Source organism: Streptomyces celluloflavus (assembly GCA_000720995.1).
Classification (GTDB): domain Bacteria; phylum Actinomycetota; class Actinomycetes; order Streptomycetales; family Streptomycetaceae; genus Streptomyces; species Streptomyces celluloflavus.
The window spans coordinates 1-51,232 of record JOEL01000046.1 but is presented as its reverse complement, the minus strand read 5'-3'; the positions used below and the strand labels follow the sequence as shown (position 1 = coordinate 51,232).

Below are 51,232 nucleotides of genomic sequence, written 5' to 3'. Positions count from 1 at the left end.
CGATATTCGCCTTAGTCTCGTGGGCTCGGAGATGTGTATAAGAGACAGGCCCCAGCCCCAGCCCCAGCCCCAACGCATCACCACGATCGCCGAGCTGCAAGACCGCGTCCCGGACACCGATTCCGCGCACCCGAGCCTGCTCGGGTGCCCCATGCTGCGGATCGGCGACCTGCTGTTCCTCGGCGGATCGGGCGGCCTCTTCGCCCTGCACCCCGCCGACGCGTTCGACGGTGCGAAGCCACCGCAGCGCGCACCGCTGTCCGGTGCGTACGCCGCCCCCGGCCCCACGACTCCGGTGGACGCCTCGCCGCCCGGCCCGGCGGACCTCCGGACGGTCGTCGGCGCCGACGCCTTCCGGACGTTCGCACCCGAGCGCCTGCCCGCCGGCCTCCATGACGACGGCACACGTCGCGTCCTGGCGGAGCCGGGGCTGCCCGAGCTCAACGAGAGCGGTCTGCGCATCGCGCCGGACTGGGACGGCTTCCTGAGCGCGTTCGAGTGGCCCGAGGAAGCGGACGAGCCGGAGAGCGAGGGCCCGTTCTTCCGGCTCGGACTGTGGATGGGCGGCACGCTGGTCCTGGACGGAACCACCGGGCACGTCCTGCGCGTTCCCCGGGAGGCGGACGACCCCGTCGACGGCCTGCTGGTCGCGTCCGGCCTGGAGAAATTCCTCACCATGGTCGCGCAGTGGCTCACCGGACTGCGCATCCGGGAAACGGTCGAGGGAAGGGACGAGGAGTACCTGCTCCGGCAGCACATCTCCGGAGCGCTGTGGCTCATCGACGAGACCGGAGCCGAATCCGAAGCCTGGTCGTACCTCCTCGACAACGAATAACGCGCGCCGAACAGCGCGTCCCGTACCGCTGCCCCTCTCTCCGTACTCGGACCGCACTCGGACGGAAGGAGGGGCAGCGGGCAGCACTCAGCCCCGCGCCGCCGCGATCTGCCGCGACATGATCGTGGTGAGTTCGTACGCCGTGTGGGACGCGGCCACCGAGGTGATCTCGGCGTGGTCGTAGGCCGGGGCGACCTCCACCAGGTCGGCGGAGACCAGGTTGCAGGTCGCCAGCCCCCGCAGGATTTCGAGGAGTTCGCGGGAGGTGAGACCGCCGGCCTCGGGGGTGCCGGTGCCGGGGGCGTGGGCCGGGTCCAGGACGTCGATGTCGATGGAGATGTAGAGGGGGCGGTCGCCGATGCGCTGGCGGAGCTGGTCGGCGACCTCGTCCACGCCGCGGCGCATCACATCGGCGGAGGTGACGATGCCGAAGCCCATCTTCGCGTCGTCGTCGAGGTCCTGTTTGCCGTAGAGCGGGCCGCGGGTGCCGACGTGCGAGAGCGCGGAGGTGTCGAGGATGCCCTCCTCGACGGCCCGGCGGAAGGGGGTGCCGTGGGTGTACTCGGCGCCGAAGTACGTGTCCCAGGTGTCCAGGTGCGCGTCGAAGTGGAGCAGCGCGACCGGGCCGTGCTTCTTGGCCATCGAGCGCAGCAGCGGCAGCGCGATGGTGTGGTCGCCGCCGAGGGTCATCAGGCGCGCGCCGGTGTCGAGGAGCGCGTCGGCGGACGCCTCGATGGTCTCCACGGCCTCGTTGATGTTGAACGGGTTGGCGGCGATGTCACCGGCGTCCGCGACCTGGGCGAGGGCGAAGGGGGACGCGTCCTGGGCCGGGTTGTACGGGCGCAGCAGGCGGGACGCCTCGCGGATGGCGTTGCCGCCGAAGCGGGCGCCGGGGCGGTAGGAGACGCCGGTGTCGAAGGGGACGCCGACGACGGCCACATCGGCCCGGGACACCTCGTCGAGGCGGGGCAGCCGGGCGAAGGTGGCCGGTCCGGCGTAGCGCGGGACACGGGAGGAGTCGACGGGGCCCACGGGCTCACTGGATGCGGTGGTCATGACGCCGAGGGTAGGAGCGGCCACGGAATCCGCACATCGACAATTGTGTGGATGCGGCGGACCCCGTTCGACGTTCCGGCCAGGCACCGGCCGCGGAAGCCCGGAGCCCGGTAGCCCAGTAGCCCAGGAACGCGGAAACCCGGAGAGCCGGAAACCCGGCCCCCCGGGTACGGCCGCCCGTATGCGGTCCCCCGGCCTCCGATCCCCCGCCCCCGGAGCCCCGCCCCCGGCGTCCCGAAGCCCTGCTGCCCGCACCCCCGACGCCCCCGCCCTTCGCAAATCCGTACGGGCACAATGGGTCCCATGCCGATACCCTCTGCCCCCACGCGCGCCGAACTCGTCGACCATCTCGTACGCACCCGGATCGCCGGTGATGTCGCCACCCCCCGCGAGAACAACCTCTCCCACTACCGCAAGCTCGCCAACGGCGACCGCCACTACTGGCTCGGGCTGGAGCTCGGCGACCGGTGGACGGACGAGCAGGACGTGCTCGCCGTGATGGCGGAGCGCTGCGGGGTGAGCGACGATCCGCACCACCGGGAGGGCCAGGACACCATCGACCCGGAGCTGACGGTGGACGCCCTGGAGCGTACGGCCGCGGTGCTGCGCAAGGCGGCGGCGGACCGGCAGCGGGTGCTGTTCGCGACCGGCCACCCGGGCGGGCTGCTGGATGTGCACCGCGCCACGGCCGAGGCGCTGCGCGCCCGCGGCTGCGAGATCGTCGTCATCCCGGACGGGCTGCAGGCGGACGACGGCATGGTCTTCCAGTTCGGGGACGTGGCGATGCTGGAGCGCGGTGCGACGCTGTGGCACACCCACTCCCCCGAGCCGATGGCCGCGATCCTGGACGGGCTGGAGCGGGTGGGCCGGCCGCTGCCGGAGCTGGTGATGGCCGATCACGGCTGGGCGGGTTGCGCGGGCCGGCGCGGTATCGAGGCGGTGGGCTTCGCCGACTGCAACGACCCGGCGCTCTTCCTCGCCGAGGCCGAGGGCACGCTCCAGGTGACCATCCCCCTGGACGACCATGTCCTGAGCCCGCGTTACTACGACCCGCTGACCGCCTACCTCCTGGACGCCGCCGGTCTGCACTGACGGCCGCCCCCGCCGCCGGGACGCCGCCGAAGGCGCACCGGCCGGCCGCGGACGGGCCCCGGCCCCGGCCGGGGCGCCCGATCCGCCGCGCCGCTATCCGCGCGGCACCCGGATCACGCCCTCCTGGATCACCGAGACCACCAGCTGCCCGTCCGCCGTGAAGATCCGGCCCCGGCCCAGGCCCCGGCCGCCCTGGGCGGTGGGTGACTCCTGGTCGTAGAGCAGCCATTCGTCGGCGCGCAGCGGCCGGTGGAACCACATCGCGTGGTCCAGGCTCGCGCCGACCACGTCGCCGACCGCCCAGCCGCCCCGGCCGTGCGCGAGCAGCACCGAGTCCAGCAGGGTCATGTCGGAGACGTAGGTGACCAGGCAGATGTCCAGCAGCGGGCGGGCGAGGGCCGGGGCGCCGCCCGCCGCGACGGCGTCGTCGAGCGTGCCGTTGGTACGGAACCAGACCTGGGAGCGCGGCTCGCGGGCCTCGCCCACGCTGCCGTACGGCGGCGCGTCCACATACCGCAGATCGACCGCGGCCCGCGCCTCCAGCAGCCGTTCGGTGACGCCGGGTCCGATGAACCGGTCGGCGTAGCGCGGCAGCAGCTCGGCGGCGGTGGGCAGGGTCAGCGGGTCCGGTGCCGGCGGCATCGGTTCCTGGTGTTCGAGCCCCTCCTCGGGCACCTGGAAGGAGGCGGAGAGGTGGAAGATCGGCTGGCCGTGCTGGACGGCGACCACCCGGCGGGTGGTGAAGGAGCGGCCGTCGCGGATCCGGTCGACGGTGTAGACGATCGGCGCGCCGGGGTCGCCGGGCCGCAGGAAGTACGCGTGCAGGGAGTGCGGCGGGCGGTCGGCGGGGACCGTCCGGCCGGCCGCGACCAGCGCCTGGGCGGCGACCTGCCCGCCGAACACGCGCGTGACGACCGAAAACAGGAGGGGCGGCGCGCAGCGCCTCATGCCGGGGTGGTGGTGGGCGACGGGTGGGCGGCTCTGTCCGCGGAAGATGTCCTGCTCGATCCGCTCCAGGTCGAGCAGTTCGAGCAGGGACCACAGGGCGTCGTTCACGTACGCGGTGCTTTCGGTGCGGGGTGCCGGGTACGGGTGCGGCCGGTGTTCACAGGCCCATCGACTTGGCGACGATGGAGCGCATGACCTCGCTGGTGCCGCCGTAGATCCGGCTGACGCGGGTGTCGGCGTACAGCCGGGAGATGGGGTACTCCTGCATGTAGCCGTAACCGCCGTGCAGCTGGAGGCACTTGTCGATGACGACGGCGGCCCGCTCGGTGGTGAAGAGCTTGGCGGAGGCGGCGTCGGCGGCGGTCAGCTCGCCGGCGTCGTGCGCCTCCAGGGCCCGGTCGACGACGGCCTCCATGGCGTCGACCTCGGAGCGGCAGTCCGCGAGCACGAACTTGGTGTTCTGGAAGGAGGCGACGGTCTTGCCGAAGACCTCGCGGTCCCGGACGTACTCCGTGGCGAACCGGACGGCGGCCGCGGCCTGGGCGTAGGCGCCGACGGCGATGCCCAGCCGTTCCTGCGGGAGGTTCTGGCCCAGGTACGAGAACGCCTTGCCCTCCTCGCCGAGGCGGTCCTCGACCGGCACCTTGACGTCGGTGAAGGAGAGTTCGGCGGTGTCCGAGGTCTTCAGGCCGAGCTTCTCCAGCTTGCGGCCGACCGCGTACCCCTCGGAGGTGGTGTCCACGACGAGCAGCGTGATGCCGGCCCGGCGGTCCTCCGCCGACGGGGGCGCGGTGCGGGCGCAGACGATGACGCGGTCGGCGAGTACGCCGCCGGTGATGAAGGTCTTGGCGCCGTTGAGGACGTAGTGCGTGCCGTCCGCGGAGAGCTTGGCGGTGGTCTTCATCCCGGCGAGGTCGGAGCCGGTGCCCGGTTCGGTCATCGCGATGGCCGTCATCATGTCGCCGGAGATGAACGGCGGCAGCCAGCGCCGCTTCTGCTCCTCGTTGCCGTACGCGAGGAGGTAGGGCAGGCAGAGGGCGGTGTGCACGCTGGAGCCGCCGAAGCTGACGCCGGCCCGTGCGCACTCCTCGGTGATGACCGCGTTGAACTTGAAGCCGTGCTCGCCCGCGCCGCCGTACTCCTCGGGGACCTCGATGCCGAAGACGCCCAGCTCGCCCAGCTTCTTGTAGAAGTCGCGCGGCGCCTGGCCGGCCTCGATCCACCGGTCGTAGACGGGGACCACTTCGGCCTCGATGAAGGCGCGGATCGTCTCGCGGAACGCCTCATGATCTTCGTTGAACACCGTGCGACGCATGGGACGTCCTCCTCTTGTACGCGGTCCAGCCGCAGCCACCTAAGCGCTTGCTCAGCGAAAGCTACCGGCCGGTCATCAAAGCTGTCCAGAGGTGCCGGTCGCCCCGTCACGGCGCCGCACCGCGGGCGCCCGCCACCGTCCGGCGCCCGCGCCCCCGCTACGCCCCGGCCGCCGGCTCCGCCGCGACCGCGCGGAACGCCCCCAGCGCCAGCCGGTGCAGCAGCTCCGCCATCTCCGTACGGCCCGGGAGCGCGCCCGGCCGCCCGAGGTGCGGGGTGGAGTTCAGCAGGCCGAAGACGGCGTGCACGGCGGCGCGGGACTGCGTCTCGGAGGCGCCGGGGTGCACCTTGCGCACCACGTCCACCCAGAGTTCGACGTACTGCCGCTGCAACTGCCGCACCCGCTTGCGGTCGGCCTCCCGCAGCCGGTCCAGCTCCCGGTCGTGCACGGTGATCAGCGGCCGGTCGTCCAGTGCGAAGTCGATATGGCCGTCGAGCAGCGCGTCGAGGACCGCCTCGGGGCTCTCGCCGCCCTCCGCGATCCGCATCCGGCCGCCGTCCAGCAGCCGCTCGCTGATCCCCACCAGCAGTTCGGCGAGCATCGCGTCCTTGCCCGCGAAGTGGCGGTAGAGGCCGGGGCCCGAGATCCCCACGGCCGCCCCTATCTCGTCCACCCCGACACCATGGAAGCCGCGCTCCGCGAAGAGCCGGGCCGCCTCCTTGAGGATCTGCTCGCGGCGGCTGGTGGAGGCGGAGGCGTGCGCAGGACTCATGAGGCCAATTGTAGACAGCCGGGTTAGTGCTCGTTAACCTGAAAGCGACGGGCGGTTAACGCCCATTAACCGCGCGCCCGGCCGCATCCGCGGGGGCCGCGCGGCGGCGGCCCTGGCGAGCGGGCCGACGACCGAGCAAGGGGGCTCGTACTGATGGAGCAGGCACCGGTGCTGGAGAGCGACGCAGGTCCCGCCGGACGCGGTCCGGGCGGCGAGGCGGCGCCCGGCTCCTGGCAGGCCAACGAAGCCGCGCACCGCGAGCTGGCCGCACGGCTGCGCGAAAAGCTCGCGGCGGCCCGGCTGGGCGGCGGCGAGCGCGCCAGGACACGGCACACCGCGCGCGGCAAGCTGCTGCCCCGGGACCGGGTGGACGCCCTGCTGGACCCCGGCTCGCCGTTCCTGGAGCTGTCGCCGCTGGCGGCGGACGGGATGTACGGCGGGGCGGCGCCGGCCGCCGGGGTGATCGCCGGTATCGGACGGGTCTCCGGCCGGGAGACGGTGATCGTCGCCAACGACGCCACGGTCAAGGGCGGCACGTACTACCCGATGACGGTCAAGAAGCATCTGCGGGCCCAGGAGATCGCCCTGGAGAACCGCCTGCCGTGCCTGTATCTCGTCGACTCCGGCGGCGCCTTCCTGCCCATGCAGGACGAGGTCTTCCCCGACCGTGAGCACTTCGGGCGGATCTTCTACAACCAGGCGCGGATGTCCGGCGCGGGCATCCCGCAGATCGCCGCGGTGCTCGGCTCCTGCACGGCCGGCGGCGCGTACGTCCCGGCGATGAGCGACGAGGCGGTGATCGTCCGCGACCAGGGGACGATCTTCCTGGGCGGGCCGCCGCTGGTGAAGGCCGCCACCGGCGAGGTCGTCACCGCCGAGGAGCTCGGCGGCGGCGAGGTGCACGCGCGGACCTCCGGCGTCACCGACCATCTCGCCGAGGACGACGCGCACGCGCTGCGCATCGTCCGCACCATCGTCGCCACCCTCGGCGACCGCGCCCCGCTGCCCTGGACCGTGCGGCCCGTCGAGGAGCCCGCGGTCGATCCGGCCGGTCTCTACGGCGTGGTGCCCGCGGACTCCCGTACGCCCTACGACGTCCGCGAGGTGATCGCCCGGCTCGTCGACGGCTCCCGCTTCGCGGAGTTCAAGGCCGAGTACGGCACGACCCTGGTGACCGGCTTCGCGCATCTGCACGGCCATCCGGTCGGGATCGTCGCCAACAACGGCATCCTGTTCTCCGAATCCGCCCAGAAGGGCGCCCACTTCATCGAGCTGTGCGACCAGCGCGGCATCCCGCTGCTCTTCCTCCAGAACATCTCCGGCTTCATGGTCGGCCGCTCCTACGAGGCGGGCGGTATCGCCAAGCACGGCGCGAAGATGGTGACGGCGGTCGCCTGCACCCGCGTCCCCAAGCTGACGGTCGTCATCGGCGGCTCCTACGGCGCGGGCAACTACTCCATGTGCGGCCGGGCCTACTCCCCGCGCTTCCTGTGGATGTGGCCGAACGCCAAGATCTCCGTGATGGGCGGCGAACAGGCCGCGTCCGTCCTCGCCACCGTCAAACGCGATCAGCTGGACGCGCGCGGCGAGGAGTGGAGCGCCGCGGAGGAGGACGCCTTCAAGGCCCCGATCCGCGAGCAGTACGACACCCAGGGCAACGCCTACTACGCCACCGCGCGGCTCTGGGACGACGGCGTGATCGACCCGCTGGAGACCCGGCAGGTGCTGGGTCTGGCGCTCACCGCCTGCGCCAACGCCCCGCTCCCCGCCAGGGACGGCGCGGCCCCCGGCTACGGCGTCTTCCGGATGTGAGCGCCGTGCCGGACACCGCAGGAATACCGGACACACGAGGGATGTCTACAGGGATGCCCACAGGGACGAGCACCGCCATGCCCACGACCATGTTCGACACCGTCCTGGTCGCCAACCGCGGCGAGATCGCGGTCCGCGTCATCCGTACGCTGCGCGCGCTCGGCATCCGCTCGGTCGCCGTCTTCAGCGACGCGGACGCGGACGCCCGGCACGTCCGGGAGGCCGATACGGCCGTCCGGCTGGGCCCCGCACCGGCCGCCGAGAGCTATCTGTCCGCCGACCGGCTGCTGGCCGCCGCCGCCCGCAGCGGCGCCCAGGCCGTCCACCCCGGCTACGGCTTCCTCGCCGAGAACGCCGCCTTCGCCCGCGCCTGCGCGGCCGCCGGGCTGGTCTTCATCGGCCCGTCCGCCGAGGCCATCGACCTGATGGGCGACAAGATCCGCGCCAAGGAGACGGTGCGCACGGCCGGGGTGCCGGTCGTCCCCGGCTCCTCGGGCAGCGGCCTGAGCGACGCCCAACTGGCCGCCGCCGCCCGCGAGATCGGCATGCCGGTACTGCTCAAACCGTCCGCGGGCGGCGGCGGCAAGGGCATGCGGCTGGTCCGGGACGCGGCGCTGCTCGGCGAGGAGATCGCCGCCGCCCGCCGCGAGGCCCGCGGCTCCTTCGGCGACGACACCCTCCTCGTCGAGCGCTGGATCGACCGCCCCCGGCACATCGAGATCCAGATCCTGGCCGACGGCCACGGCACCGTCCTCCACCTCGGCGAGCGCGAATGCTCCCTCCAGCGCCGCCACCAGAAGGTCGTCGAGGAGGCCCCGTCCGTCCTGCTCGACGCGGCGACCCGCGCCGCGATGGGCGAGGCGGCCGTCCGGGCGGCCCGCTCCTGCGGCTACCGCGGCGCCGGCACCGTCGAGTTCATCGTCCCGGGCAAGGACGCCTCCGCGTACCACTTCATGGAGATGAACACCCGCCTCCAGGTGGAGCACCCGGTCACCGAGTACGTCACCGGCCTCGACCTGGTGGAGTGGCAGCTGCGGATCGCGGCCGGTGAGCGCCTCCCGTTCACCCAGGAGGACATCACCCTGACCGGGCACGCGGTCGAGGCCCGGATCTGCGCCGAGGACCCGGCCCGCGACTTCCTGCCGACCGGCGGCACGGTCCGCCTGCTGCGCGAACCGCAGGGCGAGGGGGTGCGCACGGACTCCGGCCTGTCACCGGGCGCGGCGGTCGGCAGCCTGTACGACCCGATGCTCTCCAAGGTCATCGCGTACGGCCCCGACCGGCCGGCGGCGCTGCGCGCGCTGCGCGCCGCGCTCGCCGCCACCGTCACCCTCGGCGTCACCACCAACGCCGGTTACCTGCGCCGGCTGCTGGCCCATCCGGACGTGGTGGCGGGCGTCCTGGACACCGGCCTGGTGGAGCGCGAGGCGGCCGGCCTGGTGGAGCGCGAGGTGCCGCCCGAGGTCTACGCGGCGGCGGCCGCGGTCCGGCAGGCCGCCCTCGAACCGGCCGTGCCCGACGGCGGCTGGCGCGACCCGTTCGCCGCGCCGACCGGTTTCCGGCTCGGCGGCGAGGCGGCCCCGGTCCGGCACTGGCTGCGGGTGGCGGGCCACGACCCGGTCCCCTGCGACGTGCGGCCCGACGCGGCAGCGGGCCAGGTGACACCGGACCGGGTGCGGGTGACCGTGGACGGCGTCCTGCACACCTTCCACCGCGCCGGCGACTGGCTCGGCCGGGACGGCGACGCCTGGCACGTCCAGGACCACGACCCGGTGGCGGCGACGCTGCGCGGGGCCGCCGGGGCACACACCGCGGACGCGCTGACCGCCCCGATGCCCGGCACGGTCACCGTCGTCAAGGTGGCCGTCGGCGACGAGGTCACCGCGGGCCAGGGCCTGCTGGTGGTGGAGGCAATGAAGATGGAGCACGTCATCGCCGCACCGCACGCCGGGACCGTCACCGAACTGGACGTCACCGCGGGCGCGACGGTCGCCATGGACCAGGTCCTGGCCGTCGTCGACCCGCACGGGTCCACCCCCGACGACACGCGCGAGGAGGCGTCATGACCGCTGCCGGACTGCCCATGGAAGTCGCCGTGGAGGGGCTGCCCACCCGGGTGCGCATCCACGAGGTGGGGGCCCGCGACGGCCTCCAGAACGAAGGAACCGTCGTCCCCACCGAGATCAAGGCCGAGTTCATCCACCGGCTCGCCGCCGCGGGGCTGCCGCTCGTCGAGGCCACCAGCTTCGTGCACCCCCGGTGGGTGCCCCAACTCGCCGACGCCGAGCAGCTGTTCCCGCTGCTGGGCGACCTCGACCCGCACCGGCTGCCCGTCCTGGTGCCCAACGAGCGCGGGCTGGACCGCGCGCTCGCCCTGGGGGCCCGCCGGATCGCGGTGTTCGCCAGCGCCACCGAGTCGTTCGCCAAGGCCAACCTCAACCGCACGGTCGACGAGGCGCTGGCGATGTTCGCGCCGGTCGTGGACCGGGCGAAGGACGCCAAGGTGCACGTCCGCGGCTATCTGTCGATGTGCTTCGGCGACCCCTGGGAGGGCCCGGTGCCCATCGCGCGGGTGGTGCGGGTCTGCCGGGCGCTGCTGGACCTGGGCTGCGACGAGCTGAGCCTGGGCGACACCATCGGCGTCGCCACCCCCGGCCACGTCCAGACCCTGCTGGCCTCCCTCAACGAGGCGGGCGTGCCCACCTCCCGGCTCGGCGTGCACTTCCACGACACCTACGGCCAGGCGCTCGCCAACACCTTCGCCGCGCTCCAGCACGGCGTCACCACCGTCGACGCCTCGGCGGGCGGCCTCGGCGGCTGCCCGTACGCCAAGAGCGCCACCGGCAACCTCGCCACCGAAGACCTCGTGTGGATGCTGCACGGCCTCGGCATCGAGACCGGCGTCGATCTGGACCGTCTCACCGCCACCAGCGTGTGGATGGCCGAAGTCCTGGGCCGGCCGAGCCCCTCCCGCACCGTCCGCGCCCTCTCCCACAAGGAGTGACCCCCATGTCCCTCGACCACCGCCTCCCCTCCGAGCTGGCCGAACTCCGGCGTACGGTCGAGGCGTTCGCCCATGACGTCGTCGCGCCGACGATCGGCGAGTTCTACGAACGGCACGCCTTCCCGTACGAGATCGTCCGCGAGATGGGCCGGATGGGCCTGTTCGGGCTGCCGTTCCCCGAGGAGTACGGCGGGATGGGCGGCGACTATCTGGCGCTCGGCATCGCCCTGGAGGAGCTGGCCCGGGTCGACTCCTCGGTGGCCATCACCCTGGAGGCCGGTGTCTCGCTGGGCGCCATGCCCCTCTACCACTTCGGCACCGAGGAGCAGAAGCGCGAGTGGCTGCCCCGGATGTGCACGGGCGAGATCCTGGGCGCGTTCGGCCTCACCGAGCCGGACGGCGGCTCGGACGCGGGCGGCACCCGCACCACCGCGGTACGCGACGGCGACGACTGGGTCATCAACGGCAGCAAGTGCTTCATCACCAACTCCGGTACGGACATCACCGGTCTGGTCACCGTCACCGCCGTCACCGGCCGCAAGGCCGACGGCCGCCCGGAGATCTCCGCCATCATCGTGCCCTCCGGCACCCCCGGCTTCACCGTCGCCGCCCCGTACTCCAAGGTCGGCTGGAACGCCTCCGACACCCGCGAACTGTCCTTCACCGACGTCCGCGTCCCGGCCGCCAACCTCCTCGGCGAGGAGGGCCGCGGCTACGCCCAGTTCCTGCGCATCCTGGACGAGGGCCGGATCGCCATCGCGGCGCTGGCCACCGGCCTCGCCCAGGGCTGCGTCGACGAGTCGGTGTCGTACGCGAAGACCCGGCACGCCTTCGGCAAGCCGATCGGCGCCAACCAGGCGATCCAGTTCAAGCTCGCCGACATGGAGATGCGCGCCCACACCTCCCGGCTCGCCTGGCGCGACGCCGCCTCCCGGCTGGTGCACGGCGAACCCTTCAAGAAGGAGGCGGCGCTCGCCAAGCTCTACTCCTCGGAGATCGCCGTCACCAACGCCCGGGAGGCCACCCAGATCCACGGCGGCTACGGCTTCATGAACGAATACCCGGTCGCCCGCATGTGGCGCGACTCCAAGATCCTGGAGATCGGCGAGGGCACGAGCGAGGTCCAGCGGATGCTGATCGCCCGGGAGCTGGGGCTGTAGGGGGCAACGGCACGCCGGCCGGGGCACCGGCGCCCCGCGACCGGACCGGCCGGGCGCCCCGCGGCGCCCGGCCGGCGAGGACCACACCGCGGGCCAGGGCACTCCCGGCGCGCGGTGGTAGCCGATACCCAGGGCGTCCCAGCGTGGAGCCTGGGCGGCCAGCCGCTCCTTGTACCCGTCCCAGTCGTGGGTGGCCGCGGGGGACCAGCCGAGCTCCGCGATACCGGGCAGCCGCGGGAAGGCCATGTACTCCAGGTGCGCGGAGGTCGAGAGGGTCTCGGACCACAGCGGGGCCTCGACGCCCAGGACCGCCCGCGCGGGCACGCCCGGGAGGTACGTCGCCGGGTCCCAGTCGTAGGAGCGCCTGGTGTCGACGTACCCGGCCCAGGACAGGCCGAGCGGGGTGCTCGGGTCGTACTTCATGTCGAGGTAGGCGCGGTCGGCGGGCGACAGGACGAGCCGGGTGCCGTGCCGGGCGGCGTCGGCGACCTGTGCGCGCTCCTCCGGGCCGGTCGCGTCGTAACCCCAGTACTGCGCGACGGCGCCCTCGGCCGGGTGCGCGCCGGTCAGCTGGTGCCAGCCCATCACCGTCTTGCCGTACCGGGCGACCACCGGCTGCACCCTGTCCATGAAGGCCACGAAGTCCTCATGGCTGGTGGAGTGCGCCTCGTCGCCCCCGATGTGGAGGTAGCGGCCGGGGGTCATCGCCGCCAGCTCGCGGAGGACGTCGTCGACGAAGTCGTACGTCTGCTTCTTGGGCACGCACAGTGAGCTGAAGCCGACCTTGGTGCCGGTGTAGAGCGGCGGTGCCACGCCGTCGCAGTTCAGCTGGGCGTAGGAGGCGAGCGCGGCGTTGGTGTGGCCCGGCATGTCGATCTCGGGGATCACGGTCAGATAGCGGCTCGCGGCATGGCGGATGATCTCGCGGTAGTCGGCCTTGGTGTAGAAGCCGCCGGGGCCGCCGCCGACCTGGGTGCTGCCGCCGTACGTGGTCAGATTCGGCCAGGACGCGATGGCGATCCGCCAGCCCTGGTCGTCGGAGAGATGCAGATGCAGGGTGTTGATCTTGTAGAGGGCCAGCTGGTCGATATAGCGCTTGACCTGGCCGACGGTGAAGAAGTGCCGCGAGACGTCGAGCATCGCGCCGCGGTAGCCGTAGCGCGGGGTGTCGGTGATGGTCCCGCCGGCTATCCGCCACGGGCCGCGCTGCGCGGTGCGCTTCTCGACGTTCGCGGGCAGCAGCTGCCGCAGCGTCTGCACACCGTGGAAGAGGCCGGCCGGGCGGGCGGCGGTGAGGGTGACCGAGCGGCCGCCGGAGCGGAGCCGGTAGCCCTCCGCGCCGAGCCCCTTGGCGTCCCGCCCGCCGAGCCGCAGAACGATGCCGTCGCGGCCCTCCCGCGTGGTCACCGGCAGGCCGAAGCCGGTGGCGGGCCGCAGCAGCTCCGCCAGATAGCCGGCGACCTGCCGGGCCTCGCCCGAACCGCCGGGGACGCGGATACGGGTGCGGCCGTCGATCGTGTACGGACTTCCGCCGGCGCGTACGGACGCGGGCGCGGGGATCACCCGGTCCAGTGGCGTGGCGGTCCGCGCCGCGGCGGACTGCGCCGGCAGGGCGGCGGTCGCCGTCCCCGCCGCCGCGACCAGTAACAGCGAAAGCAGCAGCCTGTGTCGTCTCATCGGCGGTCCCTTCGGCGAGCATCGTGCAGGGCGTGCCCTGCCTGGCATGGAGCGACCGAGCGGTCACCATGCGTACCCCGGCCCTCCGATCCGGTCAAGGTCGCGACCACATTCCGACGCTCTTCTCATGATCCTGCCCGATATCGGGCAGATTTCTTGCGAATCTCCGGACGGCCCTCCAGTATCGACGGGTGCTCGAACGACGTACCCGCAGCGCTGACGCAGGTCACGCGCCCCATGAAGACCTGGTGGACCACCTGGTGCGCAGCACACCGCTGCAGCGCGGTGAGGCCACCCGGGTGGTGCTGGACGTGCTCGCGTACTTCGACGAACCGGCGGCGGCGTACGTACGCCGCCGCCATCGCGAGCTCCAGTCCCAGGGGCTGCGCAACGACGAGATCTTCGAACGGATCCGCCACGAGCTGCCACACCGCGCCGTGGCCCCGCCGGATCTCTCGATGCGCCAGCTGCGCCGTCTCGTCTACGGCTGAGGCACCGGGCACCCCGAACACCAGCAGGAACGAACGCAAGCGGGAACACCGGACGGACCGCGGCACAGACCACGGGTCCGCCCCGGAACGTCCACCCCGGAACAACCATCTCGGAGGGTCACTTCATGTGCGGGATCGTCGGATACATCGGCAAACGCGACGTCGCTCCGCTGCTCCTTGAGGGGCTGCAGCGCCTGGAGTACCGCGGCTACGACTCGGCCGGTATCGCCATCCACGCCAACGGCACCGGCAAGGCCGCCGGCGGCCTGAAGACCGCCAAGGCCAAGGGCCGGGTCCGCGAGCTGGAGTCCCGGCTGCCCAAGCGGTTCGCCGGCACCACCGGCATCGCGCACACCCGCTGGGCCACCCACGGCGCGCCCACGGACGAGAACGCCCACCCGCACGCCGACACCGACGGCAAGGTCGCGGTCGTCCACAACGGCATCATCGACAACGCCTCCGACCTGCGCGCCCGGCTGACCGCCGACGGCGTCGACTTCACCTCCGAGACCGACACCGAGGTGCTGGCCCACCTCATCGGCCGCTCCGCCGCGCCGACGCTGGAGGAGAAGGTCCGCGAGGCGCTGCGGGTCGTCGAGGGCACCTACGGCATCGCCGTGCTGCACGCCGACTTCGCGGACCGCATCGTCGTCGCCCGCAACGGCTCGCCGGTCGTGCTGGGCATCGGCGAGCACGAGATGTTCGTCTCCTCGGACGTCGCCGCGCTGGTCTCGCACACCCGCCAGGTCGTCACCCTGGACGACGGCGAGATGGCCACCCTCAAGGCGGACGACTACCGCACGTACACCACCGAGGGCTCCCGCACCTCGGCCGAGCCGACCACCGTGGAGTGGGAGGCCGAGTCGTACGACATGGGCGGCCACGACACGTACATGCACAAGGAGATCGCGGAGCAGGCCGACGCGGTGGACCGGGTGCTCCGCGGCCGGATCGACGACCGCTTCTCGACCGTCCACCTGGGCGGCCTGAACCTGGACGCCCGCGAGGCGCGCGGGGTGCGCCGGGTGAAGATCCTGGGCTGCGGCTCGGCCTACCACACGGGCCTGATCGGCGCGCAGCTGATCGAGGAGCTGGCCCGCATCCCCGCGGACGCCGAACCGGCCTCCGAGTTCCGCTACCGCAACGCGGTGGTCGACCCGGACACCCTCTACATCGCCGTCTCGCAGTCCGGCGAGACCTACGACACCCTGGCCGCGGTCCAGGAGCTCAAGCGCAAGGGCGCCCGCGTCCTGGGCGTGGTCAACGTCGTCGGCAGCGCCATCGCCCGCGAGACGGACGGCGGCGTGTACGTGCACGCGGGCCCCGAGGTCTGCGTCGTGTCGACCAAGTGCTTCACCAACACCGCGGTGGCGTTCGCGCTGCTGGGCCTGCACCTGGGCCGTATCCGGGACCTGTCGGTGGCCGACGGCAAGCGGATCATCGCGGGGCTGCGCAAGCTGCCCGCCCAGATCGCCGAGGTGCTGGCCGAGGAGCCCGCCATCGAGAAGCTGGCGGCCGACTACGCGGACGCCAAGAGCATGATGTTCGTCGGCCGGGTGCGCGGCTACCCGGTGGCGCTGGAGGCGTCCCTGAAGCTCAAGGAGGTCTCCTACATCCACGCGGAGGCTTACCCCGCCTCGGAGCTGAAGCACGGCCCGCTGGCGCTCATCGAGCCCGATGTGCCGTCGGTGGCGATCGTGCCGGACGACGACCTGCTGGAGAAGAACCGCGCGACGCTGGAGGAGATCAAGGCCCGCAGCGGCCGCATCCTCGCCGTCGCGCACCAGGAGCAGGAGAAGGCCGACCACACCATCATCGTCCCGAAGAACGAGGTCGAGCTGGACCCGATCCTGATGGGCATCCCGCTGCAACTGCTCGCCTACCACACGGCGTTGGCGCTCGGCCGGGACATCGACAAGCCGCGCAACCTGGCCAAGTCCGTCACGGTGGAGTAGCCGGCGCTCCCACGGCCGACGGAGCCGCCGCCCACCGCGCACCAGCGGGACGGGCGGCGGCTCCGCGCGTGCCACCCAACGCGCGAAGCCGCCGCCTCCCCTGAGCCGGCGTCGCCCATACGCCGGCCTGGATGCCGCCGCCTCAGGAACCGTCACCTCCCGGCCGGCGGCACGCCGTTTCCGTGCGCGCGGCGCCCGGGGCCCGGACCGCGGCGCTCACGTACCCGGCTCCTACCCCTCACAAGCGCACAATTCACCTGCACGCGGCAGCAGAGAGCTCAACTGCGCACAATCCCCATGACGCCCCCTCAACTGTGCGCAAACCGAGGAGAGTTGATCGCACTTGAGGGAGTCGCGAGGACGCAAGCGCACGGCGGACGGGGAGGAGGCGGCGACTAAGGGTCCGTCAGGGAATCACGATCACCGGGCGCTGGGCGCGGCGCGCCAGCCGTCCGGCGACCGAGCCGAAGATCCGGCCGACCAGACCGTGCGTCGAGCCGACCACGATCGCATCGGCCTCGTACTCCCGGCCGACCTCCTCCAGCTCGTGGCAGATGTCCCCGCCGCGTTCGACGAGGATCCACGAGACCTCGGAGAGGTGGTCGGCGCAGGCGAGCTCCAGGCCCAGCACTTCCGTACGGTGGTCCGGCACGTCCACGAAGACCGGGGGCTCGCAGCCCGCCCAGACGGTCGTCGGCAGCCGATTGGCCACATGGACGATGATCAGCCCGGAGCCCAGGCGCCGGGCCATACCGATTGCATACGCCAACGCCCGCTCGCTCGACATGGAGCCGTCGAAGCCGACCACCACGCCGTGCTGGAAGGCGGGGTCGCAGGAGTGGCGTGTCTCTTCCGCCGCTTCCAGGCCCGCCATCGGATCGGCGACCTGCTTGCGGTCCGCGGGTTCAGGAATTTCGTGACCGGCCATTGGTGTCTCGGCGAGGACGTCCTCTTGCGGAGGGGCGAACGGGGAACGGCGATTGACTTGATCCGGTAGTTGACTGAGCTGACTCGATCGAGGCGCAGAGCCATAGTTCAAAGGGGAACGATACGACCGGGAATCATCTTCCCAAGTTCATACCCCAAGAGTACGGCGCCACTCCCCCGCTGCCCAGAGCCCGCAGCGGGCGTGCCGACGCCCGGCGACGCGGGTCAGCCCTCGAACGTTCCCCGGAGCATGCCGGAGCGCGGCCCGGATGGCAATGCCCCGGACTGCCCCCGTACGTACCCATCACGGTGACTCATGATCGGCGGCGGCGTTGTAGTACCTGCCCGTCCGAAGGGAGTACACGGTGCCCATGCCGCCCAGTACATCACCCGACCCAGTGACCGAAGTCGTGCGCTGGGGCGCGTTCAGTTGTGCGCTCGTCCCCTTTGTCCTTCTCGTCTCCGGCGCCTCCCTCGGCGGCGCCGCCGGCACCGCCGCCGGTCTCGCGGCGGTGACCTGCGCCTGTCGCGCACTGCTGCGGCAATCCGAACGCACCGCCGCCCGCGCACTCGCCGAGAGCGCCGGCCGACACCGGGACAGAAGGGGTCATTCCGGGGCAGCGGCGCACGGGGGCGGGCGGCACTTCCACGGGCGCACGCCGGGCCGATAAGCCGCCCGCAAGTCCCGCCGCGACCGTTTTCGGCCAACTTCACGCCTGACCGCTCCCCTTGGCCCGACCACCCCCCAACCCGTGTGTGAGCAGGGAGGAAAGGACCGCTCGGCATGGTTGTGCCCTACTGCGAACGGGCAGAGCCGAGAGGCGTACTTCCCTGTAGGCCCGACGAGTGGAACGCTTCGTGATCGAATGCTTCGCGCCAAGTTGCCATATCGACATACCAGCGGGTGGTGAACTTGGCACTCCATCCTCACGGGACACAGTAGATTCGATCTTGGTAGTGACGGCGGGGGAACTGTGCAGTACCGAGAGGGCGAGACGACCGAGGGGGGCTTAAGTGCCATGAGCCAGGACTCCGCTGCCGTACCAGATGCCGCACGCAAGCTCGCCGCACGACGACGCCGCGAAATAGTCGCGGTACTCCTCTTCAGTGGCGGCCCCATTTTCGAGAGCTCCATTCCGCTCTCGGTCTTCGGCATCGACCGCCAAGACGCAGGGGTTCCGCGCTACCGGCTGCTTGTGTGCGCGGGCGAAGATGTGCCTTTGCGCACGACCGGGGGGCTTGAACTGTCGGCCCCTTACGGGCTGGAGGCGATCGCCCGTGCCGGGACGGTCGTCGTACCGGCCTGGCGTTCCATCACGCAGGCCCCGCCGCCCGCCGCGCTCGACGCGCTGCGCCGCGCGCATGAAGAAGGGGCCAGAATTGTCGGGTTGTGCACGGGGGCGTTCGTCCTCGCCGCCGCCGGACTTCTCGACGGCCGGCCGGCCACCACACACTGGATGTACGCACCGACGCTCGCCAAGCGTTATCCGTCCGTCCATGTCGATCCCCGCGAGCTCTTCGTCGACGACGGCGATGTGCTCACCTCCGCGGGGACGGCGGCCGGTATCGATCTCTGTCTGCACATCGTGCGGACCGACCACGGCGCGGACGCCGCGAACGCGCTGGCCCGCCGGCTCGTCGTACCGCAGCGCCGCACCGCCGCCGATCTAGGGCACCAGCGGTACCTCGACAGGTCATTACCAGAGGAGATCGGCGCCGACCCGCTGGCCGAGGTCGTCGCCTGGGCGCTGGAGCACCTCCACGAACAGTTCGACGTGGAGACGCTGGCCGCCCGCGCCTATATGAGCCGGCGCACCTTCGACCGGCGATTCCGTTCCCTCACCGGGAGCGCACCCCTTCAGTGGCTGATCACCCAGCGGGTCCTGCAGGCCCAGCGGCTGCTGGAGACCTCCGACTATTCGGTGGACGAGGTCGCGGGGCGCTGCGGATTCCGCTCGCCGGTCGCACTGCGCGGCCACTTCCGGCGGCAGCTGGGCGCCTCGCCGGCGGCCTACCGCGCGGCGTACCGCGCGCGACGGCCGCAGAACGGTGCGCCCGAGCCTGTGCTGCGACCGGAGCGGGTGGACCGGCCGGAGCGCGGTGAGCGTGCCGCGCTGGGGGTCGGCGGCGTCGACCGGTTCGCGGCGGCCGCGGTAGCCGGCCACGGCCAGGCGACCGCGCTGGCCACCGCCGAGGCGGGCGAGATCGGCAGGCCACAGCCGGACGCGTTCGCCGCCCGGCTGCCGGAAGCGTCCCTCAGCCGTGGTGCGGGCCGCCCCGTGCTGCCCGGTCAGCGCGAGCGCCCCGTAGGGTGAGTCATATGAACGATCGCATGGTGTGGATCGACTGCGAGATGACCGGACTCTCGCTGGCGAATGACGCGCTCATCGAGGTGGCCGCGCTGGTCACCGACTCGGAGCTGAATGTGCTGGGCGACGGGGTGGATGTGGTGATCCGCCCCCCGGCCGAGGCGCTGACCACCATGCCGGAGGTGGTGCGCCAGATGCACACCGCCTCCGGGCTGCTCTCGGAGCTGGACGGCGGCACGACACTGGAGGCGGCTCAGGCGCAGGTGCTTGCGTACATCAAGCAGCATGTGCCGGAGCCGGGGAAGGCCCCGCTGTGCGGGAACTCCGTCGGCACGGACCGCGGCTTCCTGCTGCGCGACATGCCGACCCTGGAGAGCTATCTCCACTACCGGATCGTCGATGTCTCCTCCGTGAAGGAGCTGGCCAGGCGCTGGTTCCCGCGGGCGTACTTCAACAGTCCGGACAAGAGCGGCAACCACCGGGCGCTGGCCGATATCCGTGAATCCATCGCGGAGTTGCGCTACTACCGGGAGGCGGTCTTCGTACCGCAGCCCGGTCCCGACTCGGACACCGCGAAGGCCATCGCGGCGAAGCACGTGCTGCCGGCCGAGCCACAGTCCACGCCGTAGTGACGCAGCTCGCTCCCGGACTCACCGAAACCGGGAGCGAGCACCCCTCTCGACCCTGTACACTTTTTCTCAGCCGGTGGGGAAAAAGAACCACACAGCACCGGTCATGGTGGGTATAGCTCAGCTGGTAGAGCACCTGGTTGTGGTCCAGGATGTCGCGGGTTCAAGTCCCGTTACTCACCCCAGCAAAGCAAGGGCCCGACCTGCGAAAGCAGGTCGGGCCCTTGGTCATTCCCGGGAACGGGGCAACACCGCGGGAACGCTCCTCCCTCCGGACGCCCGTACCTTCCGGGCGTGGCGCGCATCACGGAACGCCTCCGCGACGAGTGAAGGCTTCGCTTGTCAGGTGAAGCGGCGGGCGCACCGGCCGCGGCCCCCGCCTGAGAAGGTCGGCGATCTTGAGGGTGCCAAGACCGTCAAGAAACTCGAGGACGGCCATGGGCCGCAGCCCCGGCCGACCGGCCGGGTCCGCGGCGGGAGATTCGTAGAGCCTGGGGCCCCAGACCCAGCGTCGTGCCGTACACCCACTGGGCCACGCGCTACGCCGACCGGCTCACCGGTATTGCCGAGCGGACCCACGGGGACCACCACCGCGACCTCCGCATCGTGCGTGGCCGCGGTGGAGAGCGGGCCACCGCTGCGCACGTCGCGCTGTCGCACGAAGACGAGCTTGCCGCGCGCGGGCGATCACGCAGCGGAGGAGGCGACCTTCCTGGGGCACGACGAATACGCCCGCGAGGGTGTGACCTCCGACGGTGACCCGCAGTACGGTCGGAGCTTTCGGCGGCATCAGCGGAATCATCCCCCGCGGCTTCGCCGACCCCCACGACGGGCAGTACCGCGGCACCGGCTCAGGCTCCGGTCCGGAACGCTGGTCCGCGAGCGCCGGAGCGCGGCAGCCCTACGCATACGACCGGAATTCAAGTCCAGTGGCCAAGGTGACCTTGCCGGCATATCGCTGAGGGGCTGTGCGCGCGGTTTCAGGTCACGAGGAAATATACGCGGGTTGAGAGATTGGAATCCCAGTCCACCTCTCCTCGGACCTGCACGGTGCCGTTTCCGGGTGCGACGTTATGCACCGTCATGGTCGCGTCTCCGATAAACGGCAAATTAGTGTTGCCGTTAAGTTCGGTCATTGACACCATGACCACATTGGCATTGGTTACGCTCGGGATGCTGAACGACAGCGTGAAAAGTCCGTGAATCCCGATGTCCGCGAAGAAAGCCCCGGACAGTGCCGCACTTGCCGGCACGACCTGGATCGGCTCACCCATCACCTGCCACCTCTCAGACAAGGAAATTGCACAGATGCGGCACATTCGACAGCCTTGCATCCCGCACAAGCCTGGCATCAGGCGCAAATGGCAGGCAATAGCTGTCAAGATTTTTGATTCCTACGGGTGACTTCTCTGCTTTGAATCTCCTCCCATCTGAAGCACTTGCCTCCCATCTCCATTCCGGTCCGTCTGGCCAAAAACACTCCCTTTAATTCCTTCACGTCCCGCCACCGTACCGGGGCGTTTCTCATGTCTGGAGAAATCCATCGGGGCGGCCAAGGCGTCGATTCGACGTCAGCAGCTACCGGAGCAGCGCCTTCCCTGTCTCTGTGAAGGGCTTGGACTTCCTCGCGAGCAGGGCGAGTCCCCTCTCGGCGCCGCCCAGGCGTTCCTGTTCGCCGGCCCCGATCCCCGCTGCCGGGGACAGCGACTCCATCACTCTTCAGAGTGACGGACTCGCCGCGTGGCGCTGGGCCACTCCCGAGGAAGCCGACGCACTGTTATGCCCGGCCCGTCGCCGCTCGCGTCGTCGGCCCGCTCCAGGCACCAGGCACCACCGCCTACCGTGAAGCCCGACACGAGAGGACGACATGAGTAGCGACTTCCCGGCCCGCAAACTCCGTATCGGCACCCGTAGTTCACCGTTGGCTCTCGCCCAGGTCGACCAGGTCTCCGCCCTGCTCCGCGAGCGCGAACCCGATCTCGACATCGAGATCGAGCCCGTGACGACCGAGGCCGACAAATGGCCAGGGGACCTCGCGCGGCTGGGCGGGAAGGGCCTGTTCGTCCGCGAGATCGACCAGATGTTGCAGCGCTCCCGCATCGACATGGCCGTGCACTGCGTCAAGGATGTGCCCGGCGACGTCCCCCTGCCGGAAGGTCTGGTGTTCGCCGCTTACCTGCCGCGCGACGACGTCCGCGACGTCCTGCTCGTCCCCCAAGGATCCGACGTGCGGACGCTCGACGACCTGCCGCCCGGTGCCTCCGTCGCCACCTCCGCCGTACGCCGCAAGGCCCAGATCAACCGCGTCCGCCCCGACCTCGACGTCGTACGCGTCCGTGGCCTGGTCGGCACCCGCATCGACAAGCTCGACGGCCGCAAACCCATGGACCACAAGCTCGACGCGATGGTCCTCGCCCGCGCCGGCCTCGAACGCCTCGGTCTCGCGCACCGGGCCCGGCAGGTCTTCGGCGTCGGCGAGATGCTGCCCGCCGTCGGGGCCGGTGCCCTCGGACTCGAATGCCGCGAGGACGATGGCCCCGTCGCCCATTTGCTTCGGCAGCTCAACCACGAACGCACCATGACCGAGATCGCCGCCGAACGCGTCATGCTCGGCGGCCTGCGCGGACACTGCAACTCCCCGATCGCCGGCCACTGCGTCACTGGACCCGACGGACAACTCAGCCTCCGCGGCATGGTCTTCTCCGGTGACGGTTCCCGGTTCGTCCACGCCCACTTGTGGGGCGAGGGCATGAACGACCCGGCCGTTCTCGGCTCCCGCGTCTGCGCCGAACTGCTGCGTCAGGGCGCCCGCGACATCATCGCCGGCATCCCGCACTGACCGGCGGCGCGCCCCGGCGACCTCGGCGATCCCGCCGTCGGAGGGCGCGCCGCCTGCGCCGACCCTCCGTCAGCAGCCGTCCGGCCACCGGTCTTCGGCGAGTGGTGGAGCGGTCGGGGGGTCCGGGTCGGGGAGTGCGGTGTCCTTCCCGGCATCGGTCGTTGGCAGTCCTCGGAGAACTGCTTCGCGCCCCGTTACCCACCTCACCGTCGAGGCCCCCGACCTCGGGTCGGGGGCCTCGATATTCCTGCGGGCCGCTGCGCGGCCGATGCGCGGTCGGTGCGCCGCAATGCGGCGGCCGGTCGGCTCAGTAGCCGATGGTGAAGCGCTCGCCGAGGTGGCGGGGCTGCTCGATCTCGTCCAGGACGGCGACGGCGTAGTCCTCGGTGGAGATGCGGCTGCTGCCGTCCGCGGCGGTGACCAGGTCCTCGGTGGCGGTGCGGTAGCTGCCGGTGCGCTCGCCGGGGGCGATGGTGGCGGCGGGGCTGAGGTTGGTCCAGCGCACATCGGAGACGGTGCGGTAGTAGTCCAGCGCGTCGCCGTGCGCGTGCATGATCTGGAGCAGGAACTCGGGGAGGCCCTCGGCGTCCCAGACCTGCTTGCCGTCGGGGGTGCGCAGCGAGCCGGCGCCGCCGACGGTGATCAGCCGCGGTGCCGCGTCGCCGAGCGTGCGCAGACCGGCGACCAGGGACTTGGCGGCGGGCGTGATGGTGGCGATATGCCCCGGTCCGTCACCGCCGCCGACCGCACTGACCAGGACGTCGTGGCCCTTGGCCGCGGCGGCGACCGAGGCCGGATCGAGGATGTCGCCGGTGATGACGGTCAGGTTCGGGTGGGTCGTGGTGATCTTCGCGGGGTCGCGGACGACCGCGGTGACCTGGTGGCCGCGGTTCAGCGCCTCACCGAGGATGCGGCTGCCGATGGTGCCATTGGCCCCGAAGAGAGCGATCGTGGACATGGTGGTTCTCCCAGCTGTTCCGTGCGTCCGGTAAGGACTTCCGTTTTCCGTCATCAGCCGCGCTGACGTCTTCTACGCTAGGGGTACCAGCGGGATATTTCGGGGTAGGCAGGGGACGGATGATGGTCAAAAAACGACAGGAGGGTGAGGGACCGGCTCCAGGTATCGCGGATCTCGCGGAGATCCCGGAGGTGCCGTTCTCGGCGCCGGCCGGGCGGCCGGCCGGTGTGGAGGTGATGACGCTCGCCGAGCTGCGCGCCCGCGCGGACGCGTGCCAGCTGGCCACCCCGCACCGCCCCGGCTTCCACCATCTGCTGACCGTGGACAGCGGCCGGCTGCTGCACAGTGTCGACTTCCGGGAGCATGTCCTCGCCCCGGGCGACTGGCTGTGGTCCCGTCCCGGGCAGGTCCAGCACTTCGGTGACCTGGCGGGGGCGGAGGGCCGGCTGGTGCTCTTCGAGTCCGGCTTTCTCGATCCGTCCACCGCCGCGGCGGCCCGGATAGAGGACTGGTACGGGCCGGCCGTACGGCATCTCGAAGGGGCGGCGGCGCACCGTATGGACGAGGCGCTGCGGCAGTTGCACCACGAGTTCGGCGAGCTGGGCGGGCTGCCGCTGGAGGTGCATGTCGAGGTGCTGCGCCATCTGCTGGCGGTGCTCGTACTGCGTGCCGCGTATCCGGCCGGACCGGCGGACGGCGGGGCGGACGGGAACTGCGAGGCGAGCGAGACGTATCTGCGGTTCCGGGACGCGGTGGAGCGCGACTTCGCCCGCAGCCGCCGCGTCGCGGACTACGCCAAGGCGCTGGGGTATGCGCCGCGCACCCTCTCCCGGGCCACCGAGATCGCCGCCGGGGTCGGGGCGAAGGAGTTCATCGACCGCCGGGTGGTGCTGGAGGCCAAGCGGCTGCTGGCGCACGGCGACCGGTCCGCGGCCCGGATCGCGGACCGGCTGGGCTTCGCCGACGCCACCAACTTCACCAAGTTCTTCCAGCGCCGGGCGGGGATCACGCCGATCGCGTTCCGTACGGCCGTACGGGGTGGGGCGGGAGCGACGGGAGCGGAAGGGGTGGCGGAGGGTGTGGGTGCTGCGGGCGCCGGCGGCGGGGCGGGCTGAGCGGCCGTAGCAGGTGCCCGCCCCGCCGGGGGTCCGCTCACCGGGCCGGCGGGGGGACCGGCCGGGCCACGGACCGCGCCAGGTGTGCGGGGCGGATCCGGGCGGCGGCGGGACGGCGGGACGCAGCGGGTGGGGGGAGAGCCGCTGCGCCCCGCCTGGGGAACGCGGTCCGGGGGGAGGGGGGTGACCCGTGCCGCGAGGTTCGTCGTCAGCAGGTGCGGGCGGCGCGGACCCGGGTACCGGCGGCGCGGGCCCGGGTGGTGTCCGGCGGGCCCGGTGCGGCCGAGCCGCCGGGCGGGCGCGCGGCGCGCCGGGCGTCGTACGCCGACGTGCGGGCCGCGGCCGTCCGGGCCGGTGCGGCGGTGCGGCCCATGCGCCGGTGGTGTGCCGAGGAACCCATCACGTGCCTGCCTGTCGTCATGCGGGGAGCTGAGGTACGTCCCGCACGCTAGCGGCCGCGAAACGGACAAATGACCTGTTCGGTGCGGCGGTTGGCGGAATTATGGGTGCCTTAAGGGAGCGGAAGGGGGCGGTTAAGAGCCGCCTGACGGGTGGAGCCGGGGTCCTCATGCCCGCCCCGCGGCCCGCCTCCCCCGGGCGCGGAGCCTGCGGCGCAGCCGGTGCCCGCGCCGTACGCCGTGCGGGGCGCGCCCCTCGTCCAGCACCAGCCACACCCGTACCTCGGTGCCGCCCAGGACGGACCGGCCGATGCGCACCTCGCCGCCGGTCGATTCGGCGAGCCGCCGCACGATGTCCAGGCCGAGGCCGGTGGAGCCGTCCCCGCCGCCGCCGTGGCCGCGGCGCAGCGCGGCTGCCGGGTCCGCGATACCGGGGCCGGCGTCCGAGACCAGCACGATCACCGAATTGCCGGCGGCCCCGGCGTGGTGCACATCCACCGCGAAGGCCGTGCCCTGGGGGGTGTGCCGGAAGACGTTGCCGAGCAGCGCGTCCAGGGCCGCGGCGAGATCCGGGCGCGCGACGGGGATGCGGACGGGCCGGTCCGCGCCGGCGATGCGTACCGTGCGCCCCTCGTCCTCCGCGAGCGCCGACCAGAAGCCCATCCGCTCGCGGATCACCTCGGCGGCATCGCAGCCGGCCTCGGCGGCGGCCTGCCGGGTCTGCGCCTTCTGCTCCCGGGCGGTGCGGATGATCTGGTCGACCTCGCGCTCCAACTGGGCGACGGCGGCCCGGGTCTGGTCGGCGGCCGGGCCGTCGCCGAGCGAGGCGGCGTTCAGCCGGAGCACGGTCAGCGGGGTACGGAGCCGGTGCGAGAGGTCGGCGGCCAGTTCGCGTTCGTTGGCCAGGAGTTGGACGACCTGGTCGGCCATGGCGTTGAACGCGGCGGCCGCGGACCGCAGTTCCCTGGGGCCGTCCTCCGGTACGCGGACCCCGAGTCCGCCCCGGCCGAGGGTGTGCGCGGCGCGCGCCAGCCGCTCGGCCGGGCGCACCAGCCGGGTGCCGAGCCGGTCGGCGACGGCGACCGAGCCGACGACCAGCGCCAGTCCGACGCCGGCCAGTACGGCCCAGGAGGTGGTGACGCCGTTGGTGAGCGCGGCGTCGGGGACGTAGACCTCGACGATCGCGATACCGGCGGCGACGGCGGTCGGCTGGAGCAGTGCGGAGCCGCCGGGGACCGGCGCGATGGAGGCCCGGCCGAGGGTGACGGCGGCCGCGATGTCCTGCGGCGCGGCCCGCCGGAAGCCGATCCCGACGGGTTCGGCGCCCTTGGCGGACGCGGGGACGTGCACGCCGATCCGGCCGCCGGGGCCGGTCTCGGCGCTGGCGACGGCCCTCGCCAGCTGGGCGCGGTCGCTGGTGATGGCGAGGACCGGGCCGATGGTGGCGGCCTGCCGTTCGGCGTTGGAGAACGCGCGGTCGCGGGCCATCTCCTTGACGACGAGGCCGAGGGGAACGGCGAACGCGACCACGACCATCACGGTGACGGCGAGGGCCACCTTGACCACGGCCCATCTCACAGCGGTGGCTCCCGTCTCACAGCGGCGGCTTCTCTCTCACCGGGACGGCTCCCGTCTCACCGGGGTGGCTCCAGCTTCACGCCCACCCCGCGCAGGGTGTGCAAGTACCTTGGTTTCGCGGCGGTTTCGCCGAGCTTGCGGCGCAGCCAGGAGAGGTGGACGTCGATGGTCTGGTCGTCCCCGTAGGACTGCTGCCAGACCTCGGCGAGCAGTTCCTTGCGCGCCACGACGACACCGGGCCGCCCGGCGAGGAAGGCCAGCAGGTCGAACTCCCGGCGGGTCAGATCGAGTATGGCGCCGTCCAGTTCGGCCTGCCGGCGCAGCGGGTCGATGGACAGCCCGGCGACCCGGATCACCCGGGACGGCGGTTCGGCGCCCGCGGCGGTGGCCCGCGAGCGGCGCAGCACGGCCGACAGCCGGGCCGAGAGGTGCTCCACGGAGAACGGCTTGGTGAGGTAGTCGTCGGCACCGTCGTTCAACAGCCGTACGATCTCCGCCTCGTCGTCCCGGGCGGTCGCGATGATCACGGGTACGTCCGTGATGCCGCGCAGCATCTTCAGCGCCTCGGCCCCGTCCAGATCGGGCAGGCCGAGGTCGAGGATGACCACGTCGAAACCGATGTGCGCCACCTCGCGCAGCGCCTCCAGAGCGGTGCCGACGCTCCGTACCGTGTGGGACGCCTCGGTCAGATGCCGGATGAGGGCCGAGCGTACGAACTGGTCGTCCTCGACGACGAGCACACTTGCCATGGGCGGCACCGTACGCCATTCGGGCGGGCTTCTTTACCTGCGATTGGCGTGTGAGCGGTATGGGCCCGTCGCTCGGGACCAACTCCCGCTGCGTGTCCGGGTGGTGCAGTATGAGCCGAATGCGACGAGGACTGGTTCACGTGGCGGCCTGGACGCTTGCGACGGGTGCGGCGGCCACGCTGTCGTGGTTCGGCGTGCACACCGTGCTCTCCGGTACGGCGTACGATCCGCCGCGCGCGCTGCCCCTCTCCGACCTGCCGCCGTCCTCGGCGGCCCATCCGGACGGCGGGGCCGCGCCCCGGGCCTCCTCCACCCACCGGCCCAGACCGCCCGAACCACCCGAACCGTCCGGACCGGCCCGCCACGGCGCGCCCCCGTCCGCCGGCCGGCCGTCCGGAGCGGCCGGCGCCACCGGCTCCGGCGGCGACCCCGGCGGCGGCAGCGCCGAGCTTCCCCGGCGCCCCTCCCCCACCCCGCCGCCCGCGGCCCCGCCCGCCACCGGCGGCCAGGTCAAGAGCTATCTCACGGCGGGCGGCCGGGTCGTCCTCGACCTGGGCTCGGCGGCCGCCCAGCTCGTTTCGGCGACCCCCGAACCGGGCTGGCAGATGCAGGTCTGGAAGCAGGAGTACTGGCTCCGCGTCGACTTCATCAGCGGCGGCGGCCACACCTCCGTCATCTGCACCTGGTACGACCACGCGCCGGTCGTGGATACCAGTAACAACGCGACGTAGCACGGGCGTTGAGACCAAGCGGCGAACCGGGGGCCGTACGGTCCGCGGGTGAGGCAGCCGTCCGGACCGGGCCGTGGTGTGCGGGTGCCGGCCGCCCCCGTGCCGTCAGTCGAAGACCTCGGCCGGCGGGACGGGCGAGGCCACCGCCGTGGCATCGGTGACCGGTGCCGCGCCGCCGGTGAAGTCCCGCAGCGCCCGCCCGTGTTCGACCCGCCCCGCGTGGGGGTCGGTCGCCGCCCGCCGGGTCAGCTCGGCGACGGGCAGTTCCCGGTCGGCCGCCAGCAGTACGGCGTTGCCGAACCGTTTGCCCCGCAGCACCGCGGGATCGGCCGTCAGACACATCTCGGGGAAGACCGTACGGACGGTGGCGAGCTGGCCGCGCAGGAACCGCAGCGGCGGCCCGTCCGCGAGATTCGCCGCGTAGAAACCGCCGGGGCGCAGCGCCCGCCGCACCTCGCCGACGAACTCGGTACTGGTCAGATGCGCGGGCGTGCGGGCCCCGCCGAAGACGTCCGCGATGATCAGGTCCGCCCAGCCGTCCGGTATCTTCGCCAGCCCCGCGCGGGCGTCCGCGCCGCGCACCTTGATCCGCCAGCCGCTCTCCAGCGGCAGCTGTCTGCGCACCAGTTGGACGAGCGGTGCGTCGATCTCGATGACCTGCTGGGTGGCGCGCGGCCGGGTCGCGGCGATGTAGCGCGCCATGGTCAGCGCGCCGCCGCCGAGGTGGACTGCCTGGAGCGGCTTGCCGGGCGGCGCGGCCAGATCGGCGATGTGCCCGAGCCGCCGCTGGTAGGCGAATTCCAGGTACGCCGGGTCGTCCAGGTCCACATGCGACTGCGGGGCGCCGTCGATCAGCAGCGTCCAGCCGCGCGGCCGCTCCCGGTCGGGCCGTAGCTCCGCGACCCCGCCGTGCACCGTCTCCACGACGGACTCCGGGCCGCCGCGCCCGCGCCTGCTCTTCGCCATGCCTTCAGTATGGCCCGTGCCCGGGATCCCGTAGTCGCTGGTCAGCGCGGTGCGGAGGGCCGGCGCACAGCAGAGCGGCGGGCCGCCCGCGACCGAAGTCGGGGTGGCCCGCCGCAGCACACTCGGCCCTCGCCGGTCCGAGGCCCTTCCGGACCGGCACCCGGATCACCTGTCGATGCAGGTGTTCCCGAAGGCCGGGTTGAGGAGCCCGATCACATCGATGCTGTTGCCGCACAGGTTGATCGGGACGTTCACCGGCACCTGGATGGTGTTGCCGCTGAGGACGCCCGGGGAGTGCGCGGCGAAGCCGTAGGCGGCAGCACCGTGGCGCCCCTCGCGACGACCGCCGTCCCAGCCGCCGCGGCGGCCCTCGCGACGGCCGCCGTCGAAACGGTCACCGCGCCGGCCGTCGAAACGGCCTTCGTGGCGACCGTCGTGCCGGCCACCGTGCCTGCCGTCGTGACGGCCGCCATCGTTGTGGGCCGTGGCGATACCCGCGCCACCCAGCACCATGGTGCAGGTGGCCGTGGCCAGCGCAGCGGTCTTGACGATCCGCTTCATCACCATTCTCCTTTCAGTTCGCGAATGGGGCATCGGACTCAACGAGCGATTTGAGTCGGGGATGCGGTCATTCATCCTTCAAGACGTTCGGCCAAAAGGCGCGCTGCGACCCGCCGAAGTCCGGTATTCCGCTGATCGGAATCCCGGGCGGGCATCCGGCGTGCCTGTCGCGATTTCCCGCATGCTTTCTGTCAGAGTGCACTCCTGTTTGGCTGAGAGAAGTCGGAGAGGGAGCCATGCGGAAGTCGATGGGCCGCACCCGGCGCGGAGTCCGGTGCGCCCCGGTGTCCTTGACACCGTCGGCCACTCCGTCAGCGGCATCCGCACCGGCACCCGGGGGATCCCGGCGCGCGATCCGGTTACCCGCGACGCCCGCGGCCATACCGCGGCATTCGGGTGGCGGAATTGACGTATATGCCGTCCCGGCCGGCCGGCGCGCTCCGTTTCGCGTCCCGGATTCCGCCGTCCCGGCGAATGATGTGGCGGCTCGGGCGCGCCGCATTCGGCCGCGAAACGGCCCGGCGGCCCGATTGTCGGAATACTCCCGCATTTGATTTCGGCGCATTCGGCGGCAGACGCGTTCGGCGGTCCGGCGGCGGTCTTCCCGTTTTCCGGTGCGCCGCCCGCGATACGGAATATCCGCGCGAGACGCGGACCGGCACCGGACGCCGAGCGCCGCGCCGCGGGGAATTCCCGTGGAGTTCCGCCGGCCCGGTGCCGAACGGAGCGGTGCGCGGGCCGCCGCCGGATTCGCCGGCCCGCCGCGGGCCCGTACGGCACCCGGACCGCGGACCGCGGCGGACGCGCCGCCCGGTGGCGGGCCCGGCACCGGCGCGGCGGGCGGTGCGGGCCCGCCGTCGCACGATGAGAGAGAGCAGGGAACTTCCATGTACGACCTGGTGGTGGTGGGCGCCGGCCCCTACGGACTCTCGATCGCCGCGCACGCGGCGGCGGCCGGTCTGAGCCTGCGGATCCTGGGGCGGCCGATGGCCCTGTGGCGCGACCATATGCCGGACGGCATGCTCCTCAAGTCCGAGGCGTGGGCCGCCCACCTGTCCGACCCGGCGGGCGAGCACACCCTGGCGGACTACTGCACGGCCCGCGACATCCCGGTGCGGCACGGTGTCCCGCTGCCCGTCCGGACGTTCACCGCGTACGGCCGGTGGTTCGGCGAGCGGACGGTGCCGCAGGTGGAGGAGGTCACGGTCATCTCCGTGCACCCCGCGGGCGGCGGCTTCGGGGTCACGACGGACGGCGGCGAGACCATCGCGGCCCGCACCGTCGTGCTCGCCGTCGGCGTGCTGCCGTTCGTCAACCGTCCGATGCCGCTGCACGGTCTGCCGCCGGCCCTCGCCTCGCACAGCAGCGACCACCGCGTGCTGAGCCGCTTCGCCGGCCGGGACGTCACGGTGCTCGGCTCCGGCCAGTCCGCCCTGGAAACCGCGACGCTGCTGGCCGAACAGGGCGCCACGGCCCGCATCGTGGCCCGCGCCGGACGGCTCCGCTGGGACGCCCCGCCGCAGCCGCTGGACCGCGGACGGCTGCGGGCGCTGCGCGATCCGCACGGCGGACTGGGCACCGGGTGGGCGAACTGGGCGTGGTCGGAGACCCCCTGGGCGGTACGGCGGCTGCCCGCCACGACGCGGGTACGCATCGCCGAGACGGCGCCGGTCCCGGCGGGCGCCTGGTGGCTGCGGGACCGCTTCGAGCCCGCCGTACCGGTCGTGCCGGGGCACCGGATCGCGGCCGCCGACGCCCGAGGCGACGGGGTGCGGCTCGCCCTCGTCCGCGGGGACGGCACCGTCAGATCCCTGGAGACCGAGCATGTGGTGGCGGCCACCGGCTTCACCCCCGACCTCGGCCGGGTGCGGCTGCTCGACGCCCGGGTGCGCGGCGCGCTGCGGACGGTGGGCGCCAGCCGGGCGCCCGAACTGAGCGGGTGCTTCGAGTCCTCCTGGCCCGGTCTGTTCTTCGCGGGGCTGCTGACCGCGCCGTCGTTCGGCCCGTCGATGCGCTTCGTGTACGGCGCGCACTTCACCGCCGGGCGGCTGCTGCGCGGGGTGCAGCGCCGGCTGGTCGACCGGCGCGGCGGCGCCGTCCACCGTCCGCCGGCGGACGACATCCGGGTCGCGGCGGGCGCCGCGGCACGCCGTACGGCGACGGTGCTGCCGCCGCGCCGGCGGGCGCCGCGGTCGCGGACACCGCAGTGAGGGGCCGCCCGGCACCGGACGGCCCCTCACTGATGTATCTGTCTCGGCTGCGCACCGCGGTCGCGGCCGGTGCGCACCGGCCGCGACCGCGGTGCTCACCGGCAGCGGTCGACGGCCTCGATCGTGCGGGCCGCCTCACCGAGCGCCGCGCGCAGCACGGCCGGATCGGTGGTGGGCGCCGCCGCGAACGCGCCCTCCGGGGGCACCAGCCAGCCGGTGCCCGTCACCGGCGGCTCCGGGTCCGCTCCCTCGCCGCCGCAGACCGCGCCCGGTGCGGCCCCGCGCCCGTAGGTCTGGGTGCAGGCGCTGCCCGGTACGTCCCAGCCGGCGGCCGTGCCGGGGGGCACCAGGAAGCCGAGGGTGTCGCAGGCGCCGTCGTGCAGGACCGGGCCGACGCCGTTGCGCAGCCGCAGGATGTCGACGGCCTCCAGGCCCTGCCGGGCGGGCACGGTGACGAGGTCACAGGGCTGCGCGTGCTCCGACAGCACCCCCAGGTCCCTGGCGGGCCGGCGCCCGGTGCCGCCCGGTGCGCCGCCTCCGGAGTGCGCCGGACGGCCGACGGCCTGCCCCGCGGAACCCTTGACGCCCCTGCTCACGCCGGTCTCCCACACGGAGAACCCCTCCTCAATGCACGCGCCGCACCCTTTACCCGTTGTTCAACGGCGCAGGACGTCAACAGCTACGGCGGCATAACGCTGCAAAGGTTGGCACTTCATGGCAGATCGCGGGTGGGATATCCGGTTTGTAGCCAAACCCTGTGTGCTGCCCCCATCACACCCGGTACGGTCATCTCCCGCCGCTCCGCCCGGCCGCGAACCCGCCGCACCAGGGCACAGCAGAGGGCAGTCAGAGGGCACACAGAGGACACGGAGAAGTCCGCCATGCCGTCGCCACCAGCGCATTCAGCGTCGTCCCGCACTGTACCCACCCGCCCGAACACCGCCTTCCGGCAGTTGCGCGGGCGGCTGTCGCCGGGTGAGTTCGCGGCGGCGGTCCGGCGGTCCGCCCGGGAGATCGGCGAGCAGGTCTCGTGCGACGCCCGCTATGTGGGCCGCGTCGAGTCCGGGGACATCCGGTGTCCGAACTACGCGTACGAGCGGGTGTTCCGGCATATGTTCCCCGGTCTGACGCTGCCCGACATGGGCTTCGCACCGCGCGAGACGGTGCGCGGACGCGGGGCCCGGGCGGCGGCGGCCGGTGCCACTCCCCTGCTGTCCGCCGCCGCGCCGCTGATGGCCGGTCCCGGCGATCCCGGTGTCCCGCTCCGCACCGGGGGCCCGGCTCCGGCCCCGCACCTTTACGGGTCCACCGCCACCGTCCCCGGCCCCCGCGTACCGTCCGGCCGCCGCGCCGGCGCGGCGGAGGCGGCCGCCGTCGAGGAGGCCGTCCGCCGGATCCGACTGCTGGACGACCGGCACGGCGCGGAGGGCCTCTACCACCGCGCCGCCCGGCCGCTGCGGGCCGCCTACGCGCTGCTGGACACCGGCGTCCACCGCCGTGCGGTCGCCGCCCGGCTGCACCTCGGAACGGGTGAACTCGCCCTCTCCGTCGGCTGGTTGGCGCATGACTCGGGCCGCTTCGACGACGCCCGCTCGCACTACGCCGAGGCGCTCGCCACCGCCCGGGTCCACGACGATCCGGCCCTGGAGGCGCACGCCTTCTGCAATACGTCCTTCCTCGCGCGCGACGCCGGCCGGCCCCGGGAGGCACTGCACGCCGCGCAGGCCGCGCAGCGGGCCGCCGAGCGGCTGGCCTCGCCGCGGCTGCGGTCGCTGCTGGCGCTGCGCGAGGCGGGCGGCTGGGCGGGGCTGGCGGACCGTACGGGGTGCGAGCGGGCGCTCGCGGCGGCCCGGCGGCTGTTCGCGGCCGGGCCGCGCGAGGACGACCCGGAGTGGATGACCTTCTACGGCGAGGCCGAGCTGGCGGGTCTGGAGGCGCAGTGCTGGTCGGCCCTGGACGACCGGGCGCGCGCGGCGCGCCACGCGCGCCGGGCGGTGGCCCTGCAGGATCCGCACTTCGTCCGCAACATCGCCCTGTTCACGGCGGAGCTGGCGGACGATCTGGCGCACAGCGGTGCGCCCGAGGAGGCCGCCGCGACCGGGAGCCGGGTGCTGACGCTGCTGACGCAGGTCCGCTCGGCCCGGATCCACACGATGCTCGACGGTACGGCCCGTGCGCTGCGGCCGCACCGCAGCTCCGCCGTGGTGGCCGGTTTCCTGGACCGGCACGCGGCGCCGCCGGCCCCGGCCGGTCCGGTCGCGCACCGGGACCCGGCGAAGTACCCGGGCCCGGCGGGCGGTCGGCCTGCCTGAGGTCCGGCCCGGCGTCGCGGCTCCCCCGGCCGGTGTCCGCGGGGCGAGCCGGCGCCGGGCGCGGCGCGTCTCAGCCCAGGTGACCGGTGTCGTTCCAGCGCTCGATCGCCGGCTCCCCGTAGGCCCAGCCGAGCACCGACAAGGAGGTCGGCTCCAGGCGGATGCGGGCGCCGAAGGAGATGTCCAGGCCCAGCCAGCGGGCGCCCAGGGCGCGCAGGATGTGGCCGTGCGCGAAGACCAGCACGTCGTGGTCGGCCGCGCGCACCCGGTCGACGACCTCGTCCGCGCGCGCCGAGACCTCGGCGAGCGTCTCCCCGTCCGGCACCCCGTCGCGCCAGATGAGCCAGTCGGGCCGCCCGGCCTTGATCTCGGCGGGGGTCAGGCCCTCGTAGGCGCCGTAGTCGAACTCCATCAGCGCGTCCCAGTCCTGTGCCCGGTCGCCGAAGCCGGCCAGTTCGCAGGTCTCCTTGGCGCGTACCAGGGGGCTGGTGCGGATCTCGGCGCCCGGCAGGCCGTTCCAGGGGGTGCGGTGCAGCCGCTCGCCCAGCAGCTTGGCGCCGCGCCGGCCCTCGTCCAGCAGCGGGATGTCCGTACGGCCGGTGTGCCTGCCGGAAAGGGACCACTCCGTCTGCCCGTGCCGGGCCAGGAGAATGCGCGCTGCCATGGGGTGTACCTCTCGCCGAATTCCTCGGCTTCTTGTCGCTCGATGCGGGTGGTGGACGGCCCAATCATCGCGCATCGGGTCATTTTGTCCGTAACCGGGAGGGCGTCGGGCGGGCCCGGTGTCCGGCGGCGGGCGCGGTGCGGGGCGGGCGGCGGGAGGAGGCCGCGCGCGGGCGCCCCCGCGGTTGTCAGTGCCGGATGCGAGACTTCCGCGGGTGAACGTTTCCCGCGAGAGTGGATCCGCGGCGGCCGTACCGCCGGCGGAGCAGCCGACGCCGGGCCTGCGGCAGCGGCTCACCGAGCTGCGCGGCCCCGGTGTCCGGCCGCGTGCGCTCGACGCCCGCGCGCTCGCCGCGCTGGCCGCCAACCCCGGCTGCCGGCGCCGCGCGCTGCTGGACGGCGCGGGCGTCGACAAGGCCGCGCTGGCGCAGGCGCTCGGCTCCCCCGCCGCGTACGGCCGGTCCCAGTTCGCGATCGTCCGCGGCAACGCCTTCGAGGCGCGGGTCAAGGCCGACGGCGGCGCGGAGCTGATGCGGCTGCTGCGCGAGCGGCTGCGGCCGGGCGCCGCGGGACCGCAGGAGGCGGCCGGGGATGCGGAGACCGCCGTCCCCGATCTGTCCGCCGCCGGTCCCGAGGGCCGTGCGGCGCGGACGGCGCTGGCGCTGCGCGCGGCGACCGAGGCGGGCGGCTGGTCGCTGCTGGACCATCCGCTGCTCGCCGTCGAGGTGGCCGGTTCGCCCGCCTATGTGGAGCCGGACGCGGTGGTGGTGCATCCGGACGGCGGCTGGACGGTCGTGGAGATCAAGTCCTTCCCGATGATCGACGGCGCGGCGGACGCCGCCAAGGTGGGCGCCGCGGCCCGGCAGGCGGCGGTCTACGTCCTCGCCCTGGAGCGGGTGGCCCGGCAGGTGGCCGCGCGGACCGGCCGCGAGGTGCGCGTCCGCGACCGGGTGCTGCTGGTCTGCCCGAAGGACTTCTCCAACCTCCCCACCGCCGCGGCCGTCGACATCCGCCGGCAACTGTCCGCGACCCGGCGCCAGTTGGCCCGGCTCACCCGGGTCGAGGAGATCGCCGCCGCACTGCCGCCGGGCACCACCTTCGATCTGCGGCTCGCGGACGACGGCACGACGGCGACCCGCCCGGCCGGGGAGCTGGCCACGGCCGTGGCGGCGGTCGACGCGGATTACGCCCCCGAGTGCCTGGCCGCCTGCGAGCTGGCCTTCCACTGCCGCGGACGCTCCCGCGAGGACGGCGCGGTGGCGGCACTGGGCCGCGGCCTGCGCGGCGAGCTGGGCGGTCTGCGCACCATCGGGGAGGTTCTCGCGGCGGCGGCCGGACCACCGGGACCGCCGGCGCAAGGGTCCGCCCCGTGCGGCGGCTACCCGGACAGCCCTGACAGCCCTGATGACCCCGCCGTCACCGCCCTGCGCCGGGCGGCCGCGCTGCGCGCCGAGGCGCTGGCCGGCGCCGCCCCGGTGGCGGGCCGCCGACCCGAGGAGCCGGGATGTCACTGATCGAGACGCTGGCCCGGATGGAGGCGGTGGCGGCCGGCCGCGCCCGGCCGCTGACCACGGTCCGCCACCGCCACCTCTCCGAACGCCCCCTGGTCCTGGTGCCGTTGACGACCTCCGGCGAGGCCGGCGCCCCGCTCGGCGCGCTGGTCGGCACGGACCGCGAGAAGCCGCTGCTGCTGGCCGTACCGCAGCCGCGCGACCGCGATCTGCGGTTCGCCTTCCTCGCCGAGCTGGCCGAGGCGGTGCTGCCGTACCTGGACGGCTTCGCGGACGGCATCGAGTGGGAGGAACGCCAGGAGACCGACCCGGAGACCGGCAAGAAAGTCCCGGTCCAGGTCGAACTCTGCGCGGACGCACCGCAGTTGATCGTGCCGAGCACGCCCGGTGTCGGGTACGTACGGCTGCTGGGCCGCTCGATGCGGTTCCGCCGGACGGCCGAGCAGGATCCGCAGGCGCCGTATCCCGCGCCGCCGCAGGTCCCGCTCCTGGGCCGCTGGTTCACGCATGTCGGCGAGCGGGCCCGGGTGCCCGGCGCGAGTCTGCTGCTGCCCATGACGGGGCTGCTGACCCGCCACTGGGCGACCGGCCAGAGCATGCTGGAGGACCAGCATCTGGGCGCGCTGCTCGTCTGGATCGACCCGCCGCCGGGGACCTCGGGGCGGGCCGCGGCCGAGTACGCGGAGTCGGCGCGGGACGCGGACGGCCAGCTGCGCTGCCCGCCGGCCGGGCCCGCCACCGACCCGGCGTTCGACAACCGGCTGCTCGCCCCCGCGATGGCCCGCTACGACGCCGGACTGCCGGGCGCCGAGGACGGCGTCCGCGACCTCGTCGAGAGCCTGCTGCGGCCGACCTGGGACGCCGTGTGGCACGGCATCGACCTGCTGCGCGCCCTCCCGGCGGGCGCCCACGTCGCCGACCGCTGGAAACGCGACCGCTGGTCGTACACCGCGCACCGCGACCGGGTACGCGCCGGGGAGCCACCGCAGCCCCGCCGGGACGACGCCGTCACCGCCGCGCGGAAACTCTCCGCCCGGGAGAGCGCGCAGGCGCAGCTGGACGCGCAGGAGGCCCTGGACGACCCGCTGGTGATGGCGGGTCGGCGGCTGGCCGGTGCGGCGTTCCAGGGCACCGTCACCGCGGTCGAGCCGGCGTTCTCCGAGGGCCGGCGGCCGATGCCGCGCCCGCTCGTCACGCTGCGCACCGCCGACCGGCCGCAGCTGTCCGAGGGCGGCAAGCTCTACCGCTCACTGGCCGACGGGAAGACCCAGACCGCCGAGTTCGCCGGGTTCGCGCCGGACGAGCCGGATGCGCCGGTGGTGCGGCTGACCGGCGGCATGGGGCGCGGCCGGGAGCCGGCGCCCGGTTCGGTGCCGGAGCCGGACGACACGGTGTGCTGGACCCTCTTCGAGCACGCCCCGCGCGGCGGCCCCGCGCTGCCCGACCCGCAGGACACTCCCTGGACGCACGGCGGCCCGCCGCCGGACCCGGCCGCGGAGAGCCCCGACCCCGTGACCGCGGAGGATCTGCTGTGACCGGCACCCGCACCCCCGCCGCGGCGGCCGCCGCCGCGACCGACGCGATCCTGCACGACACGCTGCACGGCGACCACCGCGGAGTGGTGGTCGACTCCCCGCCCGGCGCCGGCAAGTCCACCCTGGTGGTCCGGGCGGCCCGCGAACTGGCCGCCGCGGGGCGCCCGTTGATGGTGGTCGCGCAGACCAACGCCCAGGTGGACGACCTGGTGCTGCGGCTCGCCGAACAGGATCCGCAGCTGCCGGTCGGCCGGCTGCACAGCAGCGAGCCCGGCGCGTACGATCCGGCGCTGACCGGGCTGCCCGCGGTCCGTACGTCCGCGAAGATCGCGGACCTGGCCGAGCTGGACGTCGTCGTCTCGACGGCCGCGAAATGGGCCTTCATCAAGGTGGCCGAGCCGTGGCGGCACGCCATCGTGGACGAGGCGTACCAGATGCGGTCGGACGCGCTGCTGTCCGTCGCCGGGCTCTTCGAACGGGCGCTGTTCGTCGGCGATCCGGGGCAGCTGGACCCGTTCAGCGTGGTCGGCGCCGACCAGTGGGCCGGGCTGGCCTACGACCCGTCGTCGAGCGCGGTCGCCACGCTGCTGGCCCACAACCCCGGTCTGCCGCAGCACCGGCTGCCGGTCTCGTGGCGGCTGCCGGCCTCCGCCGCGCCGCTGGTCTCCGCCGCGTTCTATCCGTACACGCCGTTCCGCAGCGGCACCGGCCACGGCGACCGGCGGCTGGCGTTCGCCGTGGCCGGGGACGGCTCGGGCGTGGACCGCGTCCTGGACGAGGCCGCCGAGTCCGGCTGGGGCCTGCTCGAACTCCCCGCCCGCCATACGCCGCGGACGGATCCGGAGGCGGTGCGCGCGGTGGCCCTGGTGGTGCGCCGGCTGCTGGACCGCGGCGGCGCGGCGACCAGCGAGCGGTCGGCGGATCCGGCGCCGCTGACGGCCGCCCGGATCGCGGTCGGCACGGCCCACCGCGACCAGGCGGCGGCCGTCCGCGCGGCGCTCACCGATCTGGGGGTGAGCGGCGTCGCGGTGGACACCGCCAACCGCCTCCAGGGACGCGAGTTCGATGTCACGGTCGTCCTGCACCCGCTCTCCGGCCGGCCGGACGCCACCGCCTTCCACCTGGAGACCGGCCGGCTGTGCGTACTCGCCTCGCGCCACCGCCATGCCTGCATCGTGGTGTGCCGGGCCGGCGTCGCGGAGCTGCTGGACGAACACCCCTCGACGGAGCCGGTACAGCTCGGCGTGGCGGTGAAGTTCCCGGACGGCTGGGAGGCCCATCACGCCGTCCTGGCACACCTCTCGGAGCACCGGGTGCGGTGGCGGCCTTGAGTTGACGGAGCGGGGGAGGCGGAGGCTCGCAGCGCAGGTGCGGGCTGCACGGCCACTGCCGCGCCCTTGACGCTGACGACTCGCCACCGGGAAGCTCATGCAAGCTGGCGTAAGCCATTCGACACCGGAGGCAGTCATGGCACTGCGGTTCATCGGGATTGATCCGGACACGGGGCAGCAGGGTTCCCCCACCATCTGGGTGGACGAGGAGAACGCGGAACTGGTGCTCCAGGGCCGGAAACCGGACGAGAAGCTGGCGGCGGAGTGCGCGGCGTTCGAGGTTCCCGGACACACGCCGGGGATTCCCCCGCAGGAGGCCGTGATCCGGATTCCGGCCCGTATGGTGCCGATGCTCAGGGAGGCGTGCGATGTCGCAGAACGAGCCGGGATTTGACGAGCTGCTGGCAGCGGCCAAGCACTCGGCCGTGCACTTGGAGATGCGCGACGCGTACGGGGTCGGCGATGAGGCCGAGGATTTCGAGACCTGGCAGCGCACGGGGCAACGGGACGTGGACCCCGCTTCCGAGTACTGGGCGCCTTGGGTTGAGGTGATTCGGGGCACGGTAGCCCGGGGCGTGGTGGTCCGTCGCGCCCGCGTCGTCTCCGAACCGGTCACCGATTACATCCGGTACGAGCACGCCGGCACGGTGGTCAACGTGCGTGCCGGGGAGCGAGTCCGCTGGCTGCCCAGGCGCCAGGCGTCGGACATCGCCCTGCCCGGAAACGACTGTTGGGTGTTCGACGGTGAGACCGTGCTGTTCAACCACTTCTCCGGGGCCGGCGACTGGTCCCGACCGGGCTGGGAGATTCGCTCCGAGCCGGCGGTGGTCCGGCTGGCGTCGGCCGCGTTCGAGGCCGTCTGGGAGCGCGGTATCCCGCACGAGACGTACACGGTCTGAGCCAGCGGAGAGCCGAAGAGCCCACTCATGTCCGCTTCCCCCTCGTCCAGCGCTCAGGCCGCCCGTGAAGTCCTCGCCGCTCGTCTCGGGGAGCTGCGCAGAGACGCCGAGCTGACCGGGCAGGAGCTGGCCCTTCGGTGTGGGTGGAGTCCGGCGAAGTCGTCACGCATCGAGCGGGCCAGGACAGCCGCCTCCGACAGCGACATCCGGGCATGGTGCGCAGCGTGCGGAGCAGAGGACCAAGCCGCCGATCTGGTAGCGGCGAACCGCCGTGCCGACCACATGTATGTGCACTGGAAAAAGCTCCACCGGCACGGGATGCGCCGGGCACAGGAGGAAGTTGTCCCCCTGTACGAGAGCACCCGGCGCTTCCGCGTGTACTGCTCGAACGTCGTGCCCGGCATACTCCAGACCGAGGCGTACGCGACTGCTCTGCTCTCCACTATCGCTGCTTTTCAAGGCACCCCGGACGACTCGCCGGAGGCCGCGGCTTCACGGGTCGAGCGTTCACATGTGGTCCGTGAAGGCGGCCACCGGTTCGCCCTGCTCCTGGAAGAGACCGTGCTCCGGTACCGCATCGGCGACGCCGGCACGATGGCCGGCCAGCTCGGCTACCTGCTGGCGGTGATGGCCCTTCCGAACGTCAGCCTCGGCATCATCCCGTTCACGGCTGAGCGGCGCGTGTGGCCACTGGAGGCGTTCTATCTGTTCGACGACCACCGCACGAGCGTCGAACTGCTCACAGCCGCCGTGAACGTGTCGGCGCCCAGCGAGATCGCCGTGTACGCCGAGGCGTTCTCCCAACTGGCGGAGATGGCCGTCTACGGCTCGGCTGCCCGTGCCCTCATCACAGCGGCGATCAACTCGCTCGGATAATCCTCGTGCAAGATCGTGCAACGACATGGCCCCTCACTTCCGCGCTCCGTAGCGTGCTCGGCATGACGGACGACAAAGCCCCTCACAGGCTGAGGCTCACCGGTGGTGCACGTCTGGTCGGGGACCGTGTCGCCGTCTCGGCCATGGTCTTCCGTGGCCCGGTGCACCTCTCCACAGAGGAGGTGTTCCTGAGCGTCGATGACGCCTCGGTCCTCCAGGCACAGCTCACCCGAGCCCTCGACGAACGCTCGTTCCCCGGTCTGGAACAGCGAGACCGGGACAAGGCCCGTATGCGGCACGGCTTCTGATCAAACTTGAAGCGAGCGGGGTTCCACCCGACGACGGCCCCCGGCGGCGACCACAACGGGCAACGCCGAGGTGCGCCGTAGGACCGGATCGTCCGCACCTGCACCGTGCGGGAGGTGCCCCGGGCGCGGCGGGAGCAGTGTCCGAACGGGCGGACCGTCACCCCTTGGGGCAGCAGCTTCTTCAGCGGTTCGTGCGCGACGCCGAACGGGGTGGACAGGAAGCCTCAGGGGTCGTTCTCCGGTTATCCGGCCTTCATGGTCAACAGGCCCTGATCGAAGAGACGCGCCAGTTGAAATGAGAACGTCCCGGTTTGTTCGGAGAGCTCTCGGCAGGGCGCGGCAGGCCCGGGGCCGGGAGGCCGGCCGCGCCGGCCTGGTGTGCCTCCCGGAGCGCCGCCGGCGGCCCCGGCCCGGGTGCCGTCCCGGCCCCGTGCGGGCCCTTCGGCGCCGTCCCCGAGGGCCTACTTGCGCGGGGCGGGAGAATGGATTGCGGCACACGATCCTGGAGGTACCTTCATGTCCGAGCCGCGACCGGCTCCCGACCCCCGCGGTACGGCGCCCGACCACCGGCGCAGGAAGCCCGCGCCGCTGCTCTTCGAGCCGCCCGAGGACACGGCGGACCCCGAGCACTTCTTCGGCCTGGAGTCGATCGAGGACCCGCGTGAGCTGCTCGGCCGGGCCACCGAGCTGACCAACGCCTTCCGCGCGGCGGCCGACCGCGCGACGGAGTTCCAGGCGCTGGCGGCCGCGCAGCTGGCCGACCCCAAGCGCTTCGACCGGCTGCCGATGCCGGTGCTCGCGGAGCGCGCGGGCTGGACGGAGGACTACGCCCGGAAGATGGTCGAGTTCGGCCGCGGTCTGATGCGGGACGATGTGCTTCTCGACGGCGGGGACTGAGCAACCGGGGCGGGCCGGGGCCCGGCCCTGCACACCGCGCGCCTCATATGTCCCGCGAGAGCTCATGGTCCACGGCCATGGGTTCTTGGCATATGCGGGGCGCGGAAGATACCCCTTACCGGCCCGCCCTGTCCCGGTTTCCGGCAATCAGCGGAATCGGCTCGCGTCGTATCGGTAGACCTGTCCCATGAGCGACTGGCTGCCCGACACTCCCCGCACCCTTGCCTTTCCCACCGCGTCCTACGTGACCCTCGCCGGCGCCGACTGGCTCGCCTCCGCCAGCCCCTACCCGCGCAGTGTGCACGCCCTGTGGGCCGCGCGGCCGGCCGCGCCGAGCGTGCTGCCGTGCGGTACCGCCTTCGACGTGATCAACGCCCCGGCGCTCTTCGGGCGCCGGATGGTGGACCGGTTATGGTCCGCCGGTCCCGGTTCCGGCCCGGTGGCGGCGCACCGCGGCCGGATCCTGCTGTTCGCGGCCCCCGGGACCGCGCAGCGACTGCCCGCGCTGCTCGCCTGGGAGGAGTGGGCCGCCGCCGTCCCGCCGCTGCTGTGTCACGGCAGCGGCGACGCGGTGACCGTCCCGCCGCTGTATCCACGGGGCGCGGCGGACGGTGCGGACCAGGGCGCCGCCGACGCCCCGGCCGGCTCCCGCTGGCTGGTGGCGCCGGACGTCCGCATCCCCTGGCTGCCCGGCCCGGACATCCTGCTGTGGGCCTGTGTCCGTGCCGCCCGCGCGGCGGCCGCCACCGGGCACGGGGCCGAGGCCGGTGCCGAGGCCGGGGCCGGTGCCGACAGCGCCCCGCAGCGGCCCGTTTCGGCCCTGTCCGCTCGCTGAGACAAACCGATTTTTGCCCTCCCCGGTCCGGGTGCTAATGTTTCACCCGTCAGCAGGCGCCGCTAGCTCAGTTGGTTAGAGCAGCTGACTCTTAATCAGCGGGTCCGGGGTTCGAGTCCCTGGCGGCGCACAGACAGTCGAAGGCCCCCACCACGGTGGGGGCCTTCGTCGTACCCGTCGCACGGCCGGTGTCCGCCACGCCGCCGGCGTCCCCGCGCCGCCGGTGTCCGCCACGCCGGGCCCGTCATCCGCGCCCCACCTTGACCGACCAGTCCCCGTCAACCGTCCGCCCCTCGACCTGGATCCGGATGCCGTCCTGGGCGACGTTCAGGCTCTCCCCCACGCCCAGTGGCGCGTCCGCGAGCGGCGGGTAGACGGAGGTGCCGCGGCACGCCTCGGTGCCGGGGTGGCCGTCGAGGACCTGTACGGCGCCGGCCCCCGAGGCGGTGTCGTTGCGGACCCGGTAGACCAGGACACCCTCCTTGCACAGGGAGCGGTCGTTACCGGTCGCGTCGCGCGCCTCGACGGCGAGGGCGCTGCCGGGTCCGGTGCGGACCACCAGCAGCCGCGACCGGCGCTCGTCGCCCGGTTCCATGGGAGCGGACAGGGGCCGCAGCGAGTGCACGGAGGAGGCGCTCGGCTCGGCGCAGTCGACCTGGCGGTCGTCGATCCAGCCGAGCTTCCACTTGTGCCAGGCGAAGGGTTCCGGCGCCAGGCCGAACTGGCTGCCCATGAGGTCCCAGTCGCCCACGTAGGTGTCCCAGTCGCCCTTGCCGCTCTGCGGCCGGTGGTAGAGGTCCGGCAGGTCGAAGACGTGCCCGGTCTCGTGGGCGAGGACGTTGCGGTCCGGCGGGCTCTGCTCGAAGACGGTGACGAACCGGCGCAGATCGGCGTGGCCGACGTGTATCGGCTGGTCGAGGTTGACGACCTTGGTGGCGTCCGAGTCGACGCCCGGGGCGCCGGGGTCGGCGACGAGATAGACCAGGTCGTAGCGGCTGAAGTCGACCGAGGGAGCCGCGGCGGCGACCGCGTCGTGGAGATAGGCCGTACGGCGGCCGGGGTCCCAGTCGCGGCGTATGCCGTAACTGCGGGAGGAGTGCGGCATCCGTACCCATTTCTCCTGGATGTGTGGCCGGAGCCGGAACTTCCCGTACGAGGCGCGGTCGAAGAAGCGGGTGGTCGCGGGGAAGTAGTCCGCGGACAGCTTCCGCGGAGTGAGGGCGGGGCGGGCGTCCGGGAAGGACAGGAAGATCATCACGGCGTCGAGCGGGTGGTCGGGGCGCGGATAGGCGCCGTTCCAGCTGGCGAGGCCCTCGGAGTGGTGGACGTCCGTGCGGCCCAGCGCGCAGCGCAGGGCGGGTGCGGAGGCGGTGGCGGGCCCGGCGCCGACGGAGGTCGCGACCATCGCGCTCAGGGAGGTGGCGACGGCCGCGAGGCGGCGCAGCCGTCGGCGTTCCACCACCCCGTCGGGTGTCCGGATGCACGGCACATCGGCCTCCAGGGAGGAAATCGGGATGCCCCACCCACCCTGTGCCGATTTACCGCTCTTCGCCCTGCTACCGGCGCCCGGACGAGTGACCGCCGGACACCCCCACACCATTACGGAAAGTCACAAACGACCAACGGGGCAATCTACGCGAACAGAGCCGGGCAGAAATGGCTGAAGTTCCGTCACGCGTGCTGATGATCACGGCTGCGTCGCTGGCTCGGCCGTTGCGGCAGCCTCTATGATCGCCACACTTTCCAGCGCGAGATCCCCCCTCCAGCACGAGACAAGCGCCATGCGGGAGCGAGCAGTGAGCGGACACCCCGACAGCACGGGCCGCGCGCCCGGAGCGACGCTTCCTTCAGTGACGGAGCGTGATGGCACGACCAAGGAATCCGGCGGCCGGCCGTGCGCCCGGACCGTCCACTGCACCGACACGGCGCCTCGCGAGCGGACGGCCGCCTCGCTCGGCGACTACCGCACCGCCTTTCACTCCGCCCACCTGGCGATGGCGCTCCTCGACCGCGACGGTCTGGTCCTCGCCGCCAACCCCGCTCTCGGCGAACTGCTCGGCGCCGACCCCGACGACCTGGTCGACGCCACCGCCGCGGACCTCACCGACCTCGGCGCGGACCCGCGGGTGTGGAGCGCGTACCGCGAAGTGCTGTGCGGCCGCGGCGAGCGGCTGCGCTGCACCCGCCGCCTGACCCGCCCCGACGGGCACTCCCGCTGGGTGGAGGTGACCGTCGAACCGCTGGCCGGTGCGGAGCGGGCACTGCTGTCGGTGGTGGACATCAGCGACCGGCACGATCTGCTGGCCCGGCTGCGGCACCTCCAGATGCACGATCCGGTGACCCGGCTGCCCAACCGCGCGCTGTTCTTCGAACGGCTCTCCGCCGCGCTGGAGGCGGCCGCCTTCGAGTCGGCCGGTACGGGCCGGATCGGGCTCTGCTATCTCGACCTGGACGGTTTCAAGGCCGTCAACGACACCCTCGGGCACCGCGTCGGCGACCGGCTGCTGAGCGCGGTGGCGCAGCGGCTGACGCACTGCGCGGACGCCGCCGCGGAGCGCGGGACGAACCCCGGCCGGGGCCGTCTGGTGGCGCGGCTGGGCGGCGACGAGTTCGCGCTCCTGGTGGAGGACTCCACCGGCACCGATCAGCTGGCCGAGCTGGCGCAGTGCGTCCTGGACGCGCTCCAGCGGCCGTTCGACCTGGCCGGGCAGCGACTGTCGGTCTCGGCGAGCATCGGTGTGGTGGAGCGGGCCGCCGCCGGCACCACGGCGACCGGTCTGATGCAGGCCGCGGACACCACGCTGTTCTGGGCCAAGGAGGACGGCAAGGCCCGCTGGACGCTCTTCGACCCGGAGCGCAACGCCCACCGGATGACCCGGCAGGCGCTGTCCAGCACGCTGCGGCCGGCCGTGGACCGCGGCGAGTTCATGCTCGAATACCAGCCGCTGGTCGGGCTGGACGACGGGCGGGCACAGGGCGTCGAGGCGCTGGTGCGCTGGCGCCATCCGCAGTTCGGGACGCTCTCGCCGAATCGGTTCATCGCGCTGGCGGAGGAGAACGGCGCGATCGTCGAACTGGGCCGCTGGGTCCTGGCGCGCGCCTGCCATCAGGCACGCGCCTGGCAGCTGGCGCACCCCGGCGGCCAGCCGCTGTTCGTCAGCGTCAATGTGGCCGTACGCCAGGTGTGGGACTCGGATCTGGTCGCGGACGTGGCCGGCATCCTGGCCGAGTCGGGGCTGCCGGCGCGGCTGCTCCAGCTGGAGCTGACCGAGTCCGCGGTGATGGGTTCGGCGGGCCGGCCGCTCCAGGCCCTCCAGGCGCTCAGCGATATGGGCGTACGGATCGCCATCGACGACTTCGGCACCGGTTACTCCAACCTCGCCTACCTCAGCCGCCTCCCGGTGTCCGTGCTGAAGCTGGACGGGTCCTTCGTGCACGGTTTCCGCTCGCCGGAGCATCCCAATCCGGCGGACGAGATGATCGTGGAGGCCCTGGTCGCGCTGGCGCACCGGCTCGGGCTGACGGTCACCGCGGAGTGCGTGGAGAGCGCGGAGCAGGCCGAGCGGCTGCGCCGGATCGGCTGTGACACCGGCCAGGGCTGGCTCTACTCCCGTCCGGTCGCCCCCGACCGGGTCGCGGAGCTGCTCGACGCGGGCCGCCGCACCGGCCGCTGACCGGCCGGCACCCGGGTCGGCAGCCGGCCGGCGTACAGGCCCCCGGACCGTCGGCCCCGCGTCAGCCCTGCGGCAGCCCGTAGGCGTCGGCGATCAGCTCGTACGAGCGGAGCCGGGCCGGGGCGCCGTGGGCGTTGGCGGTGATCATCAGCTCGTCGGCGCCGGTGCGCTTGACGAGGTCGTCCAGGCCCTGGCGGACCGCGTCCGGGGTGCCGTGGACGACATTGCCGAGCCAGCCGTCGACGAAGTCGCGTTCCACCGCGCTGAAGTGGTGGGCCGCGGCCTCCTCCGGGGTGGGGATCAGGCCGGGGCGGCCGGTGCGCAGCCGGATCATGGAGAGCGCGCCGGTCAGGACCTGCCGGCGGGCCTCCCGCTCGTCCTCGGCGGCCAGCGCCGAGACGCCGATCAGGGCGTAGGGCGCGGCCAGCACCTCGGAGGGGCGGAAGGACGCCCGGTAGAGGTCGAGGGCGGGGACGGTGTTGGCGGCGGAGAAGTGGTGCGCGAAGGCGAACGGCAGGCCGAGCGAACCGGCCAGCCGGGCGCTGAAGCCGGAGGAGCCGAGCAGCCACAGGGGCGGCCGGTGCGCGGACTGCACACCGCCGGGCGAGGTGCCCTGGACCGGGCCGGGGACCGCGTGGATCCGGGCGTAGGGGTGGCCGTCGGGGAAAGTGCCGTCGAGGAAGCGGGTCAATTCGGCCAGTTGCTGCGGGAATTCGTCCGCGCCCTCGTGCGGGGCGGGGGCGCCCGGCCGGCCCGGCGCGGTGCGGCGCAGCGCGGTGGCGGTGGCGCCGTCGGTGCCCGGGGCGCGGCCCAGGCCCAGGTCGACGCGGCCGGGGGCCATCGCCTCCAGCGTCCCGAACTGCTCAGCGATCACCAGCGGCGCGTGGTTGGGCAGCATGACGCCGCCGGAGCCGAGCCGGATCGTCGCCGTGTGCGCGGCGAGGTGGGCGAGCAGCACCGCGGGCGAGGAGGAGGCGACGCCGGGCATGGAGTGGTGTTCGGCGACCCAGTAGCGGTGGAAGCCGCGGCGCTCGGCCGTGCGGGCGATGCCGACGGCGGTGCGCACCGCGTCCGCCGCGGTACTGCCCGCGCCGACCGTCACCAGGTCGAGTACGGACAGCGGGACGGGTGCGGTGCCCCTGGCCGTGCCCCGGATCTCGTCGTCGCCCCGGGTCTCGTCTTCGCCGCTCACGGTACGGGTCCTCCTCGCGTCGCTGGTCTGCGAGCAGGGTAACCGGAGCTCTTCTCCGGTTATTCCCGGGGTGGCGCGCCGCGCGGTCAGGCTCCGTGGTCCGCGGGTCGGCGGGCCGGTGCGCTCCGGGTGAAGAGGGTGCCGAGTGCCGGGCAGGCGATCTCGCGGCCGAGGAGGCGGAGCCCCTCCCAGACCGTGACCTGATTGGCGGTGAGCACCGGTTTGCCGAGCGCCGCTTCGAGGGCGGGCAGCAGCTCCGCGGTGTGCAGGGCGGTATCGGGGAGCAGGACCGCCTCGGCGTCCGGGTGGTCCCCGGCGCGGGCCAGCCGCAGCACCTGTGCGCGGTCCCAGGTGCCGACCTCGGCGGCGGTGAGGATGCCGCTGCCGCGGGTGGCGACCACGTCCGTACCGGCGGCTTTCAGGAACGTGTGGAAGTGCTCGGCGACGTCGGCGGGGTAGGTGGCGGCGATCGCGACCCGCCGGGCGCCGAGCGCGGTGACGGCGTGCGCGAAGGCGAAGGAGGTGCTGGAGGCGGGCAGTCCCGCGGCGGCGGACAGCTCCCTGACCTGTGCGCGGGCGCCGTCCGGGCCGAAGACGAAACTGGCGCTGGTGCAGGCCCAGACGACCGCCTGGGCGCCGCGTTCCCGGAGCTCGGCGACGCCCGCGGCGAGCCGTCCGGCGGCGCCCATCTCCCGTAGCGCGGCCACCCGGTGGGCGTCCTCGCCGATGTCGGTGTGGACCAGCGGCAGGCGGACCGTGCCGCCCAGCAGCGCTTCGAGCCGGGGGTAGTCGTCCTCGGCGGAGTGGCCGGGGTAGAGGAAGCCGACCGATGCCATACGGGTCTCCTTCGCGGATACGGCGGCGGGGCCGCGGCAGGGGCCGCACCGCGGCCGGGGTGGCCGGGGCCGGCGGTGCGCACCGCCGGCCCCGGCCACCCGGTGGGATCTCCGGGCCGCGCTCAGCCCGGCGGCCGGGGGGCGGGGCCCTCGGGCAGACGGGGCGGCGGATCGAGGCCGTCGCCCCACTCGGTGTCGGGCGGCGCCGGCGGGACCGCGAGGGCGGCGGCCCCGGGGTCGGCCCGCGGCGTTCCGTCCGGCGTCCCGCCACCCTGTCCGGGCACCGCGGCCGGTCCGGACATCGCGGCCGGTCCGCGCCGCGCCACCGGGTCGAGCAGCGCCTGGTACGGCCCTACCGCGGCGGCGCCGATGGCGCGCAGCGCGGCCCACATGGTGACCTGGTTGGCGGAGAGCACCGGCATCCGCAGCTCGGCCTCCAGCTGCGGGATGACGTCGTACGTCGGCAGGTTCGTACAGCTGAGGAAGAGCGCGTCGGCCGCGCCGACCGCCGCCGCACGGGCCATGTCGACGACATCGCGGTAGGACACCTTCCAGATGTGCCGGGTCAGTCCGAGGTAGGCGCGGCCGGTGACCGTGATGCCCGCCTCGCCGAGGAAGTCCTCCAGGGAGTCGGTGACGGATTTGGTGTAGGGCGTCACCACGGCGACGCGCCGGGCGCCGGTCTCGCGCAGCGCTTCGACCAGGGCGCCCGAGGTGGTGAGGGCGGGCACCGTCCCCGCCCGGGTCATGGCGGCGCAGATGGCCCGTTCGCCCGCGATCCCGGAGACGAAGCTGCCGGAGGTGCAGACATAGGCGATGACCTGCGGGGATACCGCATGCAGCGCCTGGACGGCGGCATGCAGGGTCTCGTGCTCGCTGACCAGCCTGGCCAGGTCGAGGCCGACCTCGACGGGCACGAAGGGAGTCCGGGTGAGGTGGAGGGACACATCGTCGGGAACCCAGCGCCACAGCTCGCGGTCGAGTGCGAAGTCGAAGGGGGCGACCACGCCCACTCCGAGCTGAGGCTGCGGGCCTCCCAGAAAGGAGACGTCCATGTAGGCCCCTAGGAGAACGGAGGGCTGACGGCCACACCAGTGGCCGTGTATGTGGTACAGCCGGTGCAAGCCGGGACGTCGGGACAGAGCCGTTGTTGACACGGTAGATACGACTTCTTAGCGTGGTCAATCCTCGCATCTCAGGCATCTTTCGGCGCCCCTTCAGTGAAAGGGGCAGACGTTTCGGAACGGTTTCTGGCTCATGTCCGATAGCACTGTTCTCGTCCTCGGTTCCGACCCGCCGCCGAAGCTGGACCGGCTCACCGGCCGGGCCCGGGTGCGCTTCACCGACGAGGCGTCCCTCGCCTCCCGACTCCCCTCCGCCGACGTGCTGTTGGTCTGGGACTTCACCTCCGACGTGGTCCGCCGGGCGTGGCCCGAGCACGGTCCGCGGCCCCGGTGGGTGCACACCGCGAGCGCCGGCGTGGACCGGGTGCTGGGTCCGGCGCTGATCGCCGACGACACCGTGGTGACCAACGCGCGGGGCATCTACGAGCAGCCGATCGCCGAGTACGTCGCCGGTCTGGTGATCGCCATGGCGAAGGATTTCCACGGCAGCTGGGAGTTGCAGCGCCAGCGGCGCTGGCAGCACCGCGAGACGCTGCGGCTGGCCGGCACCCGCGCGGTCGTGGTCGGCTCGGGCCCCATCGGGCGGGCCATCGGCAACACCCTGAAGGCGCTGGGTGTCGCGGTCGAGCTGGTCGGCCGCCGGGAGCGGACGGCGGACCCGGAGTTCGGCCGGGTGCACCCCACCGAGGCGCTGCACGGTCTGCTGGGCCCCGCGGACTGGGTGATCTGCGCGGCGCCGCTGACCGGGACGACCCGCGGGCTCTTCGGCCGGGCGGAGTTCGCCCGGATGAAGCCCACGGCCCGCTTCGTCAACGTCGGGCGCGGCCCGCTGGTCGTCGAGGAGGACCTGGTCGCGGCGTTGCGCGGATGGCGGATCGCCGCGGCGGCGCTGGACGTCTTCGAGCGGGAGCCGCTGCCCGCGGACAGCCCGCTGTGGGACGTACCGCATCTGATCGTCTCGCCGCACATGAGCGGCGACACCCAGGGCTGGCGGACCGCGCTCGCCGAGCAGTTCCAGGACAACTTCGACCGGTGGGCGGCCGGGCAGCCCCTGCGCAACGTCGTCGACAAACGGCTCGGGTACGTCCCGGTGCGCTGACCGCCGCCCGCCCCCTCTGCCCCCTCCCCCCCACCCGCCTCTCTCCTTGCAGC

45 protein-coding genes, 2 tRNA genes and 1 pseudogene are annotated in these 51,232 nt (G+C 73.1%); 28 read left to right on the top strand and 20 right to left on the bottom strand.

The genetic code is table 11. The features are described 5' to 3' along the window. The first annotated feature begins 31 nt into the window (after positions 1-31). Positions 32-835, top strand: a complete 804-nt coding sequence (locus IH09_RS29465) for an SUKH-4 family immunity protein (protein WP_190233444.1) — start codon at positions 32-34, stop codon at positions 833-835. Positions 836-922: 87 nt separating this feature from the next. Here the strand turns inward: IH09_RS29465 and speB are convergent, their stop codons facing one another. Beyond that, a complete protein-coding gene (gene speB / locus IH09_RS29460; protein WP_052860561.1) occupies positions 923-1,891 on the bottom strand; it encodes an agmatinase in 969 nt (322 codons plus the stop codon). Between the two features lie 303 nt (positions 1,892-2,194). On the opposite strand from speB, the gene IH09_RS29455 reads away from it, so the two are divergent. Beyond that, positions 2,195-2,983 carry a phosphatase gene (locus IH09_RS29455; RefSeq protein ID WP_052860560.1) on the top strand — a complete coding sequence of 263 codons (789 nt, stop codon included), beginning with the start codon at positions 2,195-2,197 and terminating at the stop codon, positions 2,981-2,983. A 93-nt stretch (positions 2,984-3,076) separates the two neighbouring features. On the opposite strand, the gene IH09_RS29450 is transcribed toward IH09_RS29455, so the two are convergent. From IH09_RS29450 to IH09_RS29440, 3 genes are all read right to left on the bottom strand, one after another. Beyond that, positions 3,077-4,039, bottom strand: coding sequence for an acyl-CoA thioesterase (locus IH09_RS29450; protein ID WP_052860559.1), 963 nt, complete (start codon positions 4,037-4,039; stop codon positions 3,077-3,079). Positions 4,040-4,088: 49 nt separating this feature from the next. Further along, a complete protein-coding gene (locus tag IH09_RS29445) occupies positions 4,089-5,246 on the bottom strand; it encodes an acyl-CoA dehydrogenase family protein (protein WP_052860558.1) in 1,158 nt (385 codons plus the stop codon). Between the two features lie 157 nt (positions 5,247-5,403). After that, complete coding sequence (locus IH09_RS29440) at positions 5,404-6,018, bottom strand: SACE_7040 family transcriptional regulator (RefSeq protein ID WP_052860557.1); 615 nt, start codon at positions 6,016-6,018, stop codon at positions 5,404-5,406. A 153-nt stretch (positions 6,019-6,171) separates the two neighbouring features. Between IH09_RS29440 and IH09_RS29435 the strand changes: the two genes are divergently transcribed. From IH09_RS29435 to IH09_RS29420, 4 genes are all read left to right on the top strand, one after another. Further along, positions 6,172-7,830, top strand: a complete 1,659-nt coding sequence (locus IH09_RS29435) for a carboxyl transferase domain-containing protein (protein ID WP_052860556.1) — start codon at positions 6,172-6,174, stop codon at positions 7,828-7,830. Positions 7,831-7,907: 77 nt separating this feature from the next. Further along, entirely contained in the window at positions 7,908-9,896 is a 1,989-nt protein-coding gene (locus IH09_RS29430) for an ATP-binding protein (RefSeq protein WP_052860555.1), read from the top strand. Continuing rightward, complete coding sequence (locus IH09_RS29425) at positions 9,893-10,834, top strand: hydroxymethylglutaryl-CoA lyase (RefSeq protein ID WP_052860554.1); 942 nt, start codon at positions 9,893-9,895, stop codon at positions 10,832-10,834. The genes IH09_RS29430 and IH09_RS29425 overlap by 4 nt, the downstream gene beginning before the upstream one ends. A 5-nt stretch (positions 10,835-10,839) precedes the next feature. After that, positions 10,840-11,994: an acyl-CoA dehydrogenase family protein gene (locus IH09_RS29420; protein ID WP_052860553.1), complete on the top strand. Its 1,155-nt coding sequence runs from the start codon at positions 10,840-10,842 to the stop codon at positions 11,992-11,994. A gap of 90 nt (positions 11,995-12,084) precedes the next feature. On the opposite strand, the pseudogene IH09_RS38070 reads toward IH09_RS29420, so the two are convergent. Continuing rightward, a pseudogene (locus IH09_RS38070) lies at positions 12,085-13,671 on the bottom strand (beta-N-acetylhexosaminidase); the annotation flags it as partial. Positions 13,672-13,862: 191 nt separating this feature from the next. Between IH09_RS38070 and IH09_RS29405 the strand changes: the two are divergent. Continuing rightward, entirely contained in the window at positions 13,863-14,162 is a 300-nt protein-coding gene (locus IH09_RS29405; RefSeq protein ID WP_052860550.1) for a hypothetical protein, read from the top strand. A 125-nt stretch (positions 14,163-14,287) separates the two neighbouring features. Beyond that, a complete protein-coding gene (glmS, locus tag IH09_RS29400) occupies positions 14,288-16,117 on the top strand; it encodes a glutamine--fructose-6-phosphate transaminase (isomerizing) (RefSeq protein WP_052860549.1) in 1,830 nt (609 codons plus the stop codon). Between the two features lie 406 nt (positions 16,118-16,523). Here the strand turns inward: glmS and IH09_RS29395 are convergent, their stop codons facing one another. Then, positions 16,524-17,045: a universal stress protein gene (locus IH09_RS29395; protein WP_052860548.1), complete on the bottom strand. Its 522-nt coding sequence runs from the start codon at positions 17,043-17,045 to the stop codon at positions 16,524-16,526. Between the two features lie 1,018 nt (positions 17,046-18,063). Here IH09_RS29395 and IH09_RS29390 point away from each other — a divergent pair. The 3 genes from IH09_RS29390 to IH09_RS29380 all read left to right on the top strand — a co-directional run bounded on the left by IH09_RS29390 (position 18,064) and on the right by IH09_RS29380 (position 20,167). Next, the gene (locus IH09_RS29390; RefSeq protein WP_094794922.1) at positions 18,064-19,359 is read left to right on the top strand and encodes a helix-turn-helix domain-containing protein; all 1,296 of its coding nucleotides are present in this window, start codon (positions 18,064-18,066) and stop codon (positions 19,357-19,359) included. A gap of 5 nt (positions 19,360-19,364) precedes the next feature. Then, on the top strand, positions 19,365-19,982 hold the full coding sequence (gene orn / locus IH09_RS29385) for an oligoribonuclease (RefSeq protein ID WP_052860546.1): 618 nt from the start codon (positions 19,365-19,367) through the stop codon (positions 19,980-19,982). Between the two features lie 109 nt (positions 19,983-20,091). Beyond that, a tRNA-His gene (locus IH09_RS29380) sits at positions 20,092-20,167 on the top strand. Positions 20,168-20,962: 795 nt separating this feature from the next. Here IH09_RS29380 and IH09_RS29375 read toward each other — a convergent pair. Together IH09_RS29375 and IH09_RS40305 are read right to left on the bottom strand one after the other, a co-directional pair. Continuing rightward, positions 20,963-21,256: a hypothetical protein gene (locus tag IH09_RS29375; RefSeq protein ID WP_094794921.1), complete on the bottom strand. Its 294-nt coding sequence runs from the start codon at positions 21,254-21,256 to the stop codon at positions 20,963-20,965. Positions 21,257-21,560: 304 nt separating this feature from the next. Further along, positions 21,561-21,695: a hypothetical protein gene (locus tag IH09_RS40305; protein ID WP_275126190.1), complete on the bottom strand. Its 135-nt coding sequence runs from the start codon at positions 21,693-21,695 to the stop codon at positions 21,561-21,563. A gap of 154 nt (positions 21,696-21,849) precedes the next feature. On the opposite strand from IH09_RS40305, the gene hemC reads away from it, so the two are divergent. Further along, complete coding sequence (hemC, locus tag IH09_RS29370) at positions 21,850-22,821, top strand: hydroxymethylbilane synthase (RefSeq protein WP_052860544.1); 972 nt, start codon at positions 21,850-21,852, stop codon at positions 22,819-22,821. A 307-nt stretch (positions 22,822-23,128) separates the two neighbouring features. Here the strand turns inward: hemC and IH09_RS29365 are convergent, their stop codons facing one another. Next, positions 23,129-23,779, bottom strand: coding sequence for an NAD(P)-dependent oxidoreductase (locus IH09_RS29365; RefSeq protein ID WP_052860543.1), 651 nt, complete (start codon positions 23,777-23,779; stop codon positions 23,129-23,131). 122 nt (positions 23,780-23,901) lie between these two features. Between IH09_RS29365 and IH09_RS29360 the strand changes: the two genes are divergently transcribed. Next, positions 23,902-24,894 (top strand): helix-turn-helix domain-containing protein, encoded by a 993-nt coding sequence (locus IH09_RS29360; RefSeq protein ID WP_052860566.1) that lies wholly within the window; start codon positions 23,902-23,904, stop codon positions 24,892-24,894. Positions 24,895-25,102: 208 nt separating this feature from the next. Here the strand turns inward: IH09_RS29360 and IH09_RS29355 are convergent, their stop codons facing one another. From IH09_RS29355 to IH09_RS29345, 3 genes are all read right to left on the bottom strand, one after another. Then, positions 25,103-25,315, bottom strand: a complete 213-nt coding sequence (locus IH09_RS29355) for a hypothetical protein (protein WP_190233443.1) — start codon at positions 25,313-25,315, stop codon at positions 25,103-25,105. A gap of 145 nt (positions 25,316-25,460) precedes the next feature. Next, positions 25,461-26,870, bottom strand: a complete 1,410-nt coding sequence (locus IH09_RS29350) for an ATP-binding protein (RefSeq protein WP_052860541.1) — start codon at positions 26,868-26,870, stop codon at positions 25,461-25,463. A 56-nt stretch (positions 26,871-26,926) separates the two neighbouring features. Next, the gene (locus tag IH09_RS29345) at positions 26,927-27,619 is read right to left on the bottom strand and encodes a response regulator transcription factor (protein WP_094794916.1); all 693 of its coding nucleotides are present in this window, start codon (positions 27,617-27,619) and stop codon (positions 26,927-26,929) included. A 119-nt stretch (positions 27,620-27,738) separates the two neighbouring features. Here IH09_RS29345 and IH09_RS39380 point away from each other — a divergent pair, with 119 nt between their 5' ends. Next, on the top strand, positions 27,739-28,350 hold the full coding sequence (locus IH09_RS39380; protein WP_318279587.1) for a hypothetical protein: 612 nt from the start codon (positions 27,739-27,741) through the stop codon (positions 28,348-28,350). Between the two features lie 105 nt (positions 28,351-28,455). Here the strand turns inward: IH09_RS39380 and IH09_RS29335 are convergent, their stop codons facing one another. Next, the gene (locus IH09_RS29335) at positions 28,456-29,316 is read right to left on the bottom strand and encodes a spermidine synthase (RefSeq protein WP_052860564.1); all 861 of its coding nucleotides are present in this window, start codon (positions 29,314-29,316) and stop codon (positions 28,456-28,458) included. 165 nt (positions 29,317-29,481) lie between these two features. Then, positions 29,482-29,877 (bottom strand): chaplin, encoded by a 396-nt coding sequence (locus IH09_RS40750; protein ID WP_052860539.1) that lies wholly within the window; start codon positions 29,875-29,877, stop codon positions 29,482-29,484. An 887-nt stretch (positions 29,878-30,764) separates the two neighbouring features. Between IH09_RS40750 and IH09_RS29325 the strand changes: the two genes are divergently transcribed. Then, positions 30,765-32,087: an NAD(P)-binding domain-containing protein gene (locus IH09_RS29325; protein ID WP_110952658.1), complete on the top strand. Its 1,323-nt coding sequence runs from the start codon at positions 30,765-30,767 to the stop codon at positions 32,085-32,087. Positions 32,088-32,182: 95 nt separating this feature from the next. On the opposite strand, the gene IH09_RS29320 is transcribed toward IH09_RS29325, so the two are convergent. Further along, the gene (locus IH09_RS29320; protein WP_244934258.1) at positions 32,183-32,683 is read right to left on the bottom strand and encodes a hypothetical protein; all 501 of its coding nucleotides are present in this window, start codon (positions 32,681-32,683) and stop codon (positions 32,183-32,185) included. A 285-nt stretch (positions 32,684-32,968) separates the two neighbouring features. Here IH09_RS29320 and IH09_RS29315 point away from each other — a divergent pair, with 285 nt between their 5' ends. Continuing rightward, positions 32,969-34,399, top strand: a complete 1,431-nt coding sequence (locus IH09_RS29315) for a tetratricopeptide repeat protein (protein WP_240150611.1) — start codon at positions 32,969-32,971, stop codon at positions 34,397-34,399. A gap of 70 nt (positions 34,400-34,469) precedes the next feature. Here IH09_RS29315 and IH09_RS29310 read toward each other — a convergent pair whose 3' ends face one another. Then, positions 34,470-35,063 carry a histidine phosphatase family protein gene (locus IH09_RS29310; RefSeq protein ID WP_052860538.1) on the bottom strand — a complete coding sequence of 198 codons (594 nt, stop codon included), beginning with the start codon at positions 35,061-35,063 and terminating at the stop codon, positions 34,470-34,472. A 214-nt stretch (positions 35,064-35,277) separates the two neighbouring features. Between IH09_RS29310 and IH09_RS29305 the strand changes: the two genes are divergently transcribed. The 10 genes from IH09_RS29305 (at position 35,278) to IH09_RS29260 (ending at position 43,384) form a co-directional block, all read left to right on the top strand. Then, positions 35,278-36,576 carry a hypothetical protein gene (locus tag IH09_RS29305; RefSeq protein ID WP_052860537.1) on the top strand — a complete coding sequence of 433 codons (1,299 nt, stop codon included), beginning with the start codon at positions 35,278-35,280 and terminating at the stop codon, positions 36,574-36,576. Then, positions 36,567-38,108: a hypothetical protein gene (locus tag IH09_RS29300; protein WP_052860536.1), complete on the top strand. Its 1,542-nt coding sequence runs from the start codon at positions 36,567-36,569 to the stop codon at positions 38,106-38,108. The genes IH09_RS29305 and IH09_RS29300 overlap by 10 nt, the downstream gene beginning before the upstream one ends. After that, on the top strand, positions 38,105-39,439 hold the full coding sequence (locus IH09_RS29295; protein WP_052860535.1) for an AAA domain-containing protein: 1,335 nt from the start codon (positions 38,105-38,107) through the stop codon (positions 39,437-39,439). Before IH09_RS29300 ends, IH09_RS29295 begins: the two co-directional genes overlap by 4 nt. A 136-nt stretch (positions 39,440-39,575) precedes the next feature. After that, on the top strand, positions 39,576-39,833 hold the full coding sequence (locus IH09_RS29290) for a hypothetical protein (RefSeq protein ID WP_052860534.1): 258 nt from the start codon (positions 39,576-39,578) through the stop codon (positions 39,831-39,833). Then, entirely contained in the window at positions 39,808-40,338 is a 531-nt protein-coding gene (locus tag IH09_RS29285; RefSeq protein WP_052860533.1) for a DUF6879 family protein, read from the top strand. The genes IH09_RS29290 and IH09_RS29285 overlap by 26 nt, the downstream gene beginning before the upstream one ends. 27 nt (positions 40,339-40,365) lie before the next feature. Next, positions 40,366-41,214 (top strand): helix-turn-helix domain-containing protein, encoded by an 849-nt coding sequence (locus IH09_RS29280; RefSeq protein WP_052860532.1) that lies wholly within the window; start codon positions 40,366-40,368, stop codon positions 41,212-41,214. Positions 41,215-41,276: 62 nt separating this feature from the next. Further along, a complete protein-coding gene (locus tag IH09_RS29275) occupies positions 41,277-41,522 on the top strand; it encodes a hypothetical protein (protein ID WP_094795582.1) in 246 nt (81 codons plus the stop codon). A 516-nt stretch (positions 41,523-42,038) separates the two neighbouring features. Next, positions 42,039-42,419, top strand: coding sequence for a hypothetical protein (locus tag IH09_RS29270; protein WP_052860530.1), 381 nt, complete (start codon positions 42,039-42,041; stop codon positions 42,417-42,419). A gap of 187 nt (positions 42,420-42,606) precedes the next feature. Beyond that, positions 42,607-43,254 carry a bifunctional DNA primase/polymerase gene (locus IH09_RS29265; protein WP_052860529.1) on the top strand — a complete coding sequence of 216 codons (648 nt, stop codon included), beginning with the start codon at positions 42,607-42,609 and terminating at the stop codon, positions 43,252-43,254. Between the two features lie 56 nt (positions 43,255-43,310). Further along, positions 43,311-43,384 (top strand) — tRNA-Lys (locus IH09_RS29260). A 114-nt stretch (positions 43,385-43,498) separates the two neighbouring features. Here IH09_RS29260 and IH09_RS29255 read toward each other — a convergent pair. Then, on the bottom strand, positions 43,499-44,743 hold the full coding sequence (locus IH09_RS29255) for a M6 family metalloprotease domain-containing protein (protein ID WP_052860528.1): 1,245 nt from the start codon (positions 44,741-44,743) through the stop codon (positions 43,499-43,501). 361 nt (positions 44,744-45,104) lie between these two features. Between IH09_RS29255 and IH09_RS29250 the strand changes: the two genes are divergently transcribed. Beyond that, a complete protein-coding gene (locus IH09_RS29250; protein WP_052860527.1) occupies positions 45,105-46,928 on the top strand; it encodes a putative bifunctional diguanylate cyclase/phosphodiesterase in 1,824 nt (607 codons plus the stop codon). 61 nt (positions 46,929-46,989) lie between these two features. Here IH09_RS29250 and IH09_RS29245 read toward each other — a convergent pair whose 3' ends face one another. The 3 genes from IH09_RS29245 to IH09_RS29235 form a co-directional block, all read right to left on the bottom strand. Further along, positions 46,990-48,120 carry an MsnO8 family LLM class oxidoreductase gene (locus IH09_RS29245; RefSeq protein WP_052860526.1) on the bottom strand — a complete coding sequence of 377 codons (1,131 nt, stop codon included), beginning with the start codon at positions 48,118-48,120 and terminating at the stop codon, positions 46,990-46,992. Positions 48,121-48,206: 86 nt separating this feature from the next. Continuing rightward, a complete protein-coding gene (locus IH09_RS29240) occupies positions 48,207-48,956 on the bottom strand; it encodes a maleate cis-trans isomerase family protein (protein ID WP_052860525.1) in 750 nt (249 codons plus the stop codon). A 122-nt stretch (positions 48,957-49,078) separates the two neighbouring features. Next, complete coding sequence (locus IH09_RS29235) at positions 49,079-50,011, bottom strand: maleate cis-trans isomerase family protein (protein ID WP_052860524.1); 933 nt, start codon at positions 50,009-50,011, stop codon at positions 49,079-49,081. Positions 50,012-50,213: 202 nt separating this feature from the next. On the opposite strand from IH09_RS29235, the gene IH09_RS29230 reads away from it, so the two are divergent. Beyond that, entirely contained in the window at positions 50,214-51,179 is a 966-nt protein-coding gene (locus IH09_RS29230) for a D-2-hydroxyacid dehydrogenase (protein WP_052860523.1), read from the top strand. Positions 51,180-51,232: the final 53 nt, after the last annotated feature.

Coding starts and splice junctions, on each gene's coding strand:
- IH09_RS29310 (WP_052860538.1), bottom strand. CDS start 35,063: ATGGCAGCGCGCATTCTCCTGGCCCGGCACGGGCAGACGGAGTGGTCC.
- IH09_RS29440 (WP_052860557.1), bottom strand. CDS start 6,018: ATGAGTCCTGCGCACGCCTCCGCCTCCACCAGCCGCCGCGAGCAGATC.
- orn (WP_052860546.1), top strand. CDS start 19,365: ATGAACGATCGCATGGTGTGGATCGACTGCGAGATGACCGGACTCTCG.
- IH09_RS29455 (WP_052860560.1), top strand. CDS start 2,195: ATGCCGATACCCTCTGCCCCCACGCGCGCCGAACTCGTCGACCATCTC.
- IH09_RS29265 (WP_052860529.1), top strand. CDS start 42,607: ATGAGCGACTGGCTGCCCGACACTCCCCGCACCCTTGCCTTTCCCACC.
- IH09_RS29435 (WP_052860556.1), top strand. CDS start 6,172: ATGGAGCAGGCACCGGTGCTGGAGAGCGACGCAGGTCCCGCCGGACGC.
- IH09_RS29360 (WP_052860566.1), top strand. CDS start 23,902: ATGGTCAAAAAACGACAGGAGGGTGAGGGACCGGCTCCAGGTATCGCG.
- IH09_RS40305 (WP_275126190.1), bottom strand. CDS start 21,695: ATGGAGTCGCTGTCCCCGGCAGCGGGGATCGGGGCCGGCGAACAGGAA.
- IH09_RS29230 (WP_052860523.1), top strand. CDS start 50,214: ATGTCCGATAGCACTGTTCTCGTCCTCGGTTCCGACCCGCCGCCGAAG.
- IH09_RS29345 (WP_094794916.1), bottom strand. CDS start 27,619: ATGGCAAGTGTGCTCGTCGTCGAGGACGACCAGTTCGTACGCTCGGCC.
- IH09_RS40750 (WP_052860539.1), bottom strand. CDS start 29,877: ATGAAGCGGATCGTCAAGACCGCTGCGCTGGCCACGGCCACCTGCACC.
- IH09_RS29290 (WP_052860534.1), top strand. CDS start 39,576: ATGGCACTGCGGTTCATCGGGATTGATCCGGACACGGGGCAGCAGGGT.
- hemC (WP_052860544.1), top strand. CDS start 21,850: ATGAGTAGCGACTTCCCGGCCCGCAAACTCCGTATCGGCACCCGTAGT.
- IH09_RS29465 (WP_190233444.1), top strand. CDS start 32: ATGTGTATAAGAGACAGGCCCCAGCCCCAGCCCCAGCCCCAACGCATC.
- IH09_RS29420 (WP_052860553.1), top strand. CDS start 10,840: ATGTCCCTCGACCACCGCCTCCCCTCCGAGCTGGCCGAACTCCGGCGT.
- speB (WP_052860561.1), bottom strand. CDS start 1,891: ATGACCACCGCATCCAGTGAGCCCGTGGGCCCCGTCGACTCCTCCCGT.
- IH09_RS29325 (WP_110952658.1), top strand. CDS start 30,765: ATGTACGACCTGGTGGTGGTGGGCGCCGGCCCCTACGGACTCTCGATC.
- IH09_RS29240 (WP_052860525.1), bottom strand. CDS start 48,956: ATGGCATCGGTCGGCTTCCTCTACCCCGGCCACTCCGCCGAGGACGAC.
- IH09_RS29315 (WP_240150611.1), top strand. CDS start 32,969: ATGCCGTCGCCACCAGCGCATTCAGCGTCGTCCCGCACTGTACCCACC.
- IH09_RS29430 (WP_052860555.1), top strand. CDS start 7,908: ATGCCCACGACCATGTTCGACACCGTCCTGGTCGCCAACCGCGGCGAG.
- IH09_RS29445 (WP_052860558.1), bottom strand. CDS start 5,246: ATGCGTCGCACGGTGTTCAACGAAGATCATGAGGCGTTCCGCGAGACG.
- IH09_RS29425 (WP_052860554.1), top strand. CDS start 9,893: ATGACCGCTGCCGGACTGCCCATGGAAGTCGCCGTGGAGGGGCTGCCC.
- IH09_RS29365 (WP_052860543.1), bottom strand. CDS start 23,779: ATGTCCACGATCGCTCTCTTCGGGGCCAATGGCACCATCGGCAGCCGC.
- IH09_RS29355 (WP_190233443.1), bottom strand. CDS start 25,315: ATGACGACAGGCAGGCACGTGATGGGTTCCTCGGCACACCACCGGCGC.
- IH09_RS29280 (WP_052860532.1), top strand. CDS start 40,366: ATGTCCGCTTCCCCCTCGTCCAGCGCTCAGGCCGCCCGTGAAGTCCTC.
- IH09_RS29300 (WP_052860536.1), top strand. CDS start 36,567: ATGTCACTGATCGAGACGCTGGCCCGGATGGAGGCGGTGGCGGCCGGC.
- IH09_RS29390 (WP_094794922.1), top strand. CDS start 18,064: ATGAGCCAGGACTCCGCTGCCGTACCAGATGCCGCACGCAAGCTCGCC.
- glmS (WP_052860549.1), top strand. CDS start 14,288: ATGTGCGGGATCGTCGGATACATCGGCAAACGCGACGTCGCTCCGCTG.
- IH09_RS29285 (WP_052860533.1), top strand. CDS start 39,808: ATGTCGCAGAACGAGCCGGGATTTGACGAGCTGCTGGCAGCGGCCAAG.
- IH09_RS29375 (WP_094794921.1), bottom strand. CDS start 21,256: ATGGGTGAGCCGATCCAGGTCGTGCCGGCAAGTGCGGCACTGTCCGGG.
- IH09_RS39380 (WP_318279587.1), top strand. CDS start 27,739: ATGCGACGAGGACTGGTTCACGTGGCGGCCTGGACGCTTGCGACGGGT.
- IH09_RS29235 (WP_052860524.1), bottom strand. CDS start 50,011: ATGGACGTCTCCTTTCTGGGAGGCCCGCAGCCTCAGCTCGGAGTGGGC.
- IH09_RS29335 (WP_052860564.1), bottom strand. CDS start 29,316: ATGGCGAAGAGCAGGCGCGGGCGCGGCGGCCCGGAGTCCGTCGTGGAG.
- IH09_RS29395 (WP_052860548.1), bottom strand. CDS start 17,045: ATGGCCGGTCACGAAATTCCTGAACCCGCGGACCGCAAGCAGGTCGCC.
- IH09_RS29270 (WP_052860530.1), top strand. CDS start 42,039: ATGTCCGAGCCGCGACCGGCTCCCGACCCCCGCGGTACGGCGCCCGAC.
- IH09_RS29275 (WP_094795582.1), top strand. CDS start 41,277: ATGACGGACGACAAAGCCCCTCACAGGCTGAGGCTCACCGGTGGTGCA.